The 55,881-nt window shown below is 64.0% G+C and carries 60 protein-coding genes and 1 pseudogene (2 of these 61 running past the window's edge); 26 read left to right on the top strand and 35 right to left on the bottom strand.

The annotated features are described in order from the left end of the window. From CH293_RS19050 to CH293_RS19035, 4 genes and pseudogenes are all read left to right on the top strand, one after another. Positions 1-557, top strand: partial view of a hypothetical protein gene (locus tag CH293_RS19050; protein ID WP_255122914.1) — the 3' portion only. Its footprint begins 568 nt before the window's first position; the window shows 557 of its 1,125 coding nt (coding positions 569-1,125); its start codon lies beyond the left edge, outside the window; it ends in the stop codon at positions 555-557. Between the two features lie 792 nt (positions 558-1,349). Continuing rightward, positions 1,350-1,463 (top strand): annotated as a pseudogene (locus tag CH293_RS28810) (excalibur calcium-binding domain-containing protein); the annotation flags it as partial. A 95-nt stretch (positions 1,464-1,558) separates the two neighbouring features. Next, positions 1,559-2,863 (top strand): hypothetical protein, encoded by a 1,305-nt coding sequence (locus CH293_RS19040; RefSeq protein ID WP_094721151.1) that lies wholly within the window; start codon positions 1,559-1,561, stop codon positions 2,861-2,863. Positions 2,864-2,890: 27 nt separating this feature from the next. Next, positions 2,891-3,559 (top strand): NUDIX hydrolase, encoded by a 669-nt coding sequence (locus CH293_RS19035; protein ID WP_094721149.1) that lies wholly within the window; start codon positions 2,891-2,893, stop codon positions 3,557-3,559. Positions 3,560-3,585: 26 nt separating this feature from the next. Here CH293_RS19035 and CH293_RS19030 read toward each other — a convergent pair whose 3' ends face one another. The 3 genes from CH293_RS19030 to CH293_RS19020 form a co-directional block, all read right to left on the bottom strand. Then, the gene (locus CH293_RS19030; RefSeq protein ID WP_094721147.1) at positions 3,586-4,095 is read right to left on the bottom strand and encodes an O-acetyl-ADP-ribose deacetylase; all 510 of its coding nucleotides are present in this window, start codon (positions 4,093-4,095) and stop codon (positions 3,586-3,588) included. Position 4,096: 1 nt separating this feature from the next. Then, the gene (locus CH293_RS19025) at positions 4,097-5,032 is read right to left on the bottom strand and encodes an ADP-ribosylglycohydrolase family protein (RefSeq protein ID WP_094721145.1); all 936 of its coding nucleotides are present in this window, start codon (positions 5,030-5,032) and stop codon (positions 4,097-4,099) included. Between the two features lie 65 nt (positions 5,033-5,097). Continuing rightward, entirely contained in the window at positions 5,098-6,108 is a 1,011-nt protein-coding gene (locus CH293_RS19020) for an FAD-dependent monooxygenase (protein WP_037105481.1), read from the bottom strand. A gap of 53 nt (positions 6,109-6,161) precedes the next feature. Here CH293_RS19020 and CH293_RS19015 point away from each other — a divergent pair, with 53 nt between their 5' ends. The 4 genes from CH293_RS19015 (at position 6,162) to CH293_RS19000 (ending at position 10,811) form a co-directional block, all read left to right on the top strand. Then, positions 6,162-6,743 carry a TetR/AcrR family transcriptional regulator gene (locus CH293_RS19015; RefSeq protein ID WP_037105306.1) on the top strand — a complete coding sequence of 194 codons (582 nt, stop codon included), beginning with the start codon at positions 6,162-6,164 and terminating at the stop codon, positions 6,741-6,743. 80 nt (positions 6,744-6,823) lie between these two features. Next, positions 6,824-7,840 carry a diiron oxygenase gene (locus tag CH293_RS19010; RefSeq protein ID WP_037105304.1) on the top strand — a complete coding sequence of 339 codons (1,017 nt, stop codon included), beginning with the start codon at positions 6,824-6,826 and terminating at the stop codon, positions 7,838-7,840. Between the two features lie 61 nt (positions 7,841-7,901). Next, entirely contained in the window at positions 7,902-9,452 is a 1,551-nt protein-coding gene (locus tag CH293_RS19005) for an FAD-dependent oxidoreductase (protein WP_176458401.1), read from the top strand. Positions 9,453-9,548: 96 nt separating this feature from the next. Next, positions 9,549-10,811 carry a DUF2786 domain-containing protein gene (locus tag CH293_RS19000; protein ID WP_094721143.1) on the top strand — a complete coding sequence of 421 codons (1,263 nt, stop codon included), beginning with the start codon at positions 9,549-9,551 and terminating at the stop codon, positions 10,809-10,811. Positions 10,812-10,814: 3 nt separating this feature from the next. On the opposite strand, the gene CH293_RS18995 is transcribed toward CH293_RS19000, so the two are convergent. Further along, positions 10,815-11,807, bottom strand: a complete 993-nt coding sequence (locus tag CH293_RS18995) for an isopenicillin N synthase family oxygenase (protein WP_094721191.1) — start codon at positions 11,805-11,807, stop codon at positions 10,815-10,817. An 82-nt stretch (positions 11,808-11,889) separates the two neighbouring features. Here CH293_RS18995 and CH293_RS18990 point away from each other — a divergent pair, with 82 nt between their 5' ends. From CH293_RS18990 to CH293_RS18975, 4 genes are read left to right on the top strand one after another with little or no spacing between them, the layout of a single operon-like run. Continuing rightward, complete coding sequence (locus CH293_RS18990; RefSeq protein ID WP_094721141.1) at positions 11,890-12,225, top strand: helix-turn-helix transcriptional regulator; 336 nt, start codon at positions 11,890-11,892, stop codon at positions 12,223-12,225. Beyond that, positions 12,222-12,689, top strand: coding sequence for an SRPBCC family protein (locus CH293_RS18985; RefSeq protein WP_037139030.1), 468 nt, complete (start codon positions 12,222-12,224; stop codon positions 12,687-12,689). The genes CH293_RS18990 and CH293_RS18985 overlap by 4 nt, the downstream gene beginning before the upstream one ends. 24 nt (positions 12,690-12,713) lie before the next feature. After that, positions 12,714-13,091, top strand: coding sequence for a helix-turn-helix transcriptional regulator (locus tag CH293_RS18980; protein WP_230595472.1), 378 nt, complete (start codon positions 12,714-12,716; stop codon positions 13,089-13,091). After that, on the top strand, positions 13,088-13,573 hold the full coding sequence (locus tag CH293_RS18975; RefSeq protein WP_094721139.1) for an SRPBCC domain-containing protein: 486 nt from the start codon (positions 13,088-13,090) through the stop codon (positions 13,571-13,573). The genes CH293_RS18980 and CH293_RS18975 overlap by 4 nt, the downstream gene beginning before the upstream one ends. 9 nt (positions 13,574-13,582) lie before the next feature. Here the strand turns inward: CH293_RS18975 and CH293_RS18970 are convergent, their stop codons facing one another. From CH293_RS18970 to CH293_RS18960, 3 genes are all read right to left on the bottom strand, one after another. Continuing rightward, complete coding sequence (locus CH293_RS18970) at positions 13,583-13,942, bottom strand: VOC family protein (protein ID WP_019666704.1); 360 nt, start codon at positions 13,940-13,942, stop codon at positions 13,583-13,585. Between the two features lie 19 nt (positions 13,943-13,961). Further along, on the bottom strand, positions 13,962-14,372 hold the full coding sequence (locus CH293_RS18965; protein ID WP_019666705.1) for a VOC family protein: 411 nt from the start codon (positions 14,370-14,372) through the stop codon (positions 13,962-13,964). 96 nt (positions 14,373-14,468) lie between these two features. Next, complete coding sequence (locus CH293_RS18960) at positions 14,469-15,428, bottom strand: DMT family transporter (protein ID WP_094721137.1); 960 nt, start codon at positions 15,426-15,428, stop codon at positions 14,469-14,471. A 38-nt stretch (positions 15,429-15,466) separates the two neighbouring features. On the opposite strand from CH293_RS18960, the gene CH293_RS18955 reads away from it, so the two are divergent. After that, a complete protein-coding gene (locus tag CH293_RS18955; protein ID WP_037182299.1) occupies positions 15,467-16,000 on the top strand; it encodes a CGNR zinc finger domain-containing protein in 534 nt (177 codons plus the stop codon). On the opposite strand, the gene CH293_RS18950 is transcribed toward CH293_RS18955, so the two are convergent. The 3 genes from CH293_RS18950 to CH293_RS18940 all read right to left on the bottom strand — a co-directional run bounded on the left by CH293_RS18950 (position 15,997) and on the right by CH293_RS18940 (position 18,094). Beyond that, the gene (locus CH293_RS18950; protein WP_255122912.1) at positions 15,997-16,671 is read right to left on the bottom strand and encodes a DUF998 domain-containing protein; all 675 of its coding nucleotides are present in this window, start codon (positions 16,669-16,671) and stop codon (positions 15,997-15,999) included. The genes CH293_RS18955 and CH293_RS18950 overlap by 4 nt on opposite strands. Before the next feature lie 73 nt (positions 16,672-16,744). After that, entirely contained in the window at positions 16,745-17,272 is a 528-nt protein-coding gene (locus tag CH293_RS18945) for a dihydrofolate reductase family protein (protein WP_094721133.1), read from the bottom strand. 54 nt (positions 17,273-17,326) lie between these two features. Further along, complete coding sequence (locus CH293_RS18940) at positions 17,327-18,094, bottom strand: ankyrin repeat domain-containing protein (RefSeq protein ID WP_094721131.1); 768 nt, start codon at positions 18,092-18,094, stop codon at positions 17,327-17,329. A gap of 125 nt (positions 18,095-18,219) precedes the next feature. On the opposite strand from CH293_RS18940, the gene CH293_RS18935 reads away from it, so the two are divergent. After that, on the top strand, positions 18,220-19,020 hold the full coding sequence (locus CH293_RS18935; protein WP_037105279.1) for an acyl-CoA thioesterase II: 801 nt from the start codon (positions 18,220-18,222) through the stop codon (positions 19,018-19,020). A 4-nt stretch (positions 19,021-19,024) separates the two neighbouring features. Here CH293_RS18935 and CH293_RS18930 read toward each other — a convergent pair whose 3' ends face one another. The 5 genes from CH293_RS18930 to CH293_RS18910 all read right to left on the bottom strand — a co-directional run bounded on the left by CH293_RS18930 (position 19,025) and on the right by CH293_RS18910 (position 24,993). Next, the gene (locus tag CH293_RS18930) at positions 19,025-20,086 is read right to left on the bottom strand and encodes a superoxide dismutase (protein ID WP_094721129.1); all 1,062 of its coding nucleotides are present in this window, start codon (positions 20,084-20,086) and stop codon (positions 19,025-19,027) included. Positions 20,087-20,132: 46 nt separating this feature from the next. Further along, positions 20,133-21,716 carry an ABC-F family ATP-binding cassette domain-containing protein gene (locus CH293_RS18925; protein ID WP_094721128.1) on the bottom strand — a complete coding sequence of 528 codons (1,584 nt, stop codon included), beginning with the start codon at positions 21,714-21,716 and terminating at the stop codon, positions 20,133-20,135. Positions 21,717-21,809: 93 nt separating this feature from the next. Beyond that, complete coding sequence (locus tag CH293_RS18920; protein WP_094721127.1) at positions 21,810-22,661, bottom strand: sugar phosphate isomerase/epimerase; 852 nt, start codon at positions 22,659-22,661, stop codon at positions 21,810-21,812. Beyond that, positions 22,658-23,839, bottom strand: a complete 1,182-nt coding sequence (locus tag CH293_RS18915; protein WP_094721126.1) for a dihydrodipicolinate synthase family protein — start codon at positions 23,837-23,839, stop codon at positions 22,658-22,660. Before CH293_RS18915 ends, CH293_RS18920 begins: the two co-directional genes overlap by 4 nt. Next, entirely contained in the window at positions 23,836-24,993 is a 1,158-nt protein-coding gene (locus tag CH293_RS18910; RefSeq protein WP_094721125.1) for a Gfo/Idh/MocA family protein, read from the bottom strand. Before CH293_RS18910 ends, CH293_RS18915 begins: the two co-directional genes overlap by 4 nt. A gap of 204 nt (positions 24,994-25,197) precedes the next feature. Here CH293_RS18910 and CH293_RS18905 point away from each other — a divergent pair, with 204 nt between their 5' ends. The 4 genes from CH293_RS18905 to CH293_RS18890 all read left to right on the top strand — a co-directional run bounded on the left by CH293_RS18905 (position 25,198) and on the right by CH293_RS18890 (position 29,087). Beyond that, positions 25,198-26,223: a LacI family DNA-binding transcriptional regulator gene (locus tag CH293_RS18905; protein WP_094721124.1), complete on the top strand. Its 1,026-nt coding sequence runs from the start codon at positions 25,198-25,200 to the stop codon at positions 26,221-26,223. Positions 26,224-26,337: 114 nt separating this feature from the next. Further along, complete coding sequence (locus CH293_RS18900) at positions 26,338-27,222, top strand: ABC transporter permease (RefSeq protein ID WP_019666718.1); 885 nt, start codon at positions 26,338-26,340, stop codon at positions 27,220-27,222. Positions 27,223-27,239: 17 nt separating this feature from the next. Then, entirely contained in the window at positions 27,240-28,268 is a 1,029-nt protein-coding gene (locus tag CH293_RS18895) for an ABC transporter substrate-binding protein (RefSeq protein WP_019666719.1), read from the top strand. Between the two features lie 9 nt (positions 28,269-28,277). After that, positions 28,278-29,087: an ABC transporter ATP-binding protein gene (locus tag CH293_RS18890; protein WP_094721123.1), complete on the top strand. Its 810-nt coding sequence runs from the start codon at positions 28,278-28,280 to the stop codon at positions 29,085-29,087. A 54-nt stretch (positions 29,088-29,141) separates the two neighbouring features. Here CH293_RS18890 and CH293_RS18885 read toward each other — a convergent pair whose 3' ends face one another. From CH293_RS18885 to CH293_RS18870, 4 genes are read right to left on the bottom strand one after another with little or no spacing between them, the layout of a single operon-like run. Next, positions 29,142-30,191: a zinc-binding dehydrogenase gene (locus CH293_RS18885; RefSeq protein WP_094721122.1), complete on the bottom strand. Its 1,050-nt coding sequence runs from the start codon at positions 30,189-30,191 to the stop codon at positions 29,142-29,144. A gap of 56 nt (positions 30,192-30,247) precedes the next feature. Then, positions 30,248-31,414, bottom strand: coding sequence for an amidase (locus tag CH293_RS18880; protein ID WP_255122918.1), 1,167 nt, complete (start codon positions 31,412-31,414; stop codon positions 30,248-30,250). A gap of 17 nt (positions 31,415-31,431) precedes the next feature. Further along, positions 31,432-33,249, bottom strand: a complete 1,818-nt coding sequence (locus CH293_RS18875) for a hydantoinase B/oxoprolinase family protein (protein ID WP_037105250.1) — start codon at positions 33,247-33,249, stop codon at positions 31,432-31,434. Beyond that, positions 33,246-35,327 carry a hydantoinase/oxoprolinase family protein gene (locus CH293_RS18870; protein ID WP_037105248.1) on the bottom strand — a complete coding sequence of 694 codons (2,082 nt, stop codon included), beginning with the start codon at positions 35,325-35,327 and terminating at the stop codon, positions 33,246-33,248. Before CH293_RS18870 ends, CH293_RS18875 begins: the two co-directional genes overlap by 4 nt. Before the next feature lie 284 nt (positions 35,328-35,611). Here CH293_RS18870 and CH293_RS18865 point away from each other — a divergent pair, with 284 nt between their 5' ends. Further along, positions 35,612-36,355, top strand: coding sequence for a FadR/GntR family transcriptional regulator (locus CH293_RS18865; RefSeq protein WP_037105243.1), 744 nt, complete (start codon positions 35,612-35,614; stop codon positions 36,353-36,355). 75 nt (positions 36,356-36,430) lie between these two features. On the opposite strand, the gene CH293_RS18860 is transcribed toward CH293_RS18865, so the two are convergent. The 5 genes from CH293_RS18860 to aztB form a co-directional block, all read right to left on the bottom strand. Then, the gene (locus CH293_RS18860; protein ID WP_206539348.1) at positions 36,431-37,441 is read right to left on the bottom strand and encodes a diiron oxygenase; all 1,011 of its coding nucleotides are present in this window, start codon (positions 37,439-37,441) and stop codon (positions 36,431-36,433) included. A 198-nt stretch (positions 37,442-37,639) separates the two neighbouring features. Then, entirely contained in the window at positions 37,640-38,878 is a 1,239-nt protein-coding gene (aztD, locus tag CH293_RS18855; protein ID WP_094721120.1) for a zinc metallochaperone AztD, read from the bottom strand. A 120-nt stretch (positions 38,879-38,998) separates the two neighbouring features. Then, positions 38,999-39,889: a zinc ABC transporter substrate-binding protein AztC gene (gene aztC / locus CH293_RS18850; protein WP_094721119.1), complete on the bottom strand. Its 891-nt coding sequence runs from the start codon at positions 39,887-39,889 to the stop codon at positions 38,999-39,001. Beyond that, positions 39,886-41,106, bottom strand: a complete 1,221-nt coding sequence (locus CH293_RS18845; protein ID WP_255122911.1) for a hypothetical protein — start codon at positions 41,104-41,106, stop codon at positions 39,886-39,888. Before CH293_RS18845 ends, aztC begins: the two co-directional genes overlap by 4 nt. Before the next feature lie 349 nt (positions 41,107-41,455). After that, on the bottom strand, positions 41,456-42,325 hold the full coding sequence (gene aztB / locus CH293_RS18840; protein WP_094721117.1) for a zinc ABC transporter permease AztB: 870 nt from the start codon (positions 42,323-42,325) through the stop codon (positions 41,456-41,458). A 21-nt stretch (positions 42,326-42,346) separates the two neighbouring features. On the opposite strand from aztB, the gene aztA reads away from it, so the two are divergent. Further along, positions 42,347-43,051 carry a zinc ABC transporter ATP-binding protein AztA gene (gene aztA / locus CH293_RS18835; protein ID WP_020112978.1) on the top strand — a complete coding sequence of 235 codons (705 nt, stop codon included), beginning with the start codon at positions 42,347-42,349 and terminating at the stop codon, positions 43,049-43,051. Here aztA and CH293_RS18830 read toward each other — a convergent pair. From CH293_RS18830 to CH293_RS18820, 3 genes are all read right to left on the bottom strand, one after another. After that, on the bottom strand, positions 42,983-43,606 hold the full coding sequence (locus CH293_RS18830) for a vancomycin high temperature exclusion protein (protein WP_094721116.1): 624 nt from the start codon (positions 43,604-43,606) through the stop codon (positions 42,983-42,985). The genes aztA and CH293_RS18830 overlap by 69 nt on opposite strands. 104 nt (positions 43,607-43,710) lie before the next feature. Next, positions 43,711-45,189 (bottom strand): FAD-dependent oxidoreductase, encoded by a 1,479-nt coding sequence (locus tag CH293_RS18825; RefSeq protein WP_255122910.1) that lies wholly within the window; start codon positions 45,187-45,189, stop codon positions 43,711-43,713. A 53-nt stretch (positions 45,190-45,242) separates the two neighbouring features. Continuing rightward, entirely contained in the window at positions 45,243-45,632 is a 390-nt protein-coding gene (locus tag CH293_RS18820; protein WP_094721190.1) for a PPOX class F420-dependent oxidoreductase, read from the bottom strand. 142 nt (positions 45,633-45,774) lie between these two features. Here CH293_RS18820 and CH293_RS18815 point away from each other — a divergent pair, with 142 nt between their 5' ends. Further along, positions 45,775-47,400: a long-chain fatty acid--CoA ligase gene (locus CH293_RS18815; RefSeq protein ID WP_094721114.1), complete on the top strand. Its 1,626-nt coding sequence runs from the start codon at positions 45,775-45,777 to the stop codon at positions 47,398-47,400. Positions 47,401-47,743: 343 nt separating this feature from the next. On the opposite strand, the gene CH293_RS18810 is transcribed toward CH293_RS18815, so the two are convergent. Together CH293_RS18810 and CH293_RS18805 are read right to left on the bottom strand one after the other, a co-directional pair. Beyond that, positions 47,744-48,118: a hypothetical protein gene (locus CH293_RS18810; RefSeq protein ID WP_094721112.1), complete on the bottom strand. Its 375-nt coding sequence runs from the start codon at positions 48,116-48,118 to the stop codon at positions 47,744-47,746. Positions 48,119-48,133: 15 nt separating this feature from the next. Then, positions 48,134-48,574 (bottom strand): DUF3558 family protein, encoded by a 441-nt coding sequence (locus CH293_RS18805; protein WP_094721189.1) that lies wholly within the window; start codon positions 48,572-48,574, stop codon positions 48,134-48,136. Positions 48,575-48,825: 251 nt separating this feature from the next. Here CH293_RS18805 and CH293_RS18800 point away from each other — a divergent pair, with 251 nt between their 5' ends. Continuing rightward, entirely contained in the window at positions 48,826-49,227 is a 402-nt protein-coding gene (locus tag CH293_RS18800; protein ID WP_037105215.1) for a hypothetical protein, read from the top strand. Positions 49,228-49,275: 48 nt separating this feature from the next. Further along, positions 49,276-50,325, top strand: coding sequence for an HNH endonuclease (locus CH293_RS18795; RefSeq protein WP_094721111.1), 1,050 nt, complete (start codon positions 49,276-49,278; stop codon positions 50,323-50,325). A gap of 9 nt (positions 50,326-50,334) precedes the next feature. On the opposite strand, the gene CH293_RS18790 is transcribed toward CH293_RS18795, so the two are convergent. From CH293_RS18790 to CH293_RS18770, 5 genes are all read right to left on the bottom strand, one after another. Continuing rightward, positions 50,335-51,096, bottom strand: coding sequence for a hypothetical protein (locus tag CH293_RS18790; protein WP_094721110.1), 762 nt, complete (start codon positions 51,094-51,096; stop codon positions 50,335-50,337). Between the two features lie 61 nt (positions 51,097-51,157). Next, positions 51,158-51,880: a hypothetical protein gene (locus CH293_RS18785; RefSeq protein ID WP_019666744.1), complete on the bottom strand. Its 723-nt coding sequence runs from the start codon at positions 51,878-51,880 to the stop codon at positions 51,158-51,160. 46 nt (positions 51,881-51,926) lie between these two features. Beyond that, complete coding sequence (locus CH293_RS18780) at positions 51,927-52,994, bottom strand: hypothetical protein (RefSeq protein WP_094721108.1); 1,068 nt, start codon at positions 52,992-52,994, stop codon at positions 51,927-51,929. A gap of 3 nt (positions 52,995-52,997) precedes the next feature. Then, complete coding sequence (locus CH293_RS18775) at positions 52,998-53,282, bottom strand: hypothetical protein (RefSeq protein ID WP_037105204.1); 285 nt, start codon at positions 53,280-53,282, stop codon at positions 52,998-53,000. Next, entirely contained in the window at positions 53,279-53,554 is a 276-nt protein-coding gene (locus tag CH293_RS18770) for an SAV_915 family protein (RefSeq protein ID WP_230620828.1), read from the bottom strand. Before CH293_RS18770 ends, CH293_RS18775 begins: the two co-directional genes overlap by 4 nt. Before the next feature lie 100 nt (positions 53,555-53,654). On the opposite strand from CH293_RS18770, the gene CH293_RS18765 reads away from it, so the two are divergent. After that, positions 53,655-53,948, top strand: a complete 294-nt coding sequence (locus CH293_RS18765; protein WP_019666748.1) for a hypothetical protein — start codon at positions 53,655-53,657, stop codon at positions 53,946-53,948. Here CH293_RS18765 and CH293_RS18760 read toward each other — a convergent pair. After that, positions 53,930-54,487 (bottom strand): dihydrofolate reductase family protein, encoded by a 558-nt coding sequence (locus CH293_RS18760; RefSeq protein ID WP_094721107.1) that lies wholly within the window; start codon positions 54,485-54,487, stop codon positions 53,930-53,932. The two genes, CH293_RS18765 and CH293_RS18760, sit on opposite strands and share 19 nt — an antisense overlap. A 224-nt stretch (positions 54,488-54,711) precedes the next feature. Between CH293_RS18760 and CH293_RS18755 the strand changes: the two genes are divergently transcribed. Together CH293_RS18755 and CH293_RS28805 are read left to right on the top strand one after the other, a co-directional pair. Next, on the top strand, positions 54,712-55,167 hold the full coding sequence (locus CH293_RS18755; RefSeq protein ID WP_094721106.1) for a MarR family winged helix-turn-helix transcriptional regulator: 456 nt from the start codon (positions 54,712-54,714) through the stop codon (positions 55,165-55,167). Continuing rightward, on the top strand, positions 55,164-55,881 hold the 5' end (the start) of the coding sequence (locus CH293_RS28805; RefSeq protein WP_369597570.1) for an ATP-binding cassette domain-containing protein. It continues 983 nt past the right edge of the window; 718 of the gene's 1,701 nt are visible here — the first part of the coding sequence; it begins with the start codon at positions 55,164-55,166; its stop codon lies off the right edge, out of view. The genes CH293_RS18755 and CH293_RS28805 overlap by 4 nt, the downstream gene beginning before the upstream one ends.

Genomic DNA, 55,881 nt, shown 5'->3' with positions numbered 1-55,881 from the left:
TGGGGTCCGGCGCATCGGTGAACGACATTCCCGAACTGTCGACGGCGCTGTCCGAGGAAGGCGAGCACGACCACTCGGACCACGAACCGCAGCCCGAGAACATCACGGCCTTGGACCACTGGGCAGTCGCGTTCGCCACCGACATCCTGGAGACGGACGGCACCCGCGTCGTGCCAGGCTCGGCGGTGGACAGTTTCTCCTCGCGATCCGTCGACGTGCTTCGAGACGTCCTCACCCAGCACATCCGCCACCAACTCAGCATGAGCGAGACCGACGTCTCGATGGCCCTGTCGAACACCTTCGCGATTCAGACTTTGCTCGCGGCGATGACCGAGGACCTGCCACTCGACAACGCGGACGAGGACTACGAGGGCCTCGAAGGCGAGGACCTGCGAACGGCGCAGTTGATCGACTACCGGATCCGCGCCCTGCAGGAGCAAACCGTGCTGGTCTCCGCCGATGACGCACTGACCGTTCCCGAGGCGCTGCGGCCTGCTGTTCTGGCGGGCGTGACGCTGGCAGAACCGTTCGGGGATCAGGACCCGGAAGACCTGTAACGAACTGCGCGGTACGTACGACATGGTGCTCGGAATACAGCACACGGCCGGCGTGAAACAGTCCGCGGCAGCCGGATTCTCGCTTCGAGCCCCGCCGTCGTACGAAAAAACGATCCGTCGCATGATCGATCGGCCGTCTCGACTGGTTACGGTGCTCACGCGCCATTTCTCCATCACTCGAGGACTCCCCCCATGACCGATCCTTTCTCCCAGCCCTACGTCTTCCCCGGCGCTGAACGACCCGAGCGACCCCGACCGTTGATCGGCCGGATCATCGCGTGGTGCGCCGCAGTACTCGGCGCGCTGGTCCTCCTCGCGTCCATCGCGGACTTCTCGCTCCCCGGCATCGTGTTCGGACTGTGTGTCGCCGTGGCCGGTGCGTTGTACTTGATCGTCAAGCCCTCCCATGGCCGAGTCGTCTGGGCAACTCCTGCCCTGGCAGCCATTCCCGCGCTCGTCGCCGTCGGCATCGTTGCGCCCGCACCGCACTCCGACGACGTTCCCGCTCCGGCGGCGTTCGCTGCACCGGCTATCGCCGAGGTGTCCCCGACGACGACCCGCCCGACGACCGCCCGACCGACGACGACCACTCCCACGGCCACGGTCGCGCCGACTACCACTGCACCGACGACCACCCTCGCGCCTGCTCCCGAGACCGTCACCGTCTATGCGCCTCCGCCGACCACTACCGTGCCGTACGTTCCCGAGCCCGCGCCGGTCTACATCGCCGAGCCCGAGCCGGAGTACGTGCCACCGGCCCCCGCGGCAGCGGCGGTTCCGTCGTACGTCTCGTACGACAACTGCGCCGCGGTTCGGGCTGCCGGTGCCGCACCGATCTACGCAGGCGATCCCGGTTACAGCTCCAAACTCGACCGTGACGGCGACGGCGTCGGCTGCGAGAACTGAGCTCGCCGAACTTGTCGGACCCCACCGATACAGTTCTTGTCGCAGGCCGATTCGGCTGCCGCGCAAGCAATGACGTCAGTGGCAAGGGGTGCGCAGTGAACGACCGAAACTTCGATCTCATCGACTTCATCGAGGGTGCGTGGCGCACCTACCAGGCGGATCTCGCCGCGTTCGTCGCGGAGATGCCCGACGGTGAGGAACTGACGGTGAGTGCGGAGTCTGGGGTGGACCGGAGAGACGGGGACACGCCGTGGATCCGGGTGTCTTCGGGCCCGGATGGAGAGATCCGGTCGGACGCTGCGCTCGGGCGCTACCTCTACGACGGGATCGAGCCGCCGGTGGGCGACGACGAGAAGCTCGGCGAACTGGGGTGGGCCACGCCGGGTGAACGTGACGTCTTGGGAGTGAAGAGCTGCTCCCTGCAGTGCAACCGCTCCGACGCGGCTGATCTCGCGGAGCGAATCGTCACTGCGTTTCGGTCCGTCTGGCACGTCACCCACCCGGCGTTCCTGTCCGCAGACGCGGAGGGCGGTAGCGGACGGCAGTTTCGCACCGCGGCCGATCCTCGCCGCACCGATTCCACCGCACTGGTACCGCTGGACATCGATCATCTTCGCGCTCTGATGATCGACACCCTGCGCGGAGCCGGTATCGACATCTCGCAGGAGGACAACGGCGACATAGCAATCGGTGGATTCGCACTACCGCTCCACGTGTGTCTCGGTCCGGATGCCACCGCCGTGCGACTGCACGCTCCTCTCGTGACCGGTGTTCGGCACTCCACTGCGCTGTCACGCAAGATGGCCTGGCTCGGCACACGGTGGAAGGAGATCAACTTCGTCGTTGCGGGTGGGCAGTTGTTCGCAGGTGTCGACGTCACGACGCGCACCTTCGTCCCTCGCCACCTCACTGCCGCTATCTATTCGCTCGGTCTGTTCGTGGACCGCATCGACACCAGATTCGCGTCCGAGCTGGGCGGCACTGTGTTCGATCCGGACCACACACATCCCGATGCTCTTGCACAGGTCACGTGGTCCGACGACAGTGGAACGCTCGGCACTCTGCGGGCCGCGTGCGAGCTGACGGGCGGTCCCGTGGACACGGCGACCGTCGATGCGTTGTGCCGTCGCCAGGACCTGGCCGAACTCACCGAGCGCGCACTGTGGTCGGCCGAGCGCTTTCGTGGGCGCGCCCACCGGCTGGGCGACGAACGCCGTCTCCGAGCCGCGGTCCTGTGCGACAAATTCGCGGCAGCCTGGGAGGACGTCGCTGCGAGCCTGAAGCGCGCCGCCCGGCCTGCACCTGCGCCAGTTCCCCGCGGCGAACAGACCCAGCTCTTCCTCCAGTTCGACCAGCCCTCGTTGTTCGATGTCCGAGTGGATAACTCACCAGCGCGCTAACAGCAGTAGGTGCGCTAACATCGACGAATGACCGAGGGCGCGGGCACGACACTGACGGATTACCCACGTCCGTCGGTAGCCGTCGACGTCGCAGTGCTGACCGTGCACGAGTCCGCCTTGTTCGTGGTCACCGTCGACTCACCTCGTGGCCCTGCACTGCCCGGTACCTTCCTTCATCCCGGTGAACGCCTGTCCGATGCAGCGCATCGAGTGCTGCAATCGAAGGCCGGTATCACGGCACTGCAGTTTCACCAGATCGGCATGTTCGACGCCCCCGACCGCGACGACCGCGGTTGGGTCCTGTCGATGGCGCACGGCGCTGCAGTTCCGTACGGCTCGCTACCCATCGGTGTGAAAGTGGTTCGCATCGAGGATGATCGGCCATCACAGCCGTTGTCGTTCGACCACAGCGACATGGTCGTTCTCGCCGTCGAGGACCTGCGCCGGCGGTATGCGTCGAACATCGATCCGTCGCTTCTGCTCGGTGAGGAGTTCACGCTGCTCGAGCTGAAGCAGTTGTACGAGGTGGTGTTCGGGAATCGATTCCCGAAGGACACGTTCAGACGCCACGTGTCACCGGCGCTCGACGGGACCGGTGCGACGTCCGTCGCTGCGGGCGGCCGCCCGGCCGAGCTGTATCGAAGGAAGGCCGGCGCGGTTCTGCCGGAGTCGGCGTCTGCGCTGTTTCGCTCCTGACCGCAGGATGCGGCCTATCCGCTGAATCAGCCCAGCAGGCGCGTCGTCGTTCGCGCAATGCTGTCGCTGAAGGCGACGAGCGTCACCACGTCCACGGACGTTCGAGTGCCCGTGACGGCGGCGACCTGTTGTGCCACTGCATCGTCCACCGGCCATCCGTACGACCCGCCCGACACGAGCGGAAACGCCACCGTCGACGCGCCGAGCGAATCTGCGACGGCCAAACTACGCACGTATGCCGATCGCAGGATGCCCGATCGATCCTCGTGTGCCGAATACCGTGGTCCGACAGTGTGAATCACCCACCGAGCCGGCAATCGGCCTCCGGTGGTCGCGACGGCAGCGCCCGCGGCCAAGCCGCCGGGCAGGCTCGTGCGGCGCAGCTCCTTGCAGGCAGCGAGGATGTCGGGCCCTCCTGCTCGGTGGATCGCGCCGTCGACACCCCCTCCTCCCAGAAGCGTCGAATTGGCCGCGTTGACGATCGCGTCGACCCGTAGCGTGGTGATGTCGCCGCGAACGACGTCGATGATGGCCATGTCAGACCTCTCCTGTTAGTTCGGCGGCAAGCGTGAGGAGATCCCCGCCCGTCAGGTTCGGGTACCCGTGCAGCATCATCTGCCACTTCTCCGGAACAGCCGACGCGCCCCAACGGGCTCCGACGAGTCCTCCGGCGATCGCGGCAGTGGTGTCGGTGTCACCGCCCGCGAGAACACAGAGCTCGAGCGTTCTCACCAGGTGTTTCGGTCCTACCTGCTCGGCTTTCGTTACTGCCCACCATGCCGTCTGCAGCGCGTGGACGACCCACCCGTTGTTCGGGAAGTCCGTCGGGCTCCCGTTCTCGGCCTCGTCGAGCAGTGGCGCCCAGAAGTCGGCCGCGTGTCCGGCGACGTCCAGCCATCCGCGCACGCCGTCGAAGTCTCCGTGCCGGACGGCGTGTGCGATCGCGAACGTCCAGAGCTGGCACGCCTCGCCTGCCCGCGGATCGGAATGCGTGAGTTCACTGATCGATCGGGCTGCGTTCATCAGGTCGTCGGTGGTGTCGTTCAGGTACGCGAGCGCGACGGGGGCCGTGCGCATCAGCGAACCGTTTCCTCCCGTGCGGCCGGTGAGAGCTCCCGCTCGACGTGTCATGTCCGCGGCGGATTCGCTTCGGTACCCGAGTACCGACCGCGTCTGATGTCCGATGTCGGCCGGATCGGTGTCGTACCAGGCGACGAAATTGGCGGCCACGGCATCGAGTCCGGCGCCCTCTCCTGGTTTCGCATCGCGGGCTGCGAGGGCCACTGCAACAGCCATGGATGTGTCGTCGGTCCACTCACCAGGCGCCCAATCGAACGGACCGCCGCCGATCATGTCGACGACAGTTCGCGGTGCTGGATGGGTGAACTCGTAGCCAGCACCGAGGGCATCCCCCGCTGCCGTGCCGAGTAGCACTCCGGCTGCGCGATCACTTCGACCGGTATTCGATGTCACTGCCGGCTCTCCTTAGCTCGTTTGTGCGCTTAGATTAGCGCATATCTGAGCTAATCTGCAACAGCTCAACCGATCCGCGTCAGACCACCCGCCACCAGGTCCCGTACTCTCGTCCACCGACGAGCGGTTGCGCACGAACCAGCCAATGACGACGCGCGCGAGATCCGGTACGCCCGGCGGCGTCGAGCAGCGTCGTACCTACGCAGAGCGCCGGCGACCGTCTCCTCCTCGACGAGAGAAGAAGCCAGAGCGACCGCATCCAACAGGGACTCACACGCACCCCGGCCCAGATTGGGCGCCATTGCATGCGCGGCGTCACCGACGAGCGCGACATTCCCACGGACCCACGACTTCATCGACGGGATCGTCGCGAGCTCACGGAAATCGGTGCGCTGCTGATCGATTCGCGCAACAACGTCGGACACACCGCCGTGCCACGACGTGAAATGCTCCGCCATCGACTCGCCCTCACCCAGCTCCGTCAGCCTCACAGAGGCGAACCAATTCGTGCGACGACTGTCGTGGGGCGTCGTTCCGAACAGCTTGCCTCGTCCCCACGTCTCCGTCATGGACACACATGGGCCGTCGACGGTCCCCCGCCACGCAACAGCGCCCAACGGAATCGGCGTCCCCTCAGGACCGAAGACTTCCGACCGGATGGCGCTGTTGATCCCGTCGGCGGCGATGATCACGTCGCACTCGGACACGTCGGACAACGCTTCGACCCGGCGGCCGAACTCCACGACACCCGTCGGACTCGCCGCAGCCAACACTTCCAGCAGAGCCGGTCGAGGAACGAGACGCGCTGAATGCTTCGCGCCCAGACGAGCGATGCACGAACCGTCAGGGCGTAGAAATCGCGCGCCGGTCACTTCGACCGACGCGGATCGAACAGCGTCGCCGACCCCGACTGCATCCAGGGCCCGCAGCGCTTCCGGCCACATCCCCAGAGCCGTACCACCTGCGGACACCTCGTCCGACTTCTCGAGCACACAGACGTCCCACCCCGCGCCGACCAGAATCGGCGCGGCGGCGAGTCCTGCAATTCCACCCCCGACGATCACCGCTGACTTCATGTTCTGGACGATACTACGATCGTAGTGTACTGGCACTACTTTTATAGTGAGCCATGACCACCCAGCGCCGACACACCGCAGCAGCAGCTCTCGACCAGGTAGGCGAACACGGGCTCCACGGCCTCACGCATCGCAAGGTCGACGCTCGCGCAGGCGTGCCGGCGGGGACCACCTCGAACTACTTCCGCACTCGATCCGCCTTGATCGCAGGCGTGCTCGAACATCTCGAAGAACTCGACCGGGAGGCGTGGGAGAACGCATCCGCCACACCCCGACCTCGGTCTCGTGGGGAACTGACGGCAGCGCTGGTCGCATTCGTGGACGACGCGATCGGCCCGCGGCGAACACACACGATCGCGCGATTTGCACTCTTCGCCGCAGCGGCCACGGACCCCGAGTTGGCGAGAAGGCTCGGCGCAATCCGCGCCAGGATCGTCGAATGGGCAGAGAGCACCCTGATCCACATCTCGACCGAGGACACGGCATCGTGCGCCCGCGCGCTGTGCCACTACCTGGACGGCCTGATCCTCCATAAAATCGCCACTGCGACAAATTCGAGCACGCTGTCACACACAGAATCGGTGGATATCGGCGTAGCCGTCGACCGAATAACTGCAGGTGGAACCCGTTCTTGAAAGTTACTCGTGAGTAAGCTGGCTTTTGCTGATACTACGAGTTACATTAAAAACACGTTCGCACCATGTAGGAGGAAGCGATGACACTGACGTCAGAAGACGGCACGATCTCGATCGACCCGGACGCAGAGACCGAGAAGTACAACGAGACTCTGCGCCTTCTGTCCGAGGGCTCGGTGCACAAGCATTTCGACCCGTACGTGGACATCGACTGGGAGTCCCCCGAGTTCGCGGTGACCGAGAACGATCGCCGGTGGATTCTCCCGACCAAGACCGATCCGATCGGTGGGCACGCCTGGTACCAGGCTCTGCCGGAGGACAAGAAGATCGCGATCGGCATGTGGCGCCAAGCCAACGTGGCCAAGGTCGGACTGCAGTTCGAGAACATCCTCATTCGCGGGATGATGCAGTACGTCTTCTCCCTGCCCAACGGTTCGGCCGAGGCGCGGTACTGCACTCACGAGTCGATCGAAGAGTGCAACCACACGCTGATGTTCCAGGAAATGGTCAACCGGGTCGACAACGACGCACCCGGCATGAGTCGGCCGATGAAGATGCTGTCGCCGATCATCCCGTTGTTCGCGTCGATCGCCCCCGAACTGTTCTTCGTCGGCGTCCTCGCAGGCGAGGAGCCGATCGACCACATCCAGAAGGGCGTGCTGCGGTCGGGCGAGGAAATCCACCCGATCATGCAGGGCGTCATGGCCATTCACGTGGCCGAGGAAGCACGCCACATCTCCTTCGCGCACCAGCTGCTGCGTCGTCGCGTACCGAAGATGTCGAAGGTAGGTCGCTTCTTCCTGTCGCTCGCTTTCCCGATCGTCATGCGGGTGCTGTGCGACGCGATCGTCATTCCCCCGAAGCGGTTCTGGAAGAAGTTCGACATCCCCGCATCGGTCAAGAAGGACCTGTTCTGGGAGAGCGAGGAAGCCCAGCACACGCTGCAGGACTACTTCGGTGACGTGCGCATGCTCGCCAAGGACACCAAGATGATGAGCCGCCCGGCCAAGCTGATGTGGAAGCTGTGCGGAATCGACGGCAAGGCCTCGCGTTTCCGCAGCGAGCCGGACCGTAGCTCCAGCCAGTTCGCCGCCTGATCTTCCCCGTCCTTCACAGCGCCAGTTCTCTCCACAGCAGCGCCTGCCGTCAGGAATACTCATGCCCCACGTTGTCACCCAATCGTGTTGCAGCGACGCATCGTGCGTCTACGCATGCCCCGTCAACTGCATTCACCCGACACCCGACGAGCCTGATTTCCTGACGGCAGAGATGCTGCACATCGACCCGGCGTCATGCGTCGACTGCGGGGCGTGCGTGTCGGCGTGCCCCGTCGACGCGATCGTTCCCAAGTCGAAGCTCACCGAGAGTCAGCTTCCGTTCCTCACGATCAACTCCGATTTCTACAAGCAGGAACGGCCGCCGCGTCCGATCCTCGCCCCTGTGTCGCCTGCACCAGCAGTCACCAAGGAACGCGAGCCGCTGCGTGTGGCGATCGTCGGCTCCGGCCCGTCGGCCATGTACGCGGCCGACGAGTTGCTGACGCAGCCCGGGGTGAAGGTCGACGTGTACGACAGACTCCCCCAGCCCCACGGCCTCGCTCGCCTCGGCGTGGCACCCGATCACGAGAAGACTCGTCAGGTGTCGCGTCTGTTCGACCAGATTGCCGCGCAGTCCGGTTTCGAGTTCCACCTCGATACCGAGATCGGCAAGGACATCACCCACGAACAGCTGCTCGAGACTCACCACGCGGTGATCTACGCCGTGGGCGCCTCACGCGACCGCGAGTTGACGATCGACGGCGCGGACCTCCCGGGACGGACGTCGGCTACCGACTTCGTCGCCTGGTACAACGGGCACCCGGACCACTCGCACCGCCGGTACGACCTGTCGCACAAGCGCGCCGTCATCGTCGGCAACGGCAACGTCGCTCTCGATGTCGCGCGCATTCTCACCATCGATCCCGAGCGACTCGTGGGCACCAACGTGCCGGATCACGTGGTGAAGACCCTGCGCGAGTCGAAGATCGAGGAAGTGCTCGTCGTGGGCCGACGCGGTGTTGCGCAGTCGGCGTTCACCGTTCCCGAGTTCGCCGGCCTGCTCTCGACCCCGGGCATCGACATCTCGCTGCACCACGACGAGATCCAACTCGATGCCACCACGGCCGCGCTGGCCGACGCCGACGACCTTCCCCACGCGGTCGCGCAGAAGTTGCAGTTGCTGCGTCGCGTCGAGGACACCCCCGGCGGCGACAACAGGCGCATCGTGCTGCGCTACCTGCTCTCCCCCACCCGCATTCTCGGCGAAACCTCGGTCACCGGAGTCGAATTCGATCGGATGACGCTCGAGACGGACGACGACGGAGGCGTGCGCAGCGTCGCGACGGGCGAGAAGGAAACCGTCGACGCCGGACTCGTGCTCACCTCGATCGGCTACCGAGGCGTCGCGCTTCCCGGTGTGCCCTTCGACGACCGTCGCGGAGTCATCCCCAACGACGACGGCCGTGTGCTCGACTCCCCCGACGGTGAGGTCGTTCCCGGAACCTACGTGACCGGCTGGATCAAGCGCGGACCGTCGGGATTCATCGGAACCAACAAGTCCTGCGCGCAAGGGACCGTTCTGAACCTGGTCGAGGACTTCAACAACGGGCTGCTCCCCGATCTCGGTGTCGCAACCCCACCCCGCCGACAATGGCGACTCCGTCGCACGTGAGTGGATTTGATGTCGTAGTGCCCTGATAGAACTTTCGTCGACAGCGTTGCCAGCCCCTCACTGGCGTCGACGACACTCTCGACGAGGGGAACATTCATGGGCACTTCGGATCTGACTCGCGCCCCGCAGTGGTGGCTCGGGCACAGCAACATCGATATCGACATTCACACTCTGATGACCGCCGGAGTCGATCTGGCGTCCCGTCTGCTGACGGACGAGACGGCACTGCACGCCTTCGTCGGTCGGCTCATGGACATCGAGAATCGGCTTTCGGCGGCTCGGTTGTGCACCGAGAGCTCGGTGTTCTCCGCGTCGCTGCTGGAGACGGCGTTCGAGCGTGGGTGGATGCCTGCAGAACTCGTACACGTCGTCGGCCAGGGCGCAGACAAGGCAGCCGCACCGATGCTGGTGGTCCTTCTCGGCGAGCATGCACGGCGCAGTCATGCGTTCTCTCGTGCTCCCCAGGAGTGGATCGGGCAGTTGCGCACGCTCGGTGTCGATCCGGGTGCGGAGCTCGCCGGCCTCCGCACCAACCGCCGAGTCACGCCGCATGCATTCTGGACCACTTTCCTGCACCTGAATGCCACCGTCCGCCGGCTGCCCACCATGGAAACGACCGGGCCACCGCCGTCTCTTTGGGGCGAGAAGTCGCCATCCGGTCGCGTCAGGTCGGACGAGAAGGTGCTCAACAAGATTCGCGGACTGTTGGCCAAGGCAGAATCGTCGTCGTTCACGGGAGAACGAGAATCGTTCTCCGCCAAGGCGCAGGAACTGATGACGCGCTACGCCATCGATACCGCCATGGTCGACGCGCGCTCGACCGACCCCATCGACTCCCGTGTTTCCGTCAGAAGATTCACCGTCGACAACCCTTACGTCGATGCGAAAATGCGGTTGTTCTCGTCCGTCGCTCGACCCAACGGCGTCAAAACCGTTCACTACCGTAGATTTCAGCTGGTCGCCGCGGTAGGCATGCCCGTCGATATCGACTTGTGCGAGTTGCTCTACACGTCGTTGTTGGTGCAATCGGCCATGGAACTGGACGCGGTGGGTGTCGATTCGAGCAAGCGCGGCAGAGGTTTTCGCCGGTCGTTCCTGTTCGCCTATGCACAGCGAGTCGAGGAGCGCATCACCGAGGCATTCGTCCGAGCTCGCACCGAGGCCGGCGAACAGTACGGCACTGCTCTGGTCCCGGTCTTCGCCGAACGCGACCGAGCCGTCACGGCGATGTTCGACGAGATGTTCCCGAATCTGACGTCGAGGAAGACCAGCTTTTCCAATCGCAGTGGCTGGCACCATGGTCGGGTTGCTGCCGACCGTGCCGACATCACCGGAGGGCGAGAGAAGATCGAGGACTGACCCTCAGTACGCCGAGCTCGGACCGGTCGCCGTGATGCCGTGGTGGATCTCGGCGACATCCGGGTGGGCTCGTGTTCGCGACTTCCAGGCGTTCTCGCCGTAGGTCGCGAAGATGGGGTTGTTGGGATCGTTCTCGACGCCCCGGCTTCGAGCGGCGAGTTCGTCGGGCAGTTCGACAATGGGAATCACGGCGTCCAGGGCTGGATTGAGGAAGAACGGAATCGATACTCGGTCGGTGCCCTCACTGGGCGCGACGACGCGGTGGCGGGTGGCACGCAAGTATCCTTGCGTCGCCACTTCGAGGAGCTCTCCGATGTTGACGATGAACGCGTCCTGGACGGGCGGAACGTCGATCCACTCGTCCGGCGAGAGCTCCACCTGTAGGCCTCGGGAGTGCGGCTCGACGAGCAGCAACGTCAATACTCCTGAATCCTTGTGTGCACCCACTCCCTGCGGGTTCTCGGAGCTTCCGGGGTACCGCACCACCTTGATCAGGGTTGCTGGACTGTGTGCGAATGCGTCGTCGAACACGCCGGGCTCGGCACCGAGTGCCGTTGCCCATTGCCGTAGCAGCCGCAGGCCCATGTCGGACAGTTCCTGTTCCCACGCTTCGAACGCGGGACGCAGCTCCGGCAGCGCCGACGGCCAGAGGTTCGGCCCCTGCAAGTGCCAGTAGCCCTCTGCCCCGTCGACGAGGGCACGTTCGGGGCCGATGTCGATCTGTTCGCGCCAGTCGGTTCGTCCGTTGGTGAGCTCTCCACCGAGACGCGAGTACCCACGAAACTGCGGACTTTTCAGTTGAGAGATCTCGTCCTTGGCGCCCTCGTCCAGGTCGAAGAACTCCCGTGCCAGGCGCAGGACCTCCGCGATTCGGGAGCCGGACACCCCGTGGCCGGTCAGGTAGAAGAACCCGGATTCGTGGGCGGCGGCGAGCAGGTCGGCGCGAAAGCGCACCGGATCGGAGTCCGCGTGTGTGAGGTCGAGAACCGGAAGCATGCTGTCCAGTATCGAACTCTGCATCGACATCCGCTAATACTTAGCTCTTGCGCTAACCATCCGAACGTTGATAGTTTGCCTCATGGCTCAGTTTTCGCCGACGCTCGATCTCGTCTTCCACGCACTGTCCGATCCCACCCGGCGGGCCGTTCTCGCACGCCTGGGACGAGGGCCGGCAAGCGTCGGAGAGTTGGCCGAGCCGTTCTCCATGGCCCTACCGTCCTTCCTGAAACACATCCGCCTGCTCGAGGACAGCGGGTGCATTCTGACCCACAAGACCGGGCGAACACGTATCTGCACGCTCGTCGCCGATCCGTTCTCCGCCGTCGAACTGTGGCTCGAGAAACAGCGTTCCACCTGGGAAGCGCACACCAACCGTCTCGAACAGTTCGTCACCGAAACACAGGAGCCGTCATGACACACACGCAATCCGACCTCGATCTGACCGTCTCTCGGATCATTCGCGCACCACGCACACGAGTGTGGGAAGCCTGGACGACACCCTCCCAGCTGGAACAGTGGTGGGTCCCGAAGCCCGCTACGGCACGTGTCGTCGACCTCGACCTGCGACCGGGTGGATCGTTCGTCACCGAGATCAGTGAGACAGAAGAGACGTTCGGGCCGCACATCGCGGGATGCTTCCTCGACGTCGTCGACGGGGAACGGTTGGTGTTCACGAATGCACTCACTGCAGGCTGGCGACCGGCTACCGACCCGTTCATCACTGCCGTCATCACGTTCGCCGACCACCCGGACGGGACCGAGTATCTCGCGACGGTCATGCACAAGGATGCAGCCACGGCTGCGCAGCACGTCGAGCTCGGTTTTCACGACGGGTGGGGAACCGTCACCCGGCAGCTCGCCGAACTGGCCGAGGCCTGACAGGAAGTCCTCGACCCTTGACCGATGCCGCCCGACCGCCTAACGTACAACCAAATGGTTGTAGATGAAGTGAGCGATGCCGATCTCGACCGCCTCTTCCAGGCGTTCGCGGACACCACTCGGCGCGACATCGTGTCCAGGCTTCTACGGAACGAGCATTCGGTGTCCTCGCTCGCCGCTCACTACTCCATGAGTTTCGCGGCCGTACAGAAGCACGTTGCGATTTTGGAACGCGCTTCGGTCGTGAGCAAAGAGAAGCGCGGACGGGAGCAGATCGTGCGAATTCATTTGGTAGGCATCGAAAGAGCACGAGCACTGCTGGCCGAGTACGAAACGATCTGGCGCCGACGCGTCGACCGGATCGCCGATATCCTCGCCGAAGACCAGGGAGAACCCTCATGAGCGTCATCAGCACAACACAGAACCCCGACCGACTGAACTTCACGATCGTCGCCGAGTTCGACGCGACAGTCGACCGGGTGTGGCAGATCTGGGCCGACCCTCGTCAGCTCGAACGCTGGTGGGGCCCACCGACCTGGCCCGCGACCTTCGACACCCTCGAGTTCGTCGAAGGTGGCAAGGCGCTCTATTACATGACCGGTCCCGACGGCGAGAAGGCCCGCGGGTGGTGGCGCATCACGTCACTGGACGCTCCGTCGAGCCTGTCGTTCGACGACGGTTTCGCCGACGACGACTGGAACCCCATCGACAACGTGGGCGTCACGAAGACCGCCGTCACGCTCGAGGACGTCGACGGACGTACCCGCATGACGACGGTTGCGACCTTCGTCAGTGCCGAGCAGATGAACACGCTCATCGAGATGGGCATGGAGGAAGGCATGAGCCTGGCCATGGGGCAGATCGACGCCGTGCTTGCTGGGTAGTACCGGAAACTACTGCGCCGCCCAGATTCCCAGTTCGTTTCCGCTCGGGTCGGTGAAGTGAAAGCGTCGACCTCCGGGGAATTCGTACGGCCCGTTGACCACTTCACCGCCGGCTGCGGTCACTGCGTCCAGTGACGCTTCCAGGTCGTCGGAGTAGAGCAGAACGAACGGGCCACCGGTCGGGCGTGGTTCGGTGGAGAGCGCGAGACCACCGACCTCGTCCCCGTCGGCGCCTTGGATTCCGGCGTACTCGGGCCCGTAGTTGTTGAACCCCCAGCCGAATGCGCCGGAGTAGAAGGCCTGGGCTGCGGCCAGGTCTGTAACTGTAAGTTCGATGTAGTTCAGTCGATGGTGCATGTTCTCGGCCATGTCGGCAGCCTACTTTCCGTCACGAACCTGCGATGTTGACCAGCCAGTTGATGCCGAATCTGTCCGTGAGCATGCCGAAGGTGTCACCCCACGGGGCCTTGTTCAGACCCATCGTGTTCTGTGCCCCGTCGGCCAGTGTGTTCCAGTATCCGGTCAATTCGGCCTCGTCTTCGCCACTGAGCGAGACGGAGATGTTGTCGCCGACGTTCAGGTTCATGCTCGACGGCGTGTCCGCACCCATCAGAGTCAGACCGCTGGGCGAGACGAGTTGGCCGTGCATGATCTGGTCTTTCTCGGCCGGGTCGTCGCTCGCACCGAAGTCTGCGAACGTGTTGAGAGTGAGCTCGCCTCCGAACACGGAGTGGTAGAACTGCAGTGCCTCACGGGCGTCGCCGCGAAAGTTGAGATACGGATTCAGGCGGGTCGTCATGATGTCTCCTCGCGCTCGGTGCAGGCTACTTCGGGGTTCGACGACAATCCTAGGAGCCTGGCTGCTGGCGGGGGCGTGTTCGAATATGTACGGCACTCACGGGATACGCGGCTCACCCAGCTTGACCACGATGACTCCGATCAGGATGAGAACGCCGCCCGAGATCTGAACGAGCCGTGGCGTTTCACCGAGAAGCAGCCAGGCGAAGAGCAGAGCCGACACCACTTCCGTGAGCCCGACGAACGACGCGAGTCTCGACCCCAACCTGCGAATGGCGGCAATTCCGCACACGTAGGCCAGCGCTGCCGTCACGATTCCCAGCCCGAGGACAGACCCCCACCAGGGCATGGTCGCGCCGGCGAGGACGACATCGTCGGTGCTCGCCGCGAAGGGAACCACTCCGAGCGCGCCTGCGACGAGCAGAATCGTTCCGCCGCACAGCAATCCGGCAGCGGCCAGCGTCAACGGGGGCAGCCCGTTTCCCTCGTCGGCGGACATGATCCAGTACACGGCCGCGCCCGCCATTGCTGCCAGCGCCCACAGGACCCCGAGAGGGTCCAACGAAGCACCGGACACGAGATCGAGCACCAGGAACAAGCCGACGGCGGCGACGGCAGCGCCACCGACCGTCACCAGCGTCGGGCGCTGCCCTCGCCGCAACCACATCCACCCGATGACTGCCACCGGAGAGGTGAATTCGATGAGCAGCGCCACCCCGACCGGCATGTAGTTCACCGCGTTGAAGAATGCCAACTGGCAACCGGCGACGGCGAACACGCCGTAGGCGAGGATGGTGCGCAGATTCTTCGACAGCAGTGCCCACCGTCCCCGTAACGCGAGCACGCCGGGAACCAGAAGGACGGCGGCAGCGATCATGATCCTCGCCGTGACGGCGGACCCAGCCGTCCACCCGGCGTCGAGCAGGCTCTTCGCCAGCGGCCCGGACAGCCCGAACGCGGCCGATGACACAACCGCCAATCCCAGACCCGAGGCCAGCCTGGAGGGAGTGGCTGCCATCCCACCCGAGGAAGTTGCGTCATTGGTCAATGCCGTCATGGCTCATTACAGTAGGAACCGATTGGTAAGGTGTCAACATGGTTTTCACCGATGACACCGCAGGTGCGCTGGTGTCCGCCGTGGCCTTGGCCAACTCGGGCGAGGATCCCGACACACTCGTGACCCGAGACCAGCTGAAGGAGTTCTTCGCCCGACACCACTACACGGGACGGTTCGACGGCGACGCAGCCGAGCTCGATGCCGTCCGCGCCCTGCGTCCGTCGTTGCGCACTTTGCTGACGAGCGACCGTGACACTGCGGTGGAGCTCGTCAACACGATCCTGGCCGACGCCTGCGCCTTGCCCCGACTGGTCCGCCACGGCGAGACCGACTGGCACCTGCACGCGGTCAGCGACGACAGTCCCCTTGCGCGACGCATCGCCGTCGAGACCGCGATGGCGATGATCGACGTCATCCGCGCCGACGAATTCTCTCGTCTGACCATCTGTGCAGCCGACTGCGAGGGCATCGTGCTCGACCTCTCGCGTAATCGATCGCGCAAGTTCTGCAGCACAGCGTGCGGTAACCGCACCGCCGTCGCGGCGTACCGGACGAGGCAGGCCGGAACTTAACGCTCGCGCACCCTTGTCACCGACGCCGCCCGAACCCAGAGGGCCAGCGAGATGAGCGCCAGCACCTCGGCGACCACCAGGGCGCGCTCGACGTAACCCAGCGTGACGACCCGGTACCAGGGAGTCGTCGTGGTCGCGCCGACGACGAGCGCGTACAGGATGGGGAGCAACGTGGCCACCGACAGGAATGCCAGGCCGAGCGTCGACCGCGCTCGAACACCCCAGCGCTCGTCCCGTAGCCACGGGAGGGAGAAGGCGATCACGGCGATCGGCACACTCACGAACGCCACTGCCGCACCGGCCCGGTGGATGGCACCGCCGAGCCCGAGTGTGGCGTCGTTGCTCCAATCCTGTTTGGGGACGGCGACAACGGCGACGAGGCCGACGGTCCACAGCGTGTGGGCAACCGCCGCTGTCGATCGTGGCCTGACCAACCCGGTGCGAACCGCAGCCACCAGCGTCGCGGCGGATCCCAGCGCAAGAAGCAGCACTCCTGCGGCGAAGACCCACTGCTGGGCGCCGAGGCCGTACTCACTGATGGTTCGGCGCAGGTGGCTGGGATTGCTCGCCGCGGTGTGAATGTCCAGCACGAGCACCAGCACGGAACCGAGGATGATGGCGACGGCACCGGCCGAGGCGGGTCGCACGAGGCGCGGTATGTCGATCGTCACCCGATCCACTGTGCCCGAAGAATCCGCCTTCAGGCTCGTCCCCGAAGTGGAAGTCACAGAACCGCGCGCCGTATCAGCGAAGCACGCGGTACCAGTTCTCGACTTCTCCGGGGATGCGTTCGAGGGTCACCCGCTCACCACCAGGGCGGTCGAAGAGGCGCACACCGTCGCCGAGGAGAACCGGCGCCGTGAAGACCAGGATCTCGTCGAGCAGTCCCTCGTCGATGCACTGCCGGGCGACATCGGCGCCAAGCACGTTGACATACTGCTCCCCCGCCGCGGCGACAGCGCATTCGACGGCTACGTGCAGGTCGGTGGCGACCGAGACACCGGGAATGGGATTCACCGGAGGTCGATGCGTCAGCAGCACGGTGGGGCCGTCGTACTGGCCACCGAACGCACCCTCGGCATCCGTTCCTCGATTGGGGTCGTCACCGAAGAAGGTGACGGCTCCACACAGAATTGCTCCGATTCGGGACAGCAGTCGATCTGCAGCTTCGTTCGGCTCCCCCACGTACTCGCTCAGCCAGGACATGTCCCCGCCGGGACCGGCGATGAATCCGTCGAGCGACATCGTCGCCGAATACAGCAGTGTGGCCATAACGTTGTACCTCTCTGGTCGGTTGCACGTTGAGACCTGCCGCGAGCGACGGAATCATCGGCCGGTCTCGATCGGAAATCCTCGGGCGCGCATCTCGTCGACCAGCTTCTCGCGTGAAGACAGGAAGTCGCGATTCATCACTGTGTCGTTCGTCCGAAACAGCGAGGGTAGGAACGTCTCACCGGTGTCGTTACGCAAACCGGCGTCGGCTCCGGCTTTCACGAGCCGCAGGCACATGTCGACGTTGTTCACCGCCGCCGCCGAGAACAACGGAGTCTGACGACTCACTGTCTGACGGGTGTCGAGCGACGCCCCGGCGTCGATCATCACGTCGAGCATGTCCTCGCGACCGTACAGCGCGATGCCGTGAACGGCGTTGCCGCCGAAGCGATCCGGTGACTCGACGAGGGTTGCATCCCAGTTCAGCAGTGCCTGCATGGATTCGATGTTGTCTCGCAGCACTGCGTAGTTGAGGGCGTTGTAGCCGCCGACGGTCTCTGCGCGAGCGTCGGCTCCGGCTTCCAAGAGGGTGGTCACCGTGCGCGCCGAACCGAATTCGACCGCCCACAGCACAGGTGTTATCGCTGCTCGTTTGGGGTCGTGGTCGTTGCTGAGCGACTCGATGTCCGCGCCGTCCTCGACGAGGGAACGCACCTCGTCCAGGTTTCCCTTCTGTGCGGCGTCCAGCAGTGCGACGACTCGCGGGTCGTCGAAGTACTTGTCCGCGTCTGCGCCGAAGAACCTGGACAGCGGCTCGAAGGCACAACCGGAGAGGCACAGAGCCACCAGCAACGGGAGTGCCCACTTCGTGACCTTCGACATGACCGGTCCTTTCATTCGATGTAGAACGACCGTATGCGCGAACGAACAGCGGGCGAATCGGTGAAACTACTCGAGTCCGGTACTATGACGCGCAGCATAGAACCGCCGATCAGAGCAGGGGAACGATGTCCGACGATCATCAGTTCGACGACGCGATTGCACTCGAAAGCATCAGCCCCGGAGTGTTCCTGGGCCGCACCTCGGCGCCGTACAACAACATGGTCGGCCCGTTCGGTGGCGTGACGGCAGCAGCCTTCGTGCGAGCCGTCCGGCTGCATCCCGATCGTCTCGGCGACCCGGTCTCGCTCACGATCAACTTCGCCGGCCCCATCACCGAGGGCGAATTCCAGATCTCGACGCGCGCGGTGCGCACCAATCGATCGAACCAGCACTGGTACCTGGAATTGACCCAGGACGGCGTCGTTGCGACGACGGCGACCGCCGTGTTCGGCACTCGACGCGACACCTGGGACGACGACGAAGCCACGGCGCCGGCCGTGCCTGCGCCGTCCGAACTCGAGCCCGGTGGTTTCCCGGAGTTCATCGCGTGGGCGCGAAACTACGAAATGCGTTTCGCCGCAGGCGCGTTGAGCGAGAACGAAGCTGCAGACTCCGCCATCGCCCTGTGGGTCAGGGACACCCCGGCACGCGCATTGGATTTCGAGTCACTGACGTCGATGTGCGACGTGTTCTACCCACGCGTCTTCCAGCGCCGCGGCAAGTACGTGCCTGCCGGCACCATCTCGCTCACCATCCACTACTTCGCGACGGCCGACGATCTTGCTGTGCAGTCGGATTCGTTCGTTCTCGCGAACGCCGCAGCCCGACGGTTCCACAAGGGGTACTTCGATCAGTCGGCCGAGCTGTGGAGCAGCGACGAGAAGCTACTGGCGACAAGCCATCAGGTGGTCTACTACAAGGACTGAGCGCCTATTCTCGGATGGAGCTGACGGTGAAGGGCTCCACCGGATCTCCTCCCCGCTTGTCGAACTGACTGTTCACCACGAGCAGGCGATCGTCCGTGGCAGCGACGGTCGTCGGGTAGGCGAACGATCCGTCGGTGATCTCTCCGACGACTCGGCCGGACCTACCGTCGTCGGACAGCTCCACCCGTGAGATGAGTCCGTCGCGATTGCGGACGACGTAGAGCGTGTCGTCGTCGAGCTCGAGTCCGTCGGCGTTCACGAGAGTCCGACCGCCGAGATCGACTTGGGTCACTTCCTTCGACCGTCCGTCGACTCGGTACAGGTTTCCGGTGGACGACTGCGCGACGACCAATGCGTCGTCGTCGACCTCGACAATGCCGTTGGCGTTGAAGCCCTCGCCGTACTGGAACGGAGTGCCGTCGAAGTCGACGAAGGTTTCGAGCGGACCGTCCTGAGCTCCGTCGCGCACCTGCACTGCTGGAATGCGGAACAGCGCGGGGCTGCGCGAATCGGTGACGAACACGTCGCCGTTGTCGGCGATCGCGACGTCGTTCAGGAATGTCGCGTCCTCGCCGAGGCCGTTGGTGAACGTGCCGACGAGGGAACCGGACACACTGTCGTAGACCCAGACCTTGCCGGTGGGTCCCCCTGCGATGACGAGGCGGTTCACGTCGTCGACGTCGTTGTCGTTGTCGTCGTTGTCATCGTTGTCGTCACCATCGGAGACGTCGAGGCCCGCCGCGGCGGTTCGCCCGTCTGCACCGCCGGGTAGGAACACCTCCAGCTCAGGGGTGCCGAGCGTTCCCCGGAACACTGTTCCGTCGCCCGTCGACGTCACGTAGAACGTCTCGTCGTCGGCGGCGATGCCCTCGGGAAACACATCCGTTCCCGGCAGGGTGTAGATATCGGCGTTCGACGGCGCAGTTGTCGGTGTCGACGACGCCGGCGCCTGAGACGAGGACGTGGTGTCAGGCGCGGCGGCCGGCGTCGGATCGGAGGATCCGCATGCCGCCGCAAGCGCGGTGACTGCAGCAAGGGCGGGGATCACGAAGGGGGCGCGTTTCACCCTCCCGAGTGTTCCATATGTCCGAAATATTGGCTGCCGTCCCACGTCACAGCGGCATTTGCACCCCGGCAGTTTCGGCGACGCCGCCCTGACCGTCGAAGGACAGTTGCCGCACGGCCACTTTTTCGACGAAGAACCGGTCGTGGCTGACGAGGATCACGGCGCCCGGGAACGCGATGAGGGCGCGTTCGAGCACTTGTGTACTGGCCAGGTCCAGGTGGTTGGTGGGCTCGTCGAGGACGATGACGCCTGCTCCGAACAACAGGCACTGTGCCAGCGCGACACGTGCTTTCTGCCCGCCGGACAGGACGCCGATGCGCGTCTTGAGATCGAGTTCCGAGAATTGGAGCAAGGTCAGGAAGCGATTGACTTCCTTCTTCGTGGCGGTGAATGCCAGGCTGCCGGGCATGGCGTTCACTGCGTGCGTGACGGTGTCGTCGGGGTCCAGGTCCGCGAGTACCTTGTTGTAGTAGATGAACGACGGCGCTTTGGTCTTCCACTTGACCTTGCCGGCGTCGGGTTGCTGTGCGCCGGTGAGGATGTCGACGAGAGTTGTCTTTCCGCATCCGTTGGGGCCGGTGATCGCGATCCGGTCTCCTCGGTGAATCTCGAAGGACACGTCGGAGAAAAGATCCTGATCGCCATGGCTTTTGGAGATCCCGCTGATTTCCGCCAGGTTGTCGTGGACGTGCAGACCCCCGTAGATGGCGGTGACCACGGTGTCGACGGGTCGAGGATTCTTGGCCTTCTTGATGTTCGCGAGCCTGCGCTTGAGGACGCCGCTCGGGTTCTTCAGCGCTTCTTTTCTATCGGAGATGGCTTCCTGTTCGTACGCCAGCAACTGCTGTTCGCTACTGAATTCTCGTTCGAGGTTTTTCAGCCGGAACTGCTTTTGCACAACGTATTCCGAGTACGAACCGTCGTACGTCTGCAGGTGATGGTTCTCGATCTCGACGATGCTGGTGACCACTTGCTCGAGGAAGTGCCGGTCGTGCGACACCACCAGCAGGGCTCCGCGGAAGTCTCGCAGCCAGCGTTCGAGCCACGCGATGCCTGCGACGTCGAGGAAGTTGGTGGGCTCGTCGAGCAACAGTACGTCCGGCGCTTCGAGCAGAATCTTCGCGAGCGCGGCGCGGTTTCTCCAGCCGCCGGACAACTTGCCGACGGGCAGATCCCGACGGTCGGCGTTGAACCCGAGCATGGACAGCACGGTGTCGATCTGCTGGTGGTAGGTCCAGCCGCCACTGCTGTCCATCGCTTCGAGCAACTCCGCCTGGCGATCGACGAGCTTGTACATCTGCTTCTCGTCCAGATCGCCACCCAACGCTGCCTCGACCTCGGCGAGCTCGGATTCGATCGCATGCACGGCTTTGAAGAGCGACTCCAGCTCGGCTTGGATGCTGCGCTCACCGTCGAGTTCCGAGAACTGGGAGAAGTACCCGATGCGGGCACCGTCGGTGACGTCGACGATTCCGGAATCCGGCTGCTCACGCCCCAACAGCAGCTGCAGCAGGGTCGTCTTGCCGGTGCCGTTGCGTCCGATCAGGCCGATCCTGTCGCCGTCGGCGAGCTTGAAGAACACTTCGCGAAGCATCACCTTGCCGTCGTATCCCTTGGCGACGTCGTTCATGCGGATCCAACTCAAACGAAACAGCTCCTACTAGGGATGTGACAGGGTATCGCCGACAACTGTAGGCCAGTTCACGGCGATCCCCGTCCACGCTCATCCCACGAGAGCCGGTAGCACCAGGTCGCGGTAGCGCTGTTTCATCGTGTCGACGACCAGGTCGCAGTCGGTGTCCCAGACTGCGGTGTTGAAGATCTCGACTTCGACGTCGCCGCGGTAGCCTGCCTCGCGTACCCAGGTGCCGATGGTCGTGAAGTCGATGACGCCGTCACCCATCATTCCGCGGGAGAGCAGTGGGTCGGCTTCCATCGGCACCAGCCAGTCGCATACCTGGTAGGAGCTGATGCGGCCACGTCGTCCCGCGGTGCGGATCAGCTCGTCCAGGTCCGGATCCCACCAGATGTGGAAGGTGTCGACGACGACGCCGACTGCCTCGGCCGGGTGGGGTTCGGCCATGGACAGTGCCTGTCCCAGAGTGGAGATGACGGCGCGATCGGCAACATACATCGGATGCAGCGGTTCGAGCGCTATTCGCACTCCCCGCTCGCGGGCGTACGGAACCAACTGGGCCAGGCGATCTTCGACGCGTGCGCGGGCGCCGATCAGGTCCTTGTCCGGGATTCCTCCCATCACCATGACCAGTTCCGGCGCTCCGAGTTCTGCGGCCTCGTCGAGTGCTCGGCGGTTGTCGTCGAGCCCGTCGTCGTCGACTGCGGTCAGAAATCCGCCTCGGCACAGGCTCGATACGCGCAGGCCTGCGTCGGACACCAGCTTGGCAGCCTGCGCCACACCGACTTCGTGTACGCGGTCTCGCCATGGGCCGACGGCGCCGAGTCCGGCGCGAGCGGCGCCGTCGACCGCTTCCTTCAAGGTCCACCTGTTGACCGTCTTGGTGTTCAAGGACAGCGCAGCGTAGGGGTTGTCGAGGTCGTAGCAGGCAAGCGTCACGACGTGACTCCGTTCAGTTCCAGGAACAGCTCCATGCGGTGCACGGCCAACGAGGGATCGTCGAGCAGGCCTGCCCTGTCGGCCAGGACGAACAACTGCGTCAGATGTTCGACGCTTCGGCCCGACGCCAGGCCCCCGACCATCGAGAACCCCGGTTGTTTTCCGCGCAGCCAGGACAGGAAGGCGATACCGGTTTTGTAGTAGTAGGTGGGCGCGGAGAAGATGTGGCGTCCCAGCTCCTGCGTCGAGCGCAGGATCTCCTCTGCACGTACGGTATTGCCGCGGTCGAGTTCCTGCAGGGCCGTCGACGCCGCGGGGTAGATGCCGGCGAAGATGCCGAGCAATGCGTCGGAGTGGCCGTGCTCGTCGCCGATGATCAACTCCGGGTAGTTGAAGTCGTCGCCGGTGTACAACCGCACGCCCGGCGGTAGTGCTCGGCGCAAGGCGATCTCGTGCTGTGCGTCGAGCAGGGAGACCTTGACGCCGTCGACCTTGTCCGCGTGCTCGTCGACGAGTCCGCGGAACACCGAGGTGGCCTCGGAGATGTCGACGCTTCCCCAGTAGCCGGCGAGTGCCGGGTCGAACATAGTACCCAGCCAGTGCAGGATGACGGGCCGATCGACTTCGCGAAGCAACGTGGAGTAGACGTAGCGGTAGTCGTCCGGTGACGCCGCGACTTTGGCGAGAGCGCGGGAGGCCATGACGATGACGTTGGCACCCGCTTCGGTGACGACGGCGATCTGCTCGCGGTAGGCGCCCAGGACCATCTCGAGCCCGGCTCGACCCGTCGGCACGGCGTCGAGGTCCAGTTGGTCCGTTCCGGCACCGCAGGCCAGCAGTCCACCGACCTGTGCTGCTTCCGCACCCGAACGCCTGATCAGCTCCGCGGTCGCGGCCCAGTCCAACCCCATCCCGCGCTGGGCTGTGTCCATGGCGTCGGCAACGCCGAGTCCGTAGGACCAGAGTTCGCGACGGTAGGCAAGCGTTGCGTCCCAGTCGATGTCCGCGAGTGCGCCGGGCGTGTTGTCTCCGGTGGCACGTGGAACGACGTGCGCGGCGGCGTAGACGATGCGCGAGGCGATCGGGCTCGTCGGCCGTGTCCACTCCCCTGGCTCTCCCAGCGTGTGAATGCCTCTGCCCGGCAACGCTATCGCCACACGCTGATCGACCGCGGTCACAGCGTGATCTCCGGAACGTCGAGTCGGCGGCCTTCCGCGGAGCTGCGGAGACCCAGCTCGGCCAGTTGCACTCCCCGAGCGGCGGAGAGCAATCCGTACCGGTGCGGTCGCTCGGCGATCACGTCACGGAGGAATTCTTCCCACTGCAGCTTGAATCCGTTGTCGAGCTCCGCGTTCGCGGGTACGTCGAGCCACTGGTCGCGGAACGGTTCCGTCACCGGGAGATCCGGGTTCCACACGGGCTTCGGTGTGTGGGATCGGTGCTGGGCGACGCACGTGCGCAGCCCGGCGACTGCGGAGCCGTGCGTGCCGTCGACCTGGAATTCGACGAGTTCGTCGCGGAACACCCGCACCGCCCACGACGAATTGATCTGGGCGACGACGCCGTTCTCGAGCTCGAAGATGCCGTAGGCGGAATCGTCGGCGGTGGCCGTGTATTCGCGCCCCTGCTCGTCCCAGCGTGTCGGAATGTGGGTCGACGCCTTGGCGGTGACGGTCTCGACCTTGCCGAGGATGCCTTCGAGAACGTAGTTCCAGTGGCAGAACATGTCGATGATGATGCCGCCGCCGTCCTCGGAGCGGTAGTTCCAGCTGGGACGCTGCGCCGGCTGACCGTCGCCTTCGAAAACCCAGTAGCCGAATTCGCCTCGCAGCGAGAGAATTCGACCGAAGAATCCCTCGTCGACCAGTCTCTTGAGCTTCACCAACCCTGGCAGGTAGAGCTTGTCGTGCACGACTCCTGCGGTGACGGAGGCGTTCTCGGCGATGCGGGCCAGTTCGATCGCTTCGGTGAGGGTCTCTGCGGTCGGCTTCTCGGTGAAGATGTGCTTGCCCGCCTTCATCGCCGACGCCAGTGCTTCGGCCCGTCGCGAGGTCACCTGGGCGTCGAAGTAGATGTCGATACTCTGATCGTCGATGACGGATGCGGCGTCGGTGCTGTATTCCGTGATGCCGTGCAGTGCGGCGAGTTCCTGCAGCTTGGCTTCGTTGCGACCGACGAGGATCGGCTCGACCTGGACGCGTGAGCCGTCGGCGAGAAGGACGCCGCCTTCCTCGCGAATGGGGAGGATCGAACGCAGGAGGTGCTGACGGTAACCCATGCGGCCGGTGACACCGTTCATGGCGATACGCAGGGTACGAGTGGGGTTGGGCATAGCAGTTGCCTGTTCTTCAGGAGGGACGTCGAGATGTGCACGGACGTTCAGGGCAGGGGACGGGCTGAGCCGTCGGGAAGGTTCCAGAAACGGTGTGGCGGAAAGTTCCACACGCGTCGAGCGAACAAGTCAGCTTCGGAATGCGCTTTCCAAGCTATGCTGTCCACGTCGGTTGGTCAAGCGGCAACTCGAGGAGAATCGATCATGGCGGCAGTGCGACTGCAGGACGTGGCCGCGGCGGCAGGGGTTTCCCAGGCCACCGCGTCGAGAGTCCTCAACGGCTCCTCACGAATCCCGGGAGAAGGCGTCGCAGACCGGGTTCGCGCAGCCGCGGCAGACCTCGGCTATATAGCAAATGCCCAGGCCCAAGCGCTTGCACGGTCCTCCACCGGCCTGATCGGGCTGGTGGTCCACGACGTCGCGGATCCGTACTTCTCCTCCATCGTGCGCGGAGTGCAGAACGAGGCGCGCACAGCCGGCAAGCTGGTCCTCCTGGCCAGCACCGAGCGCGATTTCGACATCGAACGCCAGTCGGTCAGCACGTTCATCTCGCACCGCGCCGACGCCATCATCCTGGCCGGTTCGCGTCAGAGCGGTGACCTGGATCGAGATCTGGAGAAGGAATTCGCTGCGTATCGAAAGAACGACGGAAAAGTGGTGGTCATCGGTCAACCGCTACCGTTCGGCGCAGCCGTCGAACCGGAGAACTTCGTGGCGTCGGCGGCACTCGCCGAGGCATTGATCGGCGAGGGACACCGACGGTTCGCGATCATCGGCGGGCCCGGCAACATCCGCACGTCGGTGGACCGGCGAAACGGTTTCGTCGACGCCCTGGCCAGGCACGGCTTTGCCCCGGAAATCGAAGTGGCGGGCGACTTCTCACGGGACGGCGGATTCAGCGCTGCCCGACGCCTCGCCGCGGCGCTGGAACTGCATCCAGGCTCCGAGACCGCGCCGCCCTGCGTCTTCGCCGTCACGGACGTGATGGCGATCGGCGCCATTGCGGCGTGGCGCAGCCAGGGCTTTCGTGTGCCCGACGATGTCTGCGTCGCGGGTTTCGACGACATCCCGACGCTGCGGGATCACTTTCCGAGCCTGACGACCGTCGCCCTGTCGCTCGTGGAGATCGGTGAGCGTGCGGTGAAGCTCGCTCTCGACGGGGAGCAGGACACGCACGAGTACGCCCCCGGCACCGTCGTGTTGCGTGCGAGCAGCGCTCTGACCAGGTGAACTTTAAGAACTCTTGACAGTGTGGGCGCGGTCACACTACATTCGCTTCAGCTTCGGAAAGCGCATTCCAGCGGGAGCGTCGTAGCCCGCCCACTACTAGCTCGAGGACTTCTCATGGCGGTAACAACGTCGGTCGAGATCCGTTCCGCTGAGCCGTCGGCAACACACCCTGCGCCGACGGATCATCGACGGAGCTTCAAGAACATTCTGCCCTCCTTCCGAAACACGTGGTCCGGACTGTGGCGCCCGCTCGCGCTCGTGGCCGTGCTGGTAGCAGCATGGTGGGCGGTGACCGAGTCGGAACTCGTCGCGCCCTACATCCTCCCGTCGCCCAGCGACACCTGGTCGACGATGGCGGACAACGCCTCGTACCTCGCCGGGCACACCTGGGTCACCACGTACGAGACCATCGCCGGATTCGTGATCGCCGCGCTCGTCGGCGAAGCCGTTGCGGTACTGATGATCTACTCGTCGAGCATCGAGAAGACGATGTATCCACTCATCCTCTTCGCTCAGGTCATTCCCAAGATCGCCATCGCACCACTGTTCGTCGTGTGGCTCGGATTCGGAGCCAGCCCCAAGATCCTCGTCGCCGTGTTGATGGCGTTCTTCCCCATCGTCATCGCCGGCATGGCCGGACTGCGTTCGGTGGACCCCGAGATCCTCGAACTCACCTCCACGATGGGCGCCAGCAAATGGAAGACCTTCGCCAAGGTCCGGTTCCCGGCGTCGTTGCCGCAGTTGATGTCCGGACTGAAGATCGCCGCGACACTCGCCGTCACCGGAGCGGTCGTCGGTGAATTCGTCGGGGCCAACGAAGGACTCGGCTACGTCATCCTCCAGGCGAACGGAAACATCGACACCGCAATGTTGTTCGCGGCGCTGATCATCATGTCCGCCCTCGGCATCATCCTCTTCATGATCATCGAGATCGCAGAGAAGTTCCTCATCCCCTGGCACGCGTCGCGTCGATCCACTGCATCCGCGTCCGCCGTCTGACACATCGGAGAAATCGAATGAAACTCGGAAAACTCGTCATCGCGGCGGCCGCCGCATCGTCCCTCGTACTCGCCGGTTGCAGCGGAGGCGGTGCCGAGGAGAAGGCTCCCGGCACCGACGGTGAAACCACGGCGACATCGCTGATGCTCAACTGGTATCCCTACGGCGAGCACGCCCCGTTCTACTACGGCGTCCAGGAGGGGATCTTCGCCAAGCACGGCATCGATCTGACCATCACCGCCGGCCAGGGCTCGACGAAGACCGCGCAGGCAGCGGGATCCAACCAGACCGACTTCGGCTGGGCCGACTCCGCGGCCGTCCTGTCCAACATCGACAAGGGCGTACAGATCAAGAGCGTGGGCGTCTTCCTGCAGACCACCCCCTCGGCCGTCCAGGTCTACGCCGACGGCCCCATCCAGACCACGGCCGACCTCGCCGGCAAGACCATCGCGGTCTCCGCGGGCGATGCGCCGACGACCACGTTCCCCATCTATCTCGATGCCGTCGGCGTCGAGGAGAGTTCGGTGTCCCAGCAGAGCCTCGACTCCGCAGGCAAGGTTGCCGCCATGTTGTCCGGCCAGGTGGACGGTTTGATCGGCTTCGCACACGATCAGGGCCCCAACATCGCGAACAAGAGTGGCCGCGAGATGCGGTACCTCAAGTACTCCGACGCGGGCCTGAACTTCTTCAGCAACGGCCTCATCGCCAACGAGTCGACCATCGAACGCTCCCCTGAGTTGGTCCAGGCAATGGTCGACGCCACCACCGAATCCTTCGAAGCCGCCATCGCCAATCCCGAGGCTGCGGTGGCCTCCATGGTCGGCAAGGACCCCCAGACTCCGCCCGAGTCGGTGTTGCTGCAGCAGTGGCAGGAGACAATCCCGCTGCTCACCACCCCCAACACCGAGGGCAACGCACCGGGCGTCAACTCCGAAGAGGACTGGGTATCCACGATCACTGTTCTCTCCGACGCCGGCCTCCTCGAGAGCGCCGACGAGCCGTCGAAGTACTGGGATTCCACCTTCACCACGACCACCGAGCAGTGAGGTAGGGACATGACCGCCACCTTCGATCGACCGAAAACCGTCCTGACCGACACCGCAGTTGCCGTCGACGACCTGAGCGTCCGCTTCTCCTCCAAACGAGGTGACGTGACAGCGCTCAGCGATGTCGACCTCACGGTAGGAGAAGGAGAGTTCGTCTCCATCGCCGGACCGTCGGGATGCGGCAAATCGACGCTGCTCAAAGTTGTTGCCGGACTGACCAATGCGAGTTCCGGCAGTGTGAGCCTGCGCGGCAAGCAGGTGAAGGGGCCGCAGCGGGGCATCGGTTACGTGTTCCAGCGCGCCGCACTTCTGGAATGGCGGACCGTCCGCAAGAACATCCTGCTGCAGGGCGAGATGCGCGGCATGAACCGCAAGCAGACAGCCGCGAAAGCCGACCAGCTGATCGAGATGACCGGCCTCAGCGGTTTCGAGAACGCACTCCCCCACGAACTGTCCGGCGGTATGCAGCAACGAGTCTCGCTGTGCCGCGCCCTGCTGCACGAGCCCGAAGTGTTGCTCATGGACGAACCGTTCGGCGCACTCGACGCGCTCACCCGAGAGAAGATGAACGTCGAGTTGCATCGCATCTGGCGCGAAACCGGAACGACGGTGATGCTGGTGACGCACTCCGTGGCCGAGGCCGTGTACCTGGCCAATCGCGTCGTCGTGATGAGCCCGCGGCCCGGCCGGATCGTCGAAATCCTCGACGTCGACCTCCCCGCCGAGCGGGATTACAGCTCCACCATGGAACAGCCGGAGTTCATCACCGTCGCCAATCGGGTTCGCGACCTCCTCGGCGCGACGACGAGCGCCGACTGACCCTAGGTGAGTGGAAATGTGTCCTGGAGGACACATTTCCACTCACACAAGGCTCTAGCGGCGGGGATCTACCAATACCTTCGCGTGGGTGCTCTGTCCCGAATCCAGCTCGACGAACATGTCGGTCAACTCCCCGAGCCCGATCGTGCCGGTGTGCAGAGACGCGACATCGAGTCGCTTCTCGGCGATCGCGGTCATCGACCCGACGAAGTCCTCGTGGGAGTACGCCAACGATCCGATGACCGTGAGCTCGCGACTCTGCCAATCGCCGTAGCTCACCTGCGAGTCCGTTCCCGGGTAGCCCAGCAGCGACAGCACTCCGCCCCGACGAACCAACTGTGCCGACGGCTGGAGAAGACTTGCCACTCCGGTGCATTCGAAGAGAACGTCGGCACCGAGTCCGTTGGTTGCTCCGCGCAGCACGCGATCGAGGTCGGCCGGTTCCACCACGTCGGTGAACCCGAGCCGACTCGCCTGCTCGCGGCGATGCGGTGACGGTTCGGAGACGATCACCCGGCCGGCACCGGCGTTGCGGGCGTGCTGCGCCGTGAGCAAGCCGATGGGCCCGGCTCCCTGCACCACCACGGTCGATCCGAGCGTCATGGCGGTCCGCTTCACCGCATGGAAAGTCACGGTCGCTGGTTCCACGAGTGCGGCTTCCTCGTCCGTGAGCGCGTCGGGCACCGCGATCACGCGACGGGCCGAGACGGTCAGCGTGGTGCCGAATCCGCCGTGCACCGGTGCGTCGTCGGTGATTCCGTTGGCCTCGGCGAACGCCAGATCACAGTGCGCTGCGTGTCCTGCCGTGCATTGAGGGCACCGCCCGCATGCTGGGCCCACTCCGCCGACGACCCGCTGCCCGACAGCAACGGTCGTGACGTCCTTGCCGATCGCGGAGACCGTTCCGGTCCACTCGTGGCCGAACACAGCCGGGGGCAGGGCAGCCGACGAGTACCCGTGGGTGTCGGTCGCGCAGATCCCGCAGTACCTGATGTCCACGACCACGCCGTCGTCCGCCGGCTCGGGTGCGCGTGCCTCGTCCACGGTCTCCGCTCGGTGCGGAGCAACGACATGGACGTAACGCTGGGCTTCCAACACGGACATGATGGTTACTTCCTTTGTAGATACTTCATAAAGTATCTACAACCATACGCTCCAGCTCACCTGGGTGAGTGCGTGTGCCAGTCCGTCGCCGCCTGATAGCGCGAACCCATGTCGAACAGGTGCTGTTCGTGGTGGGCGGCGGCGGTGAGCTGCATTCCCACCGGCATACCCGAGACGGAGTGGAATCCGACGGGAACAGCAAGCGTGGGACCGTCGTGCAGAGACCAGGGGTAACTGAACTGACCCATCCGGCGAGACTGGGCGACGACGTCGTCTCCCCCGTCGATGCGGGGAACGTCCACCGGCATCGTGGGGGTGAGCACCACGTCCACGTCCGTGAACACCCTCCTCAGTCCGGTGCGATACTCCGTTCGACCGCGGACGGCGGCCGCCCGTTGGGCATCGGAGATGCTCAGCCCGAGGGAGATTCTTTCGAGTGTCGCGGGCTGGAACAGTTCCGGTTGTCGGTCCACGCGGGTTCGGTGCCGGTGCGCCAGGTCCGAGTAGACGATCGTGTAGACGATGTCCTGAGCGTCGGCGACGCCCGGGATCTCGATGGGCACGACGTCGTAGCCGAGGGTTTCCAGAACTCGGGTTGCAGCGTGGACGGCGTCGGCGACACCGCTGTCGACGTCGTCGGTGAAGAACGTGGTGGGAACACCGATCCGCAGGGTTGTCGCTGCGGCCGATGCCGGGTGGTCGGCGAGGACGCTGAACAGCCGGGCAACACCGTCGACCGTCCGTGCCATCGGCCCGACGGTGTCGAACTCCTCGCTGACCGGGAACACACCGTCGTTGCTGATCGCTCCCCAGGTCGGCCGGAGTCCGACGACACCGCACGCCGACGCCGGCAGCCGCACCGAACCTCCGGTGTCCGTTCCCAGTGATGCGTCGACGAGTCCCGCGGCCACCGCGGATCCCGATCCCCCGCTGGAGCCACCGGGTACCCGGCTCGTGTCCCACGGATTTCGGGGGACGGCGGCCGCGGTGTTCTGCGAGGTGACGCCGACCGCGAACTCGGCCATGTTCAGCTTCGCAGTGATCCGAGCGCCCGCGTCGAGCAGTCGAGCGACGACCTCCGCGTCGCGATTCGCCACGTGCCCGTCGAAGAATCTCGATGCACACGTGGTGGCCACCCCGTCGACATCGATGTTGTCCTTGACGCCGATTCTCATCCCGGCCACGGGGCCGGTGCCTGACCCGGCGCGGTCACACCAGGTGATGACCGCGCCGAGATCGGTCAGGCCGCGCTCCCGGCGCGCAGGCCCGCAGTTGCTTCCTCGTCGACGGTCCAGTTCTCGGTGTTCACGACCACACCGTAGTCACGGCGCGCGTCTTCCTCGGTCAGGTACTCGTCCCACACGTCGCTGAGCACCTGGAACGGGTCACGCTCGAAGGGATTTCCGAAACCGCCGCCCGACGGGAGTTTGATCTCGAGCGTGTCGCCGGCCCGGATGGTTTCCTGAGTGACCTTGGAGTACAGCACTTCCTCGCGATCGGTCCCGGCGTTGCGGGTGAAGGATCCGGACACACCGTTGTGACCGCCCAGCGCGCCCGCCGGGGCGTCGGAGCGATTGTCTGCTTCCGAGCCGAGGAACGTGTCGGTCTCCATGAGCCACTTGCGTACGCTGCCGATGCCGCCGCGCCACCGCCCGGGAGCGGGGGCCTCGTCACGCAGTTCGTATCGCAGAGCCCGCATCGCGTGATTGAGCTCGAGTTCCTCGATCGGATTGTTTCGGGTGTTGGCCATCAACGCGTCGACGGCATCCATCCCGTCCTTGCCGTTCCGGCCGCCGTAGGATCCCTCGTTGATTTCGATGTAGACCCAATAGGATTCGCCGTCCGGCGCGATCCCGGAGTACGCGATCGCACACAGCGCTGCGGACGAACCGGCGACGGCGTGATCGGGAAGTACTGGTGCAAGCGCCAGGTTGATCGAGTCGAACACTCGATTGACCTGGGAGAAACGAGCGAAGCACGACGCCGGGAAGTCCGGGTTGAAGATGGTTCCCTCGGGTGCGTATGCCTTGACTGGCCGGAAGCACCCGTCGTTCTGCGGCACGAATTCCTCGGTGACGTCCTCGTCGAGCAGGATCGTGCGGATTGCCGAGACCGCAACCGGCAGAACGGAACCCTCGAACGGAACGTTGAACGCCGTCGGCACCTGACTGTTGGACCCGGTGAGATCGATGAGGATGTCCTCGCCGTCGACCTGGACTCGCACGGCCACCGCAAGCGGTTCACCGCGGTTCTTGCCGTCGTCGTCGAGGTAGCCGATGGGAGCGGAGTAGCTGCCGTCGGGGATCTCCCGAATCTTGTTGCGCAGCATTTTCTCCGAGTAGTCCATCCACCGCTCACCGGCACTCATGACGGTGTCGAGGCCGTACTTCTCCAGTAGCTCGGTGAACCGCTTCTCCCCGATCCGAGAGCAGGCAATGAGGGCTTCGAGGTCGCCGCGGTTCTGCTCCGGCGTGCGCACGTTGTCGAGGATGTGCTGGATCAGGTAGTCGTTGCGAACTCCGGCCTCGTAGATCTTCATGGAGTCCATGAGTTTGCCTTCGGCCCAGACGTCGACGACATCCATGCACAGTCCCGGGAAGTTTCCCCCGACATCCGATACGTGACCTGTGCAGCCGGCGAAGCCGATGTGCTCGCCCTGCCAGAAGATGGGGATGATCACGCCGTAGTCCGGCGAGTGCGCCGCCCCGTGGTACGGATGATTGTGCAGGATGACATCGCCCGGCTTGTACGTTCCCGCGAGCCGACGGTTGACTCCGCGGATGTAGGCGGGAATCGAACCGCAGTGCATGGGTGTGGAATCCGATTCGCAGAGCTCTCGTCCGTTGACGTCGAAGATACCCGCGCCGAGGTCCTCGGACTCACGGATGAGGCTCGAATACGCCATTCGGTAGAGGACCTGCGCCATTTCCTTGGCCATGGACTGCAGTGCACCACCGATGACACGCAACGTGATCGGGTCGACCTCGACGTCGTTCCACGTTCGTGTTGCCTCACCGGCGAGTGACACTCCGGTCTTGGGCATCAGCGCCTTGCTCATGCGGATTTCCTCTCGATGATGATGTGGCCGACGGCGTCGACTTCTGCGCGCTGATTCATGCCGACGATGGTGGTCGAGTCGAACTGTTCGACGATGGCGGGCCCGTCGAACGTGTTGCCGGCGAGCAGCAGTGATCGCTCGTAGACCGGCGTCTCCACCCATTCGGGTTTGGCTGTCTCGTCGGCCCAGAAAAGAGCCTGCGTCGTGGTCTTGATCGCGGCCGACGCGTCGGCGCCGCCTTTTTCGATGTCGGCGATGCGGACGTGAGGAACCGCGCCGACGCCGGTGACCCTGATGTTGATGAGCTGAACAGGTTTGTCGTCGAAGCGTTGTGAGTAGGTACGGCCGTGGGCTTCGTGGAACGCCTCGGCGGTGGTCTTGATCCACACGTCGTCGATGGCGCCGTCGGGCGCCTGGACGCGGAGTTCGTAACCCTGGCCGACGTATCGACAGTCGACGCTACGTTCGAGCGAGATGTTCTCGGCCGCAACGCCGTCGGCTTCGAGTTGCGCGATTGCCTGTTGGGACAATCGTTCCATCTGCGACGCGACCAGTTCGATGTCCGGGTCGGCCGACGACGTCCACACTGTCGTGGGCACCTCGTAACGGATGTCGGTGGTCAGAAGCCCGACGGCCGAGGTGATGCCGGGGTGGCCCGGCACGATCACGCGAGGGATACCGAGTTGGTCGGCGATCTGCCAGGCGAACAGAGGCCCGGCGCCGCCCTCGGCGATCAGCGAGAAGTCGCGTGGGTCATACCCTTTGCGCACGGAGTGCAGGCTGATGGCCTCGGTCATCGAGTGCGCCAGAATCTTGAAGATGCCCATGGCCGCTTCGTCGAGCGGGGTGCCGAGCTTGTCCGCGATGTGGGACTGAATGGCCTCACGGGCGAGTTCGGGCTTCACTTCCATGGTGCCGGAGAGGAAACTGTTCTCCCGCAGCCAGCCCATCGAGACCATGGCGTCGGTCGAGGTGGGTTCGGTGCCGCCGCGGTCGTAACAGGCAGGACCCGGCACTGCTCCCGCACTGCGCGGCCCGACGCGGAACATGCCACCGTCGTCGACGACAGCGATGGATCCACCACCGGCACCGATGGTGTCGACCTCCGCCATCGGCACCATGGCGTGGTAGTCACCGATGCGGGTGTCGAGCAGGTGTTTCATGCGCAGTGCACCGTCGGGTGCCACGCCGACGTCGGCGGAGGTGCCACCGACGTCGAGGGTGATGACGCTCGGATATCCCGACGCCTTGCCGATTGCGCATCCGCCGAGCAGACCGGCGATGACACCACTTGTCAGCAGCGACACCGGGATCTCGCTCGCGCTGCGCGATGTCACGAGGCCGCCCGCAGAGGTCATCAGGTGAACGTCCTCGCCGACCTGGGCATCCCGCGCCTTGCCGGCCAGGTTCGCGATGTACTTGGAGGTCTTCGGGCCGATGAATGCGTTCAGCGCAGCCGTCGAAAAGCGCTCGTACTCACGGTATTGCGGTGCGACCTCGCTGGAGAGGGAGACGAACACATCGGGGAATTCCTCGGCGATGATCGCCTTGACGCGTTGCTCGTGCGTCGGGTTGCGGTAGGAGTGCAGGAATGCGACAGCGATCGCCTGCACTCCGCGCTGCTTCAGCAGGCGCACCTGCTCGCGTACGGCGTCCTCGTCGAGCGGAGTCAGGACGGCGCCCGCGGCATCGATGCGTTCCGGCACGACGCGTCGGTTACGGCGCGGCACCAATTGCCACTTCTGCCACGGAAGGTCCTGGTAGTTCGAGTAATTGAGCGGGCGCTTCTTGCGGGCGATGTGGAGAAGGTCGCGGAAACCTTCGGTGGTGATCATGCCGACGTCGCATCCGTTGTGTTCGAGCACGATGTTCGTCGCCACGGTCGTACCGTGGAAGAACATGTCGATCTCCGACGGATCGATCCCCGCTCGTTCGGCGAGAACGGCGATGCCGTCCATGGTGCCGATGGAGGGATCGTGATTGGTCGACGGCGTCTTGTGCACCACGACGGTTCCGTCGTCGTCCCACAGCACGAGGTCGGTGAACGTTCCTCCGACATCGACTCCAATTCGTTTCATCAAAGCTTCCGTTTCTGCCGGCGCCCACTGTGGAGCGGAGAGGTGCTGAGTAGGCTCTTTCGACCCTGCGAGTGTCGTGGATCACTGATGCGAGGTGACACGAGTCATAGTGCCTGCCGATCCCGGCGAACGCAATACCTCTGATGTTTCTGCTCCGCACAGGCCCGGACGGGCCTCTTCCATCGGTACGATCCGGCGTGCCGACGCTAAAGAACGGATGATTCGACCGGACGTACACGTCACACGGGTTACGCTCATCGGCGACCAGACCCTGCGACCAGACCCTGCGACGAACGGACAGTGAGGACCTCGACGTGACCGATACGGTGCCGAAAAGCGGACCTGCGTATGCAGTCCTGGCCACTCGCTTGCGTGAGCGCATCCTGTCGGGAGAACTTCAACCGGGTCAACGACTGCCCGGGGATGCCGAGCTGACCGCAGAGTTCGGGGTCGGCAGGAGCACCATTCGCGAGGCGCTCAGATCTTTGGCCAGCCAGAATCTCATCCAAACGACGCGCGGAGTCACCGGCGGCAGCTTCGTCTCCGCCCCCACCGTCGGGCACATCAGTGCCCACCTGGAGACGGGGGTCGCCTTGATGGCAGCTGCGGAGACCGTGACCGTGGATCAGCTCATGGAGGTGCGCAATCTGATGGAGGTGCCGGCCGCGGGAATCGCCGCGTTTCGTCGCACCGACGAGCACATCGCGCAGTTACGCGAGACGATCTTCGACCCCACCGACGCCCAGGGTCCAGAGACGTTCACCAAGAATCAGGAGTTCCACCTGGTCTTGCTCCGCGCGGCCCAGAACCCGCTGCTCGAGTTGATCACTGCACCCGTCTTCCGGGTGTTGTCGGGCAGATTCGGCCGCGACCACGCCCCGGACGGTTTCTGGACGTGCGTCGACCACGACCATCGCGCGATTCTCGACGTCGTCGCCGACGGCGATTCCATGGGCGCGATGGACCTGATGCGCAAGCACCTCGACCACCTGGGTGATTCCTACCGCCAGATGGACACCCTGCGGTAATCATCTGCTGATTGTGCGAGTGGCCCGTGACGAGCTCGAGCAAAACTCTGATGTTTCGCCGCGATACGCGGTGGCTCAGTCGAGTGCGGAACGGTCCGGCTCGCCGCGGAATCGGGAGACCGAGCCGTCGATACGGAGCTTCTTCCACAGGTATTTGGCGGTGCGGTTGGTCATGCCGATTTCGTCGACCAGCATTCGGACGTCGCCGAAGTAGGACTGCAGTTGGTTGCTGCCCACCGGGCCACCCCAGTACGCCTCTTTGACGACCGAACGTGGAATGTCCAGGTCTGCGGCCAGTCTGCGCGGTGGCGCCATGATCACGCCGGCGAGCCAGCGCATGATGATCGGCGTCGACACCGAGACCAGCCACTTGTTGATTCTGCCGAGGTTCGGGTAGTGCTGACGGAGGAAGTGGTGCGCGAACGAGATGTGGCGCGCTTCCTCGGCGATGTGGATCTCCATGGTGCGCAACATCGCCGGGGGAACGTCCTTACCCTGCCGGATGACTTCCTTCTGCCAGTGGTCGATCGGCTCTTCGCCCGCGAGGATTCCGATGAAGAACACGACGGGGAATGCTGCGCCCAGCATGCCCATCGTCGGTGAGGCGAGGCGGAAGTCGGTGCGCATACCCGGCACGTCGGCCCCGGATCGGTTGACCAACTCCTGGAACATCTGAATGTGGTTGCACTCCTCGGTGATCTCGTGGAGGCAGTACCGAAACTCGAGCGAGTTGTTCGGCATCTTCATGATGAACTGCATCATTCCGCGGATGAGGATGCTCTCGAACGCGGCACCGACCTTGACCGAGTTGATCTGGATGTGGTGTCCGATCTCGATCTGCCGTCCGCGCGGAAGTTGCTGGTACCACGCAGTCCCGCCGAGCGGATGGTAGTTCGGCAGTATCCACCGGGGATCGTGCGAGAACATCTGGAACTCTTCGCTGTCCCAGTCGATGTCTCGGTAGGGGTCGAAGTTGCGGCGCACCGAACCTTCGGACAGAACATCGAGCATTTCGCGGTACGTCTCGACCGGAAGCCTGGTAGACCTGCCGGCACGTGACGTGCTCTTGCCGGTAACTGTAACCATGCGATCCTCTTCCCGTCCGTCACCGGCAATACGCCTGGTGGCAGCCCATCCACTCGGAAACAATCATGCTTGCTGGTAACCAAAGTTACACACACTTCGTCGGGATGGGAAGGGTCTTTCGACAACGAACAGGCCCGGTGTCGGTGATCGATCACCGACACCGGGCATGGTTCGTCCGATGTTGCCGCCTACGAGGGTCTAGCCGGTCACACCCGTCAGCTCGTTGGGTGTGTGGGCGAGCTCGCCCGTCTGGGTGACCTCACCCGTGGACAGGTCCACGGCGTGGATCGAGTTCTTCGCCGGGTCCGAGACGAAGGCAGTTCCCTCGTGAACGAACAGCGCGGGGCGCGGCTCCTGCCACTCGACCGGTTCTTCCCACGCGTCGACGACGGGGATGGTCTGCGTGACGGACTTGCTGTTCACGTCGATGACGTGGAGCGCACCGTCGGTGCCGAGCACGATCGCTTCGCCTGCCGGTCCGCGTCCGAGCGAGCGGAAGGTGTAGCTGGTTCCGAGGTCGACGAGTGTGAGTTCGCCAGTCACGGTGTCGGTCAGCGAAACCCGGGTCGGACGCTCGAGCTCTGCGTCGGGATCGACCTTGTAGTCGCCGAGCAGAACCGGTGAGTCCTCGTCGCCGGCCTGGTTGCCGATGCGGCCGTATGCGTCCGGGCTCTGGACCTTGGTGATGGCACCGTCACGGTAGATGAGCAGACCGTCCTGGCAGCCGACCACGACGGTCTCGTCGGCTGCAACAGCCTCGCCGTGCACGCCAGGGCACTCTTCGTTGCGGACGATTTCCTTGCGGTCGGCGTCCAGGACGACAATGCCGGTGCGCTCGTCCTCGTTTCCGAGGGTGGTGAGCAATGCGCCATCCGAGAGTTCCACCGCGACACCGTGATGCGCCTCGGGCGTGGTGTAGGTGTCGGTCTCGGGCTTCTCGCCCTCGAGCAGCGCGGCGGATTCGAAGATCTCGACCTTGCCGGTACCGTCGTCGAACAGAACGGTCTTGCCGTCGTGCCGGACGACGTGCCCGGGTGTGGTGGCGTCGAACTTGACGTCGGTGAGTGCCGGCGTCGACGTGAAGTGCTCCGAACCCGAGGTCCAGGTACCGGCATCGAGTGCGGTGAAAGCACCTGAGCCACTGACGAAGACGTGGCGGCCGTCGCCGGCGGGGTTGAGTCGCGTGAAGCCGTCGATACCGGTGACGTCGTCGACGGTCTCGAGCGTGGCAGCGTCGAGGACCAGGACGCCGCCGTCGTAGCTGACCGTCAAGCGCGGCGTCGCAGCGGAATTGGACACGGGGGCAGCTGCCGCCGAGCTCTCGCTGGTGGCACTGTCGGCCGAATCGGAAGAAGAGGAGCAGGCCGCCAACAAGGCAACCGAGGTACCCAGCGCGACGACGGCGCCGAGCGATCGAGTGGTGCGGTTGTTCATCATGTTCCAAAGAAGTACAGGTACATGCAAATGATTGTCAAAGCCTATAGTGCGTACAAATGCATGTGTGACAAGCACTTTCACCTGCGTGTGCGCACCGTGGCACGCACGCGCAGGTGTGGGTCAGCGCAGTCCCGCAGCGATGGCTGTCGAGTTGAAGTCCATCATGTCGAGATACGTCGGTGCATCCGAGTTCTCGTCCCCCAGCGACTCGGTGAACAGCTTCACGACGTCGACGTCGACTCCCGCTTCCGACGCCATGACCTGCGCCAGCCTGTCGGGCTGGGACGAGTCGACGAAGATGGTGGGCACGCCCGCGTCGCGCACGGTACCCGCGAGATCCGACAGGTCGGACGCACTCGGAGACGCCAGCGTCGTGCCGCTCGGGATGACTGCACCGATGACCTCGAAGTCGTAACGGTCTGCGAGGTAACCGAACACGTGGTGGTTCGTCACCAACTTGCGATTGACGATCGGCGCGAACCGCTCCTGCATGCGTCCGTCCAACTCGACGAGCTGGGCGTCGTAGTCCTGTGCGGCAGCCTCGACGTCGACGCCGTCCAGTGACTCGGTCACCGCATTCTTGATCAGCCCGACAGCCGTGCGCATACGTTCCGGGTCCGTCCAGATGTGGGGATCCGCGGCGCCCGACGACTGCCCGGAGACGTAGTCGATGGGGTCGACGCCGGGGCCGACCTCGAGAATGTCGGTGCCGTTCGCCCGTGCTGCGTCGATCGTCTTGGCGACGCCTTCCTCCAGCCCGAGACCGTTGGCGATCAGCAGATCCGCCGATTCCACCCGCGCAGCCTCCGCTGCGGAGATCTCGAACGAATGCGGATCCGAGTTGGGCGGCATGAGCACCAGCACGTCGGCCTGGTCTCCGACGATGTTGGAGGTGATGTCGCCCAGAATGTTGGTGGTCACCACGATCGTCGGTGTGCCCGACGAGTCCGCACCCGAGCAGCCTGCCAGAATCAGCGCGGCCGGGAGGACCGCCAGCAGAAGCTTTTTCATGCGCCGATCACACCGATCGATGCGGGCGTGAAGTCGAAGTCGAAGGTTCGCGCGACGCGACCGCCGTCGCGGTAGTCGATTTCGGTGACCGTCCTGGCCACGGGATCGGAGACGTAGGCGCGGGTACCGCCGACCTGAAGTTCGGGCGCGTCGCCGTCGTCGGTCGTCGGTCGAACCACGGGCGTGGACGACGTTTCGGCACCGGTCACCGCGTCGAACACACGGAACGTACCGTCCGCCTGCACGGAGAACACGGTCTTGCCGTCGCTCGACACTCCCGCCGACAGCGCCTCGTCGGCGGTCCTGGCCTGCACCCACTCCCCCGACCTCGTGTCGAGCACGAGAACCCCGGTCTCCGTCGGCGCGGCAACGAGTGCGCCCCGCGAACCGTGAGCGAACGACCATGCCCGAGCGTCGGGCGTCGGGTACGGAAACTTCGTCGTCGCGAAATCCGCCGATGCATCCACCTTCAGCACGCCGTCCTCGCAGGCGACGACGAAGTAGTTGGAGAACACCGCTTCCCCATGCATCTCCGGGCAGGCCGCGTCCAGCGGACGAACGACGTCACCCGAGCTGTCGCGCAATTCGAGACCCGTCGGCAGGTCTTCCTCCGTCCCACCGGTGGAGACCACGAAGTGATCGGACAGCGGAACCGCGATGCCGTGATGAGCGTTGGACTCGATCGTCGTCGCAACCGTCGACTCGGACTTGCTCAACGAATCGAAGTCGACGACATCCGCACGCCCGGCGCCGTCGAAGAACACCGACACCTTCCGGTCACCGGCTATGACATGCGCGGGCTCGGCACCGTCGAGCGAGCCGATGTCGACGGGATCCTTGGTGTACGAATGCGTGTGGTCGCCGTGGTCGATCGTCCACGAGCCGGGATCGAGCAGATGCGCATGCTCGTCATCGGTCGCGACGGCATAGCGACCGTTGATGGTCGTGATGCTCGACGCGTTTCCGACATCGAACGTGTGGACGGACTCCTCGGTGGCGAGATCGAGAACCTCGATGCGCCCGGAGTCGGCGTCGGCGACGACGAGCCGAGGCTCCGGACCCTCGACCTCGGTCGACCCAGCCTCCGCAGCCAGGTCACTACCCGCCCGAGCAGTGCCGGTTTCCTCCACAACAGGTGCAGCATCATCGCTGCTACCGCACCCCGCAGCAGTCAGTGCAACAACGCCAATGGTCAGAACGGTTTTACGGGCGAACACAGAACTCCTCGAAGCAGAAATGATAACGATTGTCGTTTATGTTAAACCATTACCCATGTCGAACCCCTACAGCCCTGCTTCGGAGCCCCCAGTCCGAGCGAAAGTGGGGTTCAGTCCGTCTGACTGACCAAACGGGTCGTTCGCTCCGGGATGGTGGACACTCGATCGTCCGCACTCACCACCCCGCTCGGAGCGAATGTGCACCCCGGTTCGGAGCGAACGTGATGTTCAGTCAGTCAGACTGACTGAACGGTTCATTCGCTCCGGAACAGTGCAGCCCCGTTCGTCCGCACCCACCACCCCGCTCGGAGCGAAAGTTACGTTCGGTCAGCCAGACTGACCGAACGGTTCATTCGGTCCGGGAAAGTGCACCCGCAGACACGTTCGGGACTTCCGAGGGACGGGTGCGCGAGAGTACGGATTTCCCCATGGCGACGAGGAAGAACTGGAGTACGGCAAGGCCGGCGATGGTGGCGCCGGCGGCGGTGTTGGCGTGCCAGGAGACGAGGAGTCCGGTGATGGTGGCGGACCAGCCGAGGAGGGTGGCGATGATCATCGACTGCACGATGGATCGTCCGAAGAGGTAGGCCGTGGCGGAGGGTGCGACGAGTAGGCCGAAGACGAGGAGTGTTCCGACGATTCGGAAGGATGCGACGACGGCCAGGACCACCAGGGCCAGGAGTACGACGTGTGCGAGGCGCGGGCGGAAACCGAAGGTGTGGGCTTTGCGTTCGTCGAAGACCATGGCGACGAAGGGGCGGTAGGCGACGACGGAGACGACGAGTGCGACGGCGGCTGCGATGACGAGGAACACCAGGTCCGCGTAGGTGGCGGAGAGGACGTCGCCGAAGAGGAAGGATGTCAGGTCGACGGCGAAGGATCGCGCGCGGGAGACGATCACCACGCCGAGTGCGAGCATGCCGACGAAGAGCAGTCCGATTCCGGTGTCCTCGGACAGTCGGGAGTTGCGGGAGACCCAGGCGACGCCGCCGATCATGACGACGGCACTCACTGCCGCTCCGATGAGCAGGTTCGCGCTGAGGAGGTACGCGATCGCGACGCCGGGCAGCATTCCGTGCGAGACGGCATCGCTCAGAAATGCCATGCCGCGCAACACGACCCATGTTCCGACGAGCGCGCACAGTATCGATACAAGCATGCCTGCCCAGAGAGCGCGCTGTACGAACGAGACAGCGAAGGGGTCGAGTAGCCAGTCCACGGCCTGGAACCCTATGCGATAATGGTTGTCGTGAGCGAATCCGTGTCTGTTCGATCCCTGACCGTCCGGTACGGCAACACCGTTGCCCTCCACGACGTCAGTGCGTCGTTCGAGCCCGGCACCGTCACCGCTCTCGTCGGTCACAACGGTTCCGGCAAATCGACGGTGTTGCAATCTCTTGCAGGCATCGTCGAGCCCGCGTCGGGTGCGGTCGACATTCGACACAGACGTATCAGTTACGTTCCGCAGCGCAGTGACGTCAACGATCGGATGGCTGTCACCGTCGGCGAGGTCGTTGCGATGGGGACGTGGCCACGTCGCGGAATCCTTGGTCGGGCCAGCGCCGCAGACCGCCGTGCCGTCGACGAGGCCATCGATCGACTCAAACTGACCGATCTCCGTTCACGACGGTTGGCGGAGTTGTCCGGTGGGCAGCGTCAGCGGGCGCTGCTGGCGCAGGCGCTCGTCGAGCATGGAGATCTGGTTCTTCTGGACGAGCCGACGACGGGTCTCGACGCGGAGGCCCGCGAGATCATCAACAGCGTCGTCGACGACGAGGCGGCCCGCGGCGCTGTGGTGGTCATGGCCACTCACGACGCCGACGACGCGGATCGCGCGGATGTCACCATCACTCTCGGGCGCGGGGAGATTTTGTCGTCAACGCGTCGCGACCGTCAATTCGTCGGTGGCGGGGCTCACGACGGCAGGCTCGCGTCCGGACAGTAGGTCCAGCACGGCTTTGGGCCGTGCGAGCCATTCGCGACCGAAGTTGCGTAGCACCGCGAGTCGGTTGCATTCGCATTCTGCGTCCACCCCGTCGACGTCGATGCCTGCGTCCCGGCACAGCGCGACAGCTCTGGTCACGTGCAAGCCTTGACTGACGACGAGTGCCTTCTCGACCCCGAAGGTTGTCGCGGCGCGCCAGCAGGTGTCGTAGGTGTCGAGGCCGTAATCGTCGCCGACGATCTTGTCGGACGGGATTCCGGCGTCGACGAGATATTCGATCATGGCAGCGATTTCGTTGCCGGACCGACCGTTCGCATCACCGGAGACCAGAACCGCGCGGGCTCGACCGGACTCGAACAGCGACACAGCAGCGTCGAGCCGACCTTCCAGGTACTTCATCGGCTTGCCGTCGCGCACCTGGGATCCGAGGACGATGACCACCGGCGCGGCAGGTGCGTCGGCGGCGTCGTGCACCCGCCCGAAGGACACGGTCGCCACCCATGCCGCCGACGCGAGGACAACGGCGAGCACGCCGACAACGAGGCCGACCGCCACTCGCCACAACTTCTTTCTCAACGAACTCCCGATCTCCGCCCGACGCTACCGGGCGTCACCGTACCGGCCGAGATTGAGGGATCTCTGAGGCAGTCGCCCGCTGTTCAGAGCAGGGCCAGCGCGGCGTCGATCGGCGCACGGTCGCCTAGAGGCGAGATGGCGCCGACGTAGCCGTCGGGCCGCACGAGAACCACACCGTCGGGTGTCTTGAGCCCGTACCGCTGCGCGATCTTGCGCTCGGGATCGTCGACGACGACAGGAGTCGTGCCGGGCACCGACATCGAGGGGGTGCCGGCGATCAGGAGATGGTCGTTCGGATGCTCCCGATGTGCCCGAGCGAGGCTGTGCCACAACTCGGTTCCGGCGACCGGCGGCGCCGCGTCACCAGGTGCCACGTGCCCGTGCACGCCTTGCCGCACGATCGGGCTGCCGTGGTAGGCGACGGTGAATTCCTCCATCTCGTCGGCGATGCGGTGCTGTGCGAACTTGGTTCCCGCAACGATACGCAGCACCTTGTTGCGCACGGTCCGAACGACTTTGGATTCGACGGTGGCAGCGGTGGTCAAGGTCGTCGTCTCGGCGATGACGTGAGCGGCGACGGGATGACGCTCGTCGTGGTAGCTGTCGAGGAGCAGTTCCGACGCGTTCCCTCTCGTCGCCGCCGCGAGCTTCCAGCCGAGGTTGAACGCGTCCTGCATCCCGGTGTTCATGCCCTGCCCGCCAGCGGGACTGTGCACGTGCGCGGCGTCGCCGGCGAGGAAAACCCTGCCGGTTCGGTACCTCGGCACCTGAGCGTGATGGATCTCGAACGTCGTCAGCCACCGGGGCGAGCGCAGGCGCACGCCGAGTCCTCGCTGAGTGCACACGCGCTGCAACCAGTCCAACGACGGCGCCCGCCCGGACTCGGATGCGTCGATCGCTGCGATGACGCGGACACGGTCGCCGACCATCGGAAACAGCATCGCCGGGCCCGACCCGGCGGACGCGAAGATGTGCATCGCGCTCGTATCGAACGGGTAGGTGGCGTCGACGTCGCCCATCAGGAAGCGCTCACCCACGAACGAGCCCTGCAGCTTCAGACCGAGGTGATGACGAACGGTGCTCGACGCCCCGTCGCACCCCACGAGGTATCGGCACGCCACGGTCGCGTCCCCGACCGTTGCCCGCACCCCATCGTCGTCCTGAACGAAGTCGGTCAGCTCTGCCCCGCGCTGGATCTCGACCCCTAGGTCGAGCAGCCGCCTCGTCAAGACGGCTTCGGTTTCCGTCTGTGCCGTGGTCACCGTGAACGGGTAGGCGCTGTCGACGGTGTCCAGCGGAATCTGCGCCAACAACTTTCCGTCGGCGTGGAAGTGCACGCCCACTGTCGTACGTCCCGATCCCACGATGTCGTCGACGACGCCCAAAGCATCCATCATTTCCAGGCTTCGAGAATGAACGACGACGGCGCGGGATTCATCGGTGGGTTCGGTGCGGCGGTCGATGACGCGCACTCGTGTGCCGCGGCGAGCGAGGTCGACGGCGAGAACCAGCCCGACTGGGCCGGCTCCCACCACCAGGACGTCGGTATCGAAGATCGTCATGCTGGAGATGGTGTCTCGAAACCAGTCCCGTGCGCGACGAGTTCGGTGAGAATTCACCCGCCTTCGATGGCAAGAATCACCCGGGGCTTGCGTCCACGCGCGACCACCCGCTCGATCAGCATCACGATCCGAAATTCGACGCCGTACTTCCTTCGAATCAGTTCGGTTGCACGGCGCGCGGGCTCGTCGGTGACGATGCGCGCGGTACCGGTGTGCGCGACGGCGTCGTCGGCTACCTTTCCTCGCCGGTTGCACGGGCGGAGTTCGACGCGTCCCGAGTTCCTGATTCGTTTGACCTTGCCGCTGTCGGTCGGGGTGAGCACGATCAGTTCGTCCCCGTCGCGGCCGATCCACACCGGCGTCGAGACCGGCTCGCCGGATCTGCGGAACGTGGTGAGCGAGACGAACGGCTGGTCGCCGAGCGCGAGGAACGAAGCGGTCATGGATGCCAACGTACGCGCTGATCGGTTCGTTGCCGACGGCTCGAGTCCCTGCCGATTCTGCGGGTGCACTCGGCGGTAGTCCGTATTGTGCAAGTGTGACGCGCGGCACACAGCGCACGGAATGATTGGGAGTGGAACGTTCATGAAGAGCACCATGCAGGACACCCCGTTGTCGATCGGCCAGCTCGTTCGGTTCGGGACGTCGATTCACCCGGCAGCGGAGGTCACGACCTGGAGCGAGCACGGTCCGTCGACCGTCACGTTCGAGCATCTGGGCAAGCGGGCGGCGCAGCTCGCTCATGGGCTCCGGTCGATCGGGATCGACGACGACCAGAGGGTCGCCACGTTCATGTGGAACAACGCGCCTCACATGGAGGCGTACATGGCCGTTCCCGCGATGGGCGCGGTGCTGCACACGCTGAACATTCGTCTCTTCCCCGAGCAGCTCACCTATATCGTGAACCACGCCGAGGACCAGGTGATCATCGCCGACGCCAGCCTCCTGCCGCTTCTGACGCCTTTGCTCCCGACGATGCCGACGGTGCGTCACCTCGTCGTCGTCGGCGTCGATCCTGCTGAAGTCGACGCGCCCGACGGGATCGAAGTGCTCGCCTACGAGGCCCTCCTCGAAGGCCGCCCGGAGGAGTTCGACTGGCCGGAGCTCGACGAACGATCCGCTGCAGCAATGTGTTACACGTCCGGAACCACCGGTGATCCGAAGGGCGTGGTGTACTCGCACCGTTCCATCTGGCTGCATTCCATGCAGGCGTGCATGTCCGACGCGATGGGCCTCGCGCAGTCGGACAAGGTGCTGGCGATCGTGCCGATGTTCCACGCGATGTCGTGGGGGTTGCCGTACGCCGCGTTGATGGTCGGGGCGTCGTTGATCATGCCGGACAGGTTTCTGCAGCCCACTCCCCTTGCCGAGATGATGTCGACGTTGCGTCCGACGGCTGCTGCCGCGGTCCCGACGATCTGGCAGGCGCTGCTTGTTCATCTCGACGAGCATCCGGCCGACCTGTCGAGCCTGCGAGATGTCCTCGTCGGCGGAAGTGCCTGCCCGCCTTCGCTGATGCGCGCCTTCCACGAGAAGTACGGGATACACATCACGCAGGCGTGGGGCATGACGGAGACCTCGCCCGTCGGCACCTCGGGACGACCCGATGTCGGACTGTCGGCGGAGGAAGAATTCGATCTCCGTTGCACGCAGGGGCGTTTCATCGCTGCGGTTCGCGCTCGCCTCGTCGACGACAGCGGAAAGGAACTGCCCTGGGACGGCAAGCAGGTCGGCGAACTTCAGGTGCGGGGGCCGTGGATCACCGGCAGTTACTACCGCAACGACGCGCACGACAAGTTCGACGACGGCTGGCTCCGGACCGGCGATGTCGGCACCATCTCCCCCGGCGGTTACCTGACGCTGACGGACAGATCCAAGGACATCATCAAGTCCGGTGGCGAATGGATCTCATCGGTGGAACTGGAGAACCACGTCATGGAGCATCCGGCCGTGCGGGAGGCCGCGGTCATCGGAGTTCCCGACCAGAAGTGGGACGAGCGTCCTCTGGTCGCCGTCGTGGTGCGCGACGGCGAAAAGGTCGCGGCCGAGGAGTTGCGCGAATTCCTCGACGGTCGAGTTGCTCACTGGCAGTTGCCCGAACGCTGGACCTTCATCGACGAAGTTCCCAAGACCAGCGTCGGCAAGTACGACAAGAAGCGTCTGCGAAGCTCCCACGCCGACGGCGCTTTGAACGTCATCGAACTGGGCTGAACCTTTGCACTGCACTTTTTTCGGAGCGAACGGGCCGTTTGGTCAGTCTGACTGACTGAACGCCACTTTCGCTCGGAGCTGGCCGTGGGCGCAGGCGAACGAAGTGCCTCCACCCCGGCAATTTCTCCGGAGCGAACGGCCCGTTTGATCAGTCTGACTGACTGAACCCCACTTTCGCTCGGAGCTGGCCGTGGGCGCAGGCGAACGAAGTGCCTCCACCCGGCACTTTCTCCGGAGCGAACGGCCCGTTCGGTCAGTCCGACTGACTGAACCCCACTTTCGCTCGGAACTGGTCGTAGGCGCAGGCGAACGAAGGCGTCGATTGAGGTTCGAGGGTCCGCAGCTACCGCGGACCCTCGAAACTCGACGCAGTCTCCTCGTCCCGAGCAACGGTGTCGGTGAAGAACTTTTTGAACACCGCCTGCATCTGCCGGACGACCTCGATATGGCCCTCGAGAACATCGACCATATTGTTCTCCCCTCCAACAGCCTTCTGCGAAAACACCTGCGCGATCTTTTTGCCCATATCGAAATCACCCCAGCCGGTGACATCGCCGAGTTGCTTCGCTTTGTCTCGGTGTCCGACGAGTTTCCTGATGTACTCATCGCAGGACGCACTGCATGCCCTCGCCGCATCCTGGTTCAGGTAAAGGTCACCGGCATCGGCGGCCACCGCGAGGGACTGCCAATACGTCAAAGGCGCAGCGTCGTTGCTCATTTTCGGTCCTGTTCGCTAAGCGCTCGGTAGCGCAACTTTCAGATCGTCGACGTGGCGGTGCAGTATCGGGCAAGGATCCACACCATCACCAACATGCAAGTAATCGACCGAGAAGACGACTATCCCCGATGACAGATCGACAGCGAGGTTGCAGTCGATGATCGAACGCGCAACATCGGTCCTGTACTGGAATGCATCTCGTCCGTCCAATTCGGTATCGAGTCCATCGAGATTCCCCGAGTCGCTGCGCGCCTCATCGACAGTGCGGTTCAGGGACGACTTCACAACGAACACGTAAGGCACATCGACACCAACTGGCCGGAACCGGCAAATATCCCAATCCGGCACGACGATGCCTCGCCCCCAGCCGACGTCTCGGTGGTCCGGATCCAAGCCGGTATCCCCGATCTGCTCAGGGGTGAAAGTGCACGGATCCCATCGGGTCGGCTCGGCCACCGCCTGCGGCGAGACCTCCCTCACACACCCCCCAAGCAGGGCAGACGCCGCAATCACGGCCACAATCCATCTGCGCACACGGTCCCCCTCCGTCGAGTACGGCTACCAGATTAGACGCACTGCTTCCTTGATCGGTTCCACTTCGCCCGACAGCTGTAACGGACCTGACAGCAAAACCGACCAACTGTGTCGTACCCGTCTGGCACAGTGCACAGCACTTGACCCACCCTGCCTCTCGAGAAGAGAAACCCATGAACAATCAGTTCCACAACAGCCCCAACTACGGCACCATCAACATCCACCAGACCACTCACGTCGGCTACGTAGTTCCGCAGCGGTCCTGGCCGCGTCGCCATCCGATTCTGACGGCGATTCTGGTGCTATTCGGCATCGGTTTCATCGGTGCCAATCCGTGGATTCTGATTGTCGTGGCTGCGGTGTGGATCGGCATCAAGGTCTACCGGAATCAGGAAGCGAAGAAACTCGCCGCGCGTCAGGAACAGCAGCGTCTGATCGACAGCGCGAACGCCCAGAACCAGGCCTACCTCAACGGCCACCAGTTCGGCACGCACGGGCACTTCCCCACCCAGCCGTTCCAGCCGGGCCAGTACCCCGCCCCTCAGCCCAACCAGCCCTACCCGTTCCAGGGTTGAGCTGTCGCGACGGACGGAAGTGGCTGACTACGAGATAGGTTCGGCACTATGATGGTTCCTTCCTTCGACACCATCGCGTTCGTGCAGCGTTTGGTCGAGTTGGTGGATACCGGTCGGCGTGAATCGACGTACAAGCTCGCGACGCTCATGGCGTTGATCGACGTGTGCGTCGAGAACGAAGCTGCGCATAACGGAACGCTCGCAGTCCCTGTCCAAGAATTGGCGCACCGCATCATTGCCTATTACTGGCCACAGGTACGGGCGTACGACGAACGGATTGTTCTCAGTCAGAACAAGTCTTCCGGCCGGACTATCCCGGTGCTGGTCGCTCGGTACAAAGCCTCGACCGCGTTCACCACGGCCGAGGCTGCACGGGAAGTCGAGGACGAGCATTACGTCGCGCTTGTCCGCGACGTGGAGCTCACGGTCGCTCGGCAACCGTTGACGCACTTTCACACTCCGGCCGGCCGCAACAATGACATTGCGAACGACGATTTCGTGTTCGACGCGCGCGGGTTTCACAAGAAGATGAGCAGGACGCACCTCGTGGAACGCGGTCACGTCGTTCTACGGAGCGGGGTCCCTCGCGCGCTTCGCGACACGTCGGTTCTGCTCCGATCGTTCGTGAAGAACGCGTGGGTGGCCGATGTCGTTCGCATGAACCAAGTTTCGCTGGACGTCGAGGTGATAGACGGGTTCTTGTTCGGCACATCGCGGGAAGCACTGACCACACTGAACGGCCCTCTGCGTGACCTCCAGGGCAACCGCTGTTTCTACTGCGACAGCAAGCTCGGGCCCGGAGCACACATCGACCATGTGCTCCCGTGGTCGCGAATTCCCATCGACGGCGTCGCGAATCTCGTCGCAGCGGATGCTGCCTGCAACCTTGCCAAGTCGGCGAGCGTACCCGTTCGCGCACATGTAGATCGAGCGCTGCGCCGACCACGATCGGATCTGCTCGCCATCGCGGCCACGACCCGCGTGCCTCTTCTCCATGATCGGACGCGGTCTGCCGCAGGCGGCGTTTACGCTTCGCTGCCCGCCGGCGCTCCCCTCTGGATTCGGTCTCGTGAGTACGAACCGTTCGTACCTGTCTGATTCGAGCGCTCAGACCCGGCGATCCAATTGCTCGACGGCGTGACGCAGTTGGGCGCCGATGCGGTCGGTGGTCTCGTAGAACATGTCCCGGGCGGCGTTGAGGTGTAGCGAGCCCAGCTCATCGCCTTCGCGGGTTTCGTATTCGCCGTCGTCGGGGGTGCCGTGGTTCTCGATCCAGCGGACTTTCTGAAGTTCTCGGTCGATTTCGACGAGCCCGTCGAGATAGGACCGTAACGCCGTGAGTCGGGCGATCAGTGTTCGCTGACGATCCGCCAAAGCGTCGATGCGCTCTTGGTAGATCTTCTGCACTTCGGCGTCGTCGGCAAGGTGGTTTGTCGGTTTGGGGCCGAGCCGCACGAATGCGGCTTCGAGCTTGCCTGCGCTCCAAGCGACAGAAGTCACCTCCGAGACCAAGTCGATGCGGACAATGCGGTGGGCGGTGTCCAGCGACGTCCACGCGCTCAACGACGAAATCTCGGCTGCAAGAACGACCACCGCGTGGACTACCTTGCCGCGGGTGGCCGACCGGAGAGCAAGCAACTCGGCGTGCTCGGCCCCGAGGTGATCGACACCGCGATCTCGATCGACGATCTTGCGAACTTTCTCCCGTCGCGGGGAACTTGGATCCGCCACCGCCGATCCACGCCATGCTTTCAGTGCCTCGCGCACAAGGTCAGGTTGTTTCGCGGCAGCCTTGGCGTCGAGACCGACCAAGGTGTCGTCGATGGCCCGAATGTCTGCCGACCGTCTATCGAACGGGTTCCACCTCATCGTCGCAAGGTACCTCAGGACTCGGACACTCGTCGCGCTCGTGGCGTGCCCCGCCCACTGTTCACGGCGTTATGGACGCCAGTCGCTGCGCCGCAGCATCGGTCCCGAGCTCGAACCGCATCTTGGGATTTTGCAGATAGAAGGCGATCCATGCCTGCAGGACTACTGGGTGGACGTCGAAACGCCGGCAGTCGAGATCCATCGTTATGATCGGTCGTTTCTCGATTCGCCAGAACCACGCGGTATCTCGTTTGTATCCCGAGAGAACAATGTCCGGTTTGAGCGATACACACTGGTGGGTGATAGTGACCCACCCTTGTGACGTCATCGAAATGCGGTCTTCTATCCGTACGGTGTGCAGGGAGTCCCACGATGCCCTCATGTCGAACGACCATCCTCGGTGTCGTACTCCGTCGGCATCCAGTTCCACCCACCCGTTGCGGACCGAACGCCATGCCAAGGCCCCGTAGAAGGTAAGGAACAGCGGAGTCAGAAACCACAGGCTAAGCCACATCAAGAGCGCGAACGCGCCGATGAGAGCGCTTCTCCAGAACAATCCCCACCGCTCGTACCGGATGGTGGAGCCGTGGACGCGGTGTAGTACAGCCGGTCCGACCTTCGACGAGTTCTGGTTGAACCACGGGCTGGTAGTACCTAGGACAAGGCAAAGCGCAGCGGTCAGGGCGAATTGGGCTGCATCTCGGCCATCACCCGACGAAATCGACAGTGCGCCGTATACGAGAAGTGCAGCGGCCGACAAGCCCACGGCACTGGACACAATCATTTTTGTTCGCGGTTTCCGTTTGTAGACAAACGGTTGCACGGTGGAATCAGGAGAGGGCGTCCCACGCTCCGGTTGCCAGTTCACCGATCGACCTTCCTGTCTCCGCCAATGCCTCTTCGCCACCTGTAATCGCCTGATCGACACTTCCAATTCCTGTCTCGTACATCGAATCAACGGCACCAGATGCGTAGATTCCGGCGATTGCGCCTGCCGCTGCACCCGTCAGCGTCCCGAGTACAGGGACCGGAATGAAAGAACCAATCACCGCGCCGGCAGCAGCCGAAGCAGCGATGCCGGCGCCAGCGGAGACGATTGCCTGATCGGCCGGTTTCCCGTTGTGGATGTCCCATGCGACGCCGGCAACAGCGAGAGCGCCGCCGATACGCCCCGAAAGTTTGTCGGCGGTTTTGGTGAGGTCTTCTGCTGCCTCGGTCAGCACTGCCGCTCGCGCCGCAGTGGTACGCGCGTAATCCACGTCTCGATAGATCACCGATGACGGGGTTCCTTCGGACGCGTTGCGTGCCAGGTCGAAATATTTGGTCGACTCCGCATCCAGCCAAGCTGCTTTGTTCTTCATCGCCCACGTCTGGACGTCGACGACAGACATCGCGGCCGCGTCGACCACTTCGGTTGCCAGAAAGAACCAATCGACGTAGGGGTTGGTCCAGACTCCAACGAGCGCTTCTGCTGCTTCACGCTCGACCGAGCGAGACTCCTCGGCAGCTCTGGTCGCCTGACCGTACGCAGCAGACAGGTCCCCCGACAGCGGATCGTCGATCGCGTCGCTGCTGATCGTCAGGCCGGCTGCTGCGGCATTGCGGCGCGCATCAGCCATCATGGACTGTGCCTTCTGCAGGCCGGCCGCGAAATTGTCGATCTGCTGGGCGTGATCACGAGCCGCCACAGCGATCTTCTCCGCGCCTTCGGCGGCTCGAGTCAGCTTCGGCATCGCCGCGTCGGAGGCAGGGCCGTCCCAGGCGCCGTCGATTCGGTTGCGCGCGGCGAACACCTTGTCTTCCGCATCGTCCAAGACGGGCGCTAGCTGTTCACGCAGCCATCGCGATAGTTGGCGGACTGACTCCGGATCACCGTCGATGTGGGTGTCTATGCTCATGTTCTATTCCGCCCATGCCGCGACGTTGATCTCGTCGGCTGCGACGATGTCCTGCTCGGCGTACCTGGTGGCGCACTCGTTCAGAGTCACGTTCAGGCCTGCTAGTCCCGAGACCAGCTCACCGGTGGAGGCCACGAAGTTGCTCAGAATTCCCAGTATCGCGGCGGTGCCCACACCGCCGTCGACGGCACCGGGAATCGACGGTGCGATCTCGTCGACTCTCGTCGCAGCGTCCCGCACGTACCCCGCCTGCAGACGGATTTCCTCGTGATCGACGACGATGCTCATGATGCACGCGCCTTATCCGGCACGACGACGTCGAGCAGCACCAGATCGAAGTGGGCGACCTCTTCGATCGCAGGCAGAAAGGTGATCGGAACCACGATCCACGGCTGGTCCCTGCCCATGCACGTGTGCAAACGATCGAGTGCCGAGTAGACCAGAAGCGCAGACCTGCCGTCGCGCGTGTCATTGATCAACACACGTGCATCCGACGGGTCCGAAACTTGTTCTGCGCACGGCACATACAGCACCGGTGGATAATCTGACGGAATTTTCACGAAACGTCCTCCCCTGCTCCGGTGTGAAAACCGGTCCTACAGATTCAGACGCAACGAGTTGTGAATCGGTTCCACTGTCCGACGGATACCATCGGTGGGTATGGAACCTCAGAGTTACTCGTCCGGCGAGCGAGTGTTCGGGCCACCCCGCGGGACGTTCGACGCGGACTGGGCCGCCACCGCCCTTCGATCGAACGTGCCGGGTCTGGACTTCGCGACGTCGGTTCGGGTGATGGAGTATGCGTGGGAGCTAGTGCAGTCGCGTGACCTGCGCGGAGCCACGCTCGCCGACGCACTGAGTGACTCGACTGCCGTGAGTGTCGATTCCGACCTCGCTCGCGCAGCCGCGGCGGTGGCAACCGAAATTGCGGAGTTCTACCTCGACAGAGACTGATCGGCTGGGATATACCGCGACGCGACGACGCCGTGACTGAACTCCTCCCGCCCGACGAGCTCGAGTTCGACGCGCTCCGCCAGCCCGGCGAACAGGGTCGGCCCTCGACCGACCACAACAGGGTGAACGACGAACTCGTATTCGTCGATCAGTCCCATGTCGGCGAGTGCGAGTGGCAGTTGCACCCCGCCGGTGAACATGCCGTTACCCGGCTCGTTCTTGAGTCGCCGGACGGTTTCCTCGATGTCACCGTCGACTATCTCAGCGTTCCAGTCCACCGACGTCAGCGTGCTCGTGACGACGTATTTTCTGCTTTCGCTGATGCTCTGCGCAAACGGCGTTGTCCACTCCGGCATGTCGGGTGAGGGTCGTCTCCACGCCGATTCCATCATTTCGTACGTCGTCCTTCCGAACAGCAATGCATCAGCACGAGCGATGCTCTGCGCAGCGTGCAGGTGCAGATCCTCGGACGGGCGCGCGAAGTTGTGGTCGACGCAGCCGTCGAGCGAGACGTTGATGGAGTACCGCAGAGGCCGCATTCGGTGAATCTACTGGCTGACACGCCTCGTCGCCGCAAAATCGCTTTCGGTCGGAGCAGGATCCGGCGGACGTTGTGAACCGGTGGTGAAACCCGCGACCGGGGCGCAGGCTATCGATCGCGGCCATCGAACGGCACCGTTTTTCAGCGCTATCGACGTCGACGACGAATGCTGAAAGTTCGACAACATTGTTACCTTGCTTCTTAATGTACTAAGGTACCGATATGTACTCCTCGATCGTCGACAAGCTCCTCGCCATCACCAACATGTTTCAACAGGACATGACTCGGGCCTTTGCCGATACGCCTCTCACCGAGTCCCGGGTGGCAGTCATGTGGGTGCTGTCGCTTCGCGGTCCGTCGACTCAGCGGTCCCTGGCGCAAGCATTGTCCGTGACAGCCCGCAACGTTTCCGGCCTCGTGGATGCACTGGAAACACACGGATACATCGAGCGCAGTGCGCACCCGTCCGATCGCCGTGCCGTGTTGGTGACCCTCACGTCGAAAGGCGAAGCGGCGATGACCCGCATGCAGGCGGAACACGCACATCTCGAGGCTGAACTACGTAGCGCGGTCGAGCCTGAGGATTGGGCCGGTCTGGAAAACGGCATCGACGCGATCGTCACCCGCCTTGCCGAGCTGACGAACTCGACACAACCTGATGAGAAGGACGATCGATGAGCACTGCCGGAAAAGAACTGGAAAAGTTCAACGGCTTCCGAGCTCTGGTGAATCGGAGCGCGGGGATCGAAAGGATCATCTACTCGAGCATCGTGCGTGCGATGACAAGCAGACCCTGGAAAGCGCACGACGCACAAGGTTTTCGCTATCACGCCGAGAGCATGCCTCTCCTCATCGTGATCGTTGCACTTTCTGCGGTGGAGATCGTCGTCGTCGATCTACTTGTGCAGCAGTGGATCTGGATTAGAATTCCACTGCTCGTCATCGGGGTCTGGGGGCTGATCTGGCTGACCGGGCTCATCTGTGCGCATTTCATGCGGCCACACACGATCGGAAGCGAGGGCATCCGAGTCCGAGACGGGCTGGATATGGACGCGCACGTCGAGTGGGTCGATATCTATTCCGTAGGAGTCAAGAGCCACAACCACAAACCCAAGACTCCCAGCGTGATCGACGACCGCGGGGGCCGATCTCTCGTGATGGCCATCAGCGACCGGACAAACATAAAGATCGAGCTGGAAAGACCGACCACGATAACCCTCCCCGGTCTGCCGCCGAGGGGTGGCCAACACATCATCGACCGAATTTACCTCTGGACAGATACGCCCGAGACCTACCTTGCTGCTGCGAAAGCGCATATCGGCACCGAAGAAGATTGTGCTGCCCAGCGCAGAGCGCATGCTGAGGACGCCAGACGAAGACAGCGGATGGCCG

Source organism: Rhodococcus sp. 14-2470-1b, assembly GCF_002259415.1.
Lineage (GTDB): Bacteria > Actinomycetota > Actinomycetes > Mycobacteriales > Mycobacteriaceae > Rhodococcoides.
Note: the sequence above shows the minus strand (reverse complement) of the source record. Positions and strands in the feature narration are given on the sequence as shown.

Coding starts and splice junctions, on each gene's coding strand:
- CH293_RS19035 (WP_094721149.1), top strand. CDS start 2,891: ATGACCGAGGGCGCGGGCACGACACTGACGGATTACCCACGTCCGTCG.
- CH293_RS19030 (WP_094721147.1), bottom strand. CDS start 4,095: ATGGCCATCATCGACGTCGTTCGCGGCGACATCACCACGCTACGGGTC.
- CH293_RS19020 (WP_037105481.1), bottom strand. CDS start 6,108: ATGAAGTCAGCGGTGATCGTCGGGGGTGGAATTGCAGGACTCGCCGCC.
- CH293_RS19015 (WP_037105306.1), top strand. CDS start 6,162: ATGACCACCCAGCGCCGACACACCGCAGCAGCAGCTCTCGACCAGGTA.
- CH293_RS19010 (WP_037105304.1), top strand. CDS start 6,824: ATGACACTGACGTCAGAAGACGGCACGATCTCGATCGACCCGGACGCA.
- CH293_RS19005 (WP_176458401.1), top strand. CDS start 7,902: ATGCCCCACGTTGTCACCCAATCGTGTTGCAGCGACGCATCGTGCGTC.
- CH293_RS19000 (WP_094721143.1), top strand. CDS start 9,549: ATGGGCACTTCGGATCTGACTCGCGCCCCGCAGTGGTGGCTCGGGCAC.
- CH293_RS18995 (WP_094721191.1), bottom strand. CDS start 11,807: ATGCTTCCGGTTCTCGACCTCACACACGCGGACTCCGATCCGGTGCGC.
- CH293_RS18990 (WP_094721141.1), top strand. CDS start 11,890: ATGGCTCAGTTTTCGCCGACGCTCGATCTCGTCTTCCACGCACTGTCC.
- CH293_RS18985 (WP_037139030.1), top strand. CDS start 12,222: ATGACACACACGCAATCCGACCTCGATCTGACCGTCTCTCGGATCATT.
- CH293_RS18980 (WP_230595472.1), top strand. CDS start 12,714: ATGCCGCCCGACCGCCTAACGTACAACCAAATGGTTGTAGATGAAGTG.
- CH293_RS18975 (WP_094721139.1), top strand. CDS start 13,088: ATGAGCGTCATCAGCACAACACAGAACCCCGACCGACTGAACTTCACG.
- CH293_RS18970 (WP_019666704.1), bottom strand. CDS start 13,942: ATGGCCGAGAACATGCACCATCGACTGAACTACATCGAACTTACAGTT.
- CH293_RS18965 (WP_019666705.1), bottom strand. CDS start 14,372: ATGACGACCCGCCTGAATCCGTATCTCAACTTTCGCGGCGACGCCCGT.
- CH293_RS18960 (WP_094721137.1), bottom strand. CDS start 15,428: ATGACGGCATTGACCAATGACGCAACTTCCTCGGGTGGGATGGCAGCC.
- CH293_RS18955 (WP_037182299.1), top strand. CDS start 15,467: ATGGTTTTCACCGATGACACCGCAGGTGCGCTGGTGTCCGCCGTGGCC.
- CH293_RS18945 (WP_094721133.1), bottom strand. CDS start 17,272: ATGGCCACACTGCTGTATTCGGCGACGATGTCGCTCGACGGATTCATC.
- CH293_RS18940 (WP_094721131.1), bottom strand. CDS start 18,094: ATGTCGAAGGTCACGAAGTGGGCACTCCCGTTGCTGGTGGCTCTGTGC.
- CH293_RS18935 (WP_037105279.1), top strand. CDS start 18,220: ATGTCCGACGATCATCAGTTCGACGACGCGATTGCACTCGAAAGCATC.
- CH293_RS18925 (WP_094721128.1), bottom strand. CDS start 21,716: ATGAACGACGTCGCCAAGGGATACGACGGCAAGGTGATGCTTCGCGAA.
- CH293_RS18910 (WP_094721125.1), bottom strand. CDS start 24,993: ATGCCCAACCCCACTCGTACCCTGCGTATCGCCATGAACGGTGTCACC.
- CH293_RS18905 (WP_094721124.1), top strand. CDS start 25,198: ATGGCGGCAGTGCGACTGCAGGACGTGGCCGCGGCGGCAGGGGTTTCC.
- CH293_RS18900 (WP_019666718.1), top strand. CDS start 26,338: ATGGCGGTAACAACGTCGGTCGAGATCCGTTCCGCTGAGCCGTCGGCA.
- CH293_RS18895 (WP_019666719.1), top strand. CDS start 27,240: ATGAAACTCGGAAAACTCGTCATCGCGGCGGCCGCCGCATCGTCCCTC.
- CH293_RS18890 (WP_094721123.1), top strand. CDS start 28,278: ATGACCGCCACCTTCGATCGACCGAAAACCGTCCTGACCGACACCGCA.
- CH293_RS18885 (WP_094721122.1), bottom strand. CDS start 30,191: ATGTCCGTGTTGGAAGCCCAGCGTTACGTCCATGTCGTTGCTCCGCAC.
- CH293_RS18875 (WP_037105250.1), bottom strand. CDS start 33,249: ATGAGCAAGGCGCTGATGCCCAAGACCGGAGTGTCACTCGCCGGTGAG.
- CH293_RS18870 (WP_037105248.1), bottom strand. CDS start 35,327: ATGAAACGAATTGGAGTCGATGTCGGAGGAACGTTCACCGACCTCGTG.
- CH293_RS18860 (WP_206539348.1), bottom strand. CDS start 37,441: ATGGTTACAGTTACCGGCAAGAGCACGTCACGTGCCGGCAGGTCTACC.
- aztD (WP_094721120.1), bottom strand. CDS start 38,878: ATGATGAACAACCGCACCACTCGATCGCTCGGCGCCGTCGTCGCGCTG.
- aztC (WP_094721119.1), bottom strand. CDS start 39,889: ATGAAAAAGCTTCTGCTGGCGGTCCTCCCGGCCGCGCTGATTCTGGCA.
- aztA (WP_020112978.1), top strand. CDS start 42,347: ATGGTTGTCGTGAGCGAATCCGTGTCTGTTCGATCCCTGACCGTCCGG.
- CH293_RS18825 (WP_255122910.1), bottom strand. CDS start 45,189: ATGACGATCTTCGATACCGACGTCCTGGTGGTGGGAGCCGGCCCAGTC.
- CH293_RS18820 (WP_094721190.1), bottom strand. CDS start 45,632: ATGACCGCTTCGTTCCTCGCGCTCGGCGACCAGCCGTTCGTCTCGCTC.
- CH293_RS18815 (WP_094721114.1), top strand. CDS start 45,775: ATGAAGAGCACCATGCAGGACACCCCGTTGTCGATCGGCCAGCTCGTT.
- CH293_RS18810 (WP_094721112.1), bottom strand. CDS start 48,118: ATGAGCAACGACGCTGCGCCTTTGACGTATTGGCAGTCCCTCGCGGTG.
- CH293_RS18800 (WP_037105215.1), top strand. CDS start 48,826: ATGAACAATCAGTTCCACAACAGCCCCAACTACGGCACCATCAACATC.
- CH293_RS18795 (WP_094721111.1), top strand. CDS start 49,276: ATGATGGTTCCTTCCTTCGACACCATCGCGTTCGTGCAGCGTTTGGTC.
- CH293_RS18790 (WP_094721110.1), bottom strand. CDS start 51,096: ATGAGGTGGAACCCGTTCGATAGACGGTCGGCAGACATTCGGGCCATC.
- CH293_RS18785 (WP_019666744.1), bottom strand. CDS start 51,880: ATGATTGTGTCCAGTGCCGTGGGCTTGTCGGCCGCTGCACTTCTCGTA.
- CH293_RS18780 (WP_094721108.1), bottom strand. CDS start 52,994: ATGAGCATAGACACCCACATCGACGGTGATCCGGAGTCAGTCCGCCAA.
- CH293_RS18775 (WP_037105204.1), bottom strand. CDS start 53,282: ATGAGCATCGTCGTCGATCACGAGGAAATCCGTCTGCAGGCGGGGTAC.
- CH293_RS18765 (WP_019666748.1), top strand. CDS start 53,655: ATGGAACCTCAGAGTTACTCGTCCGGCGAGCGAGTGTTCGGGCCACCC.
- CH293_RS18760 (WP_094721107.1), bottom strand. CDS start 54,487: ATGCGGCCTCTGCGGTACTCCATCAACGTCTCGCTCGACGGCTGCGTC.
- CH293_RS18755 (WP_094721106.1), top strand. CDS start 54,712: ATGTACTCCTCGATCGTCGACAAGCTCCTCGCCATCACCAACATGTTT.